This is a genomic window from Bradyrhizobium sp. SYSU BS000235, assembly GCF_049747295.1.
Classification (GTDB): Bacteria; Pseudomonadota; Alphaproteobacteria; order Rhizobiales; family Xanthobacteraceae; genus Afipia.
Window position 1 is genome coordinate 1,428,127 of sequence record NZ_JBMHJM010000001.1, and the last position, 56,963, is coordinate 1,485,089.

Consider the following 56,963-nt stretch of genomic DNA (forward strand, 5'->3'; position numbering starts at 1 on the left):
GGCGCGTTCCGTCCGCTCCGGCAGGGCTGACGCCCTCCAGTGCCCGGTTAATGCGAGCGGTCTGCAGACCGGCCAATTTTGCGACAAGGGCCTCGCCTTTGGCCGTGGCGAAAAGAAGACGTTGCCGGCGATCCGCATCGCCAGCCTTCTGAACGATATAGCCTTCGTCCAGCAGTTGCTTGAGGACCCTGCCCAGCGATTGCTTGGTGATCCGGAGCACGTCCAGCAGATCGGCGACTTTGAGCCCCGGATAGCGGGTCACAAAGTGAACCACCCGGTGGTGAGCCCGGCCGAAGCCGAATTCCTCCAGGACGTGGTCGGCATCGCCGACAAAGTCCCGATAGGCGAAAAACAAAAGCTCGATGATGTCCCAGCGCTGGTCGGCGGATGCCGTGGGACCCGAAGCTCCGCCATCCGCGGGGGTCTGCCCTGTGCGTGGCGCGTTGAAATTTATGTCAGTCATGTTGACATATTTCGGTTTCAATGTTACAAAAAAACCAAGCTTCACGAAATATTCGGATATTTCGCCACTTGCGGCGCTTTGGAAGTCCGGAAACCCCAGTCCCTGGCATGCTCCAAAGTGAATTTCCTCGCCGTGCGATTGTCGATAGACATTCCACGAAACATACTGGACTTAACCGCCCACGTAAAACAAAGGGCGCACCGCCGGCTCTGGGACCGGCCGATCTGGAGACAAAGCGATGGGAGTGTCGTTCGACAAAATTGATGGCGTCATCTGGTATGACGGCAAACTGGTGCCGTGGGCCGACGCCAATGTCCACGTCCTGACCCATGGCCTGCATTACGGAAGTTCCGTGTTCGAGGGCGAGCGCGCTTATGGCGGCGAGATCTTCAAGTGCACCGAACACTCCGAGCGTCTGAAGAAATCGGCCGAACTGCTGGATTTCGAGATTCCTTATTCCGTCGCCGAGATCGACGCCGCCAAGAAGCTGGTCATCGAAAAAAACAATCTGCCGGACTCTTATGTCCGCGCGATTGCCTGGCGCGGTTCGGAAATGATGGGCGTGTCGGCTCAAAGCAACACCATTCATCTGGCGATCGCCTGCTGGAGCTGGCCGAGCTACTTCAGCCCGGCTGAGCGCCTGAAGGGCATCCGTATCGGCCTTGCCGACTATCGCCGGCCCGATCCCAAGACCATCCCGGCGATGGCGAAGGCCGCGGGTCTGTACATGATCTGCACCATCTCCAAGCACAAGGCGGAGCGCGACGGCTTTGCCGACGCCTTGATGCTGGATTGGCAGGGCCGTGTTGCCGAATGCACCGGCGCTAACATCTTCTTCATCAAGGATGGCAAAATCCATACTCCGATCGCCGACTGCTTCCTCGCAGGGATCACCCGCGCGACGGTCATCGATCTCGCCAAGCGCCGCGGTATCGAGGTGATCGAGCGTCGCATCATGCCGGAAGAGATGGACGGCTTCACGGAGTGCTTCGTGACCGGCACGGCTGCGGAAGTCACCCCGGTTTCGCAAATCGCGAATTGGAAGTTCACGCCGGGCACGATCAGTGAGCAGCTGATGAACGACTACACCTCTGAAGTGCAGCCGAAGGGCAAGCAGGCCGCAGCCTAAAGAGTCGCCTGTTCAGGACAACGCGGCACGCTGAGGATTGATTAGCGTGCCGCCACTAAACCGAGACGATCGCGCCTGATCCAGCGTGTCATCATCACGCAGGCCACCACCGCAAGAGCGGTGGCAAGGCCGATCCAGATGCCGAGTCCGCCAAAGCCCATTCTGAACGCAAAGAACAGGCTCATCGGCATTCCGACCCCCCAATAGCCGATGGCGGCATAGATCATCGGCACGTGGGTGTCCTGAAGCCCGCGCAGCATGCCGGCCCCGACCGCCTGGGCGCCATCCACGATCTGAAACATCGCGGCGCAAAACAGGAACGTGACTGCGGTATTCACCACCGCCATGTTGGCAGGGTCCGCAATATCGATGAAGGCGCTGATCAACGTCCGGGGCATGGTCATCATCACCACACTCATCGTCGCCATGAACACCATGGCCAGCGCGAACGCAGTCCAGCCTGCGCGGGTGACCGCATCCCGATCGCGTGCACCGTGAGCCCGCCCGACGCGCACCGTCGCCGCCTGCCCAAGACCCATGGGCACCATGAACGATGCCGACGCAATCTGAATCGCGATGGAATGGGCCGCGATAGCTGCCGCGCCGAAGTGTCCCATCAGAAACACAGCGGCGTTGAAGATGGTGACCTCGAAAGCAAGCGTGGCGCCGATCGGCAGACCAAGCCGCCACAGCGCGACAAGGCGCGGCCAGTCCGGCCGCCACCAGCGCCCGAATAGATGATAACGCCGCAGCCGCTTGTTCAGGATCACCACCAGCGCAAGCCCGCAAAACAGAAATGTATTCGAGAGCGAGGTCGCGAGACCCGATCCTTTCAAGCCAAGCGCCGGCAGACCGAGGTGACCGAAGACCAGGATCCAATTCGCCGCGACGTTGAACAGGATCGCGGTCGCAGTCACGATCAGAGCCCAGATCGGCCGTTCAAGTGCCGAGACAAAGGCACGCAGGACGATGAAACCAAGGAAGGGCAAAAATCCCCACTGCAGATGATGCACGAAGGTCTGCGCATCGGCCGCAAGCTGCGGCTCCTGACCGAACCAGAGCAGGATCGTCTCGGCGTGCCAAAGCACGAACCAGCACGGCAGCGAAATGATCACCGCCGTCCACAATCCCTGGCGAAACGTGCGGCGCACTTCACGCACAATATGGAGCTTGCGGCCGAACACCTCCGCCATCATCGGTGACGTTGCCGTGACAAGCCCAATGGCGAAAATGTGAAGTGCAAAATAAAGATTCACACCGAGCGCCGCGGCCGCGAGAGCCGATGACCCCAACCGGCCGACCATGATCAGGTCGGTCGTGGTCAGAGCGATCTGTGCGAGATTAGTAAGAACCAGCGGCCACCCGAGCGACAACATCGCCCGAAATTCATCGAGCCATGCAGCACGCGACAATGCATTTTGGCGAGGATTGAACAGCATGCTGACCGGTTACACCGGCACGGCACGATTTTCTATGACGATTGTCGAGCAGGTGGCGCGGGAACACCGACCTCGGCGATGACAAATCAACCTATACCTATCTAAGTGCTTCAGCCGGCACCCAGAATACTTCACCTTCGGAATCTTCCGTGTCGAGCCAGAGCAACGGCAGTTGCGGAAACGCGTCATCGAGCAATTCACGTCCGCGGCCGATCTCGCAGAGCAGACCGCCGTTCGGCGTGAGGTGCCGACCGGCTTCGTTCAGGATCTTGCGCACGATATCGAGGCCGTCGACACCGCCATCGAACGCCATCGCTGGCTCGTGGCGACATTCGAGCGGCAACCCCGCCATGCCTTCTTCATCGACATAAGGTGGATTGGTGATGATCAGGTCGTACCGCGCATCGCTCACCGCATCGAACAGATTGCCCTGATAGAGCGAGACCCGATCCTCGAGTCCATAATCGGACACGTTACGTGCAGCGACCGCCAATGCATCCTTCGAAAGATCCACCGCGTCCACGCTGGCATTGTAGAACGTCTGGCTTGCGAGAATGGCCAGGCATCCGGAACCGGTACATAAATCAAGCACACGTTCGACCGAGCCGGGATCTTCGATCAACGAACCGCCCTCATCCTCGGTCTGTCCGCTGAAATGCGAATCCAACAGCTCGCCGATAAAGGAACGCGGGACGATCACCCTCTCATCAACGTAGAACGGCAAGCCGCGCATGTAGATTTTGTTGACCAGATAAGCGGCTGGCTTTCGTGTCTCGATGCGTTGCGCGATCAGATCCAGAATTCGTCCGGCTTCATGCAAGGTCACGCGTGCGTTGGCAAACATCTCGAACTGATCGGGGTGGAGATGCAGCGCTTCGCACACGAGAAAGACCGCTTCAGCGACCGGGTCGGTGGTGCCGTGGGCAAAGACAATCCGTGCCTCGGCGTACCGGCTCACCGCATAACGGACCAGATCCAGCAATGTCAGCAGTTCGCCGGGCGCGGCCTTGATGGGCTTCGCAATTTTGAGAGGCTTTTTGGCTGCCTTCTTGGCACCAACAGCGCGCTTGGCGGACGCCTTCGCGGCAACGGATTTCGTTTTCTTTGCCATTAATTTCTTCAGTATCTCTGTGTCTTTACGGCTTCCAGCGCGCGGCCGCATCGTCGTCATGAGCCTGCGCCTCGACCCACGCGTTGCCGTCGGAGCGTTCTTCCGATTTCCAGAACGGCGCATTGGCCTTCAGGTAATCCATCAAAAATTCCGCGGCCTGAAACGCGGCCTGGCGATGCGCGGACGCGGTCAGGACCAACACAATGTTGTCGCCAGGCACGACACGACCATAACGATGGATCACCGTCACACCCGTCAGCGGCCAGCGCGCCTTGGCTTCATCCACGTGACGTGAGATCTCGGCTTCGGCCATGCCGGGATAATGCTCCAGGGTCATCGCGGCGATGGCGTCGCCACCCTCGCCACCCCGGCAGATTCCCGAGAAACTCACCACTGCGCCGATATCGGTGCGCCCTTTGGTCAACACCGCAATTTCCGCAGCGATGTCGAAATCGGCGGACTGAAGGCGAATGGTCACCGGGCAAGACATGGAGGAATCAGCCGCCCGTCATCGGCGGGAAGAACGCAATTTCACGCGCACCAGCGATCGCAGCATCGGATTTCACATGGCTGTGGTCGATCGCGGCACGAATCGTGCGCGGCGAGGCAAACGCGTTGGCATATTCCTCACCGCGGGCCACCAGCCATTGCACGAGGTCGGAAACCGTACGCACGCTTGCCGGTGGATCGATGGTTTCCTCGGCCTTGCCGACGCGTTCGCGCACCCAGGCGAAATAGAGAACCTTCATCGGTCCTCCTCAGTGAGATGATGGATCCCCGCACGCAGGTAATCCCACCCTGTGTAGATGGTGAAGATCGCCGAGATCCACAACAACGTGATCCCGATCAGAATCGTCTGCGGCAGGATCTCCTCCCCCGCTTCACCTGCGATCAGGAAGCCAATGGCCACGAGTTGAACGGTGGTCTTCCATTTCGCCAATTGGGACACCGGCACGCTGACGCGGAGCGCGGCGAGATATTCGCGCAGACCCGAGACCAGAATTTCGCGGCAGAGGATCACGATGGCAGCCCACAGCGACCACCCGCGGATGGTCTCGTCCGCCGCCAGCATCAGCAGGCACGACGCCACCAGGAGCTTGTCTGCGATCGGATCGAGCATCCGGCCGAACGCCGATTGCTGGTCCCACATCCGCGCGTAGTAACCATCGAGGAAGTCGGTCACGCCGGCCGCAATGAAAATAGCCAACGCAACCCAGCGCAGCCACAACGGCCCGCCCAACAGGGACTGAGCATACATGCAGCCAATCACCACCGGGACCGCCACGATCCGCGAGTAGGTGAGGATGTTGGGCAACGACAGCGAACGTTTCGCTGGCTTTCTGGCGGCGACACTGGTCATGGATGTTACCAATACTGCGAAAGCTCCCGCGTCAACAGTCGGGAGCGGTATTTTGGGCAGGTCGGAATACAGAATTCATCTACGCGCAAATTCCTGCCGAAAAATGATCCATCAGCCGTTGTTGGGGTGGAAAAAATCGAAAATCTTGCGGGCACTCTCGGCGCTGACACCGGGAACTTTGCCGAGGTCGGCCAGCGAAGCCCGCTCAATCTCCTTGAGTGTCCCGAAATGATGAAGCAAGGCACGCTTGCGGGACGGCCCGATGCCGGGGATTTCCTGCAATCCGGCCTCGCGAATATCCTTTTTGCGCAGCTTGCGGTGCGATCCGATCACGAAGCGGTGCGCCTCGTCCCGCAGCCGCTGAATGAAATACAGCACGGGGTCACGCGGTTCGAGCTTGATCGATGGCCGGTCCGGCATAAACAGGGTCTCGCGTCCCGCATCGCGGTCCGGCCCTTTGGCCACGGCGATCAATGCGACCTGGGTCAGGTTCAATTCCGTGAAAATTGCACGGGCTGCATTCAACTGGCCCTGCCCGCCGTCGATGATGACAAGATCGGGCCATCGCGGCGCGGTATCGTCAGCTTCCTGAGCTTCCTGCGGGGAATCCGGTTCGCTTCCCTGAGGCGCTTCATTGAGCAGCCGCTTGAATCGGCGCTCCAGCACCTCGCGCATCATCGCGTAATCGTCGCCCGGGGTCAGCCCTTGCGACTTGATGTTGAACTTCCGGTACTGGTTTTTCAGCAGGCCATCGGGCCCGGCAACGATCATCGCGCCCACCGCGTTGGTGCCCTGGATATGGCTGTTGTCGTAGACCTCGATACGACGCGGCACACGCGGCAGGCCCAGCGTCGTGGCAAGCCCCTGCAACAGCCGTGCTTGCGTCGCGGTGTCGGCGAGCTTGCGTCCTAAGGCCTCGCGCGCATTGGTCAATGCATGCGCGACGAGTTCTTTCTTCTCGCCGCGTTGCGGTGTCGCCACCTCGACCTTGAACCCCGCCTTCACACTCAGTGCCTCGGCGAGCAATTCCTGATCCTCGACGCGATGCGAGAGCAGAATCTGCCTCGGCGGAGGCTTGTCGTCGTAGAATTGCGACAGGAATGAACCAAGCACTTCCTCCGGCGGCAGCGATTTGTCGGCACGGGGGAAATAGGCACGGTTGCCCCAGTTCTGTCCGGTGCGGAAGAAAAACACTTCGACGCAGGAGTATCCACCTTCCTGATGGAGGGCGAACACATCGGCCTCCTCCACGGTGCGCGGATTGATGCCCTGCTGCGATTGAATCGCCGATAGCGCAGCCAAACGGTCGCGATAGAGCGCCGCACGCTCGAATTCGAGGTCGTTCGACGCCTTCTCCATCTCGGCCGCAAGCAGTTCCTTCACGGCGCGGCTGCGCCCGGAGAGAAAGTCGTTCGCTTCGCGCACCAGTTCGGTGTAGCCGGGAAAGTCGACCTCGCCTGTGCAAGGGCCGGCACAACGCTTGATTTGATACAGCAGGCAGGGTCGCGTCCGGCTTTCGAAGAACGAATCCGTGCATGAGCGCACAAGGAACGCGCGCTGCAGCGCTGTAATGGTGCGGTTCACCGCGCCCACCGATGCGAACGGCCCAAAGTAACGGCCCGGCCGCGTTTGAGCGCCGCGATGCTTGAGAATCTGGGGGGCCCAGTGATCGCCCGTGATCAGAATATAAGGGAACGACTTGTCGTCGCGCAGCAGCACGTTGAAACGCGGACGCAATTGCTTGATCAGATTGGCTTCAAGCAATAGGGCTTCGGTTTCGGTCGCAGTCGAAATGATTTCCACCGCGACTGTCGCCGCAATCATTCGCGCGATTCGTGCGGGATGACCGGTCGGCCGCGCATAAGATGACAGCCGTTTTTTGACGCTCTTGGCTTTGCCGACATACAGCACATCGTTCGCAGCGTTCAGCATGCGATAGACGCCGGCCGATGTCGGCGCGAGTTTCACCGCGCGTTCGATGGCGGCACGGCCGGCCGCCAGCGTGCCTTCCGATGCAAGCTCATCAGAATCGTCGTCAACCTGCTCCGGCAGGCGACCCTCGTCGTCCTCGTCCGTAGACGCCGGGTCGGCAGACATCGTGGCGGGATCGACGTCCTGACCACCCAAGTTCCCTGATGCAAGGTCCCGCGGTTGTGTCTGGAACGCCGGATCCTTCGGCTGTGACGGGTCAGTGGTGTCGTGAGTCATGAGCGGAATTTATGTACGGCGGGCGGATTCATCCAGCGCAGGGCGTGCACGGAAAAGCCTATGTCGCGCCCAACGCCGGTCAAAGACAGATTGCAAAGACACGCCGCGAAGGGGCTGTGGCACAACAGCTTTTAACACTTTTTTAGGGACGTTAATGGGGCGGCAACCCGCGTTAACGAGCGCTTAACGTAAAACTCTCGATAAATTTTACACAGAAAAGGTGGAATTCCGTAACCATGACGGACCCGCCACGGCAGCCTGGCTGCTCCTGCAGATGATCTAACCCCGGCAATTCCGGGCACGTGCGTGAGGGAAGTAAGTATGAGTAAAACGGCGTTTAGCGGAGCAATCCTCGCCGCGATTTGCATGTCGGCATCTGCACAGGCAGCGGACATTTACGGCAGCCGGCCCTATGCCCAGCAGCCTTACACCGTCAGCCAACCCCTCTCCAACAGCTGGATGGGCCCCTATATCGGCGGCAACATCGGATACGCTTGGGGTGACATCACCCACAACGCCACCAAGCCGGCAGGCGTGCTCGGCGGCATTCAGGCCGGCTATAACTGGCAGTCTGGCGCATTGGTCTTCGGTATCGAAGGCGACCTTCAGATCAATGGCGCGGAGGACACATTCGCGCCCTGGAAGTTCTCCAACCCATGGTTCGGCACCGCGCGCGGCCGCGTCGGCTATGCCTTCAACAACGTCCTGCTCTACGGTACCGGTGGTCTCGCATTCGGCGGGCTGAAGGGCGAGAGCTTTCTCCTTTCGGAGAGCCACACGGGACTCGGATGGACGCTGGGCGTCGGTGCCGAAATTGCTCTCAACCAACGCTGGTCCGCCAAGATCGAATACCTTTATGTGGACCTGTCCGACAGGAATTTCTCGATCACCGGCATGCCCAACGGCTACGAATTCAACACGCTGCGCGTGGGCGTGAACTATCGGTTCTGATCACGCATCCACTTCACAGCTTTCAAATCCCGGGCAGTGCCCGGGATTTTTGTTAGAGCAACAGCGTTCGTGCGTCCAAATGGCGGCAATCAAATGGATGCCATTAAACGAGTTGCAGGGAATGAAATGCAGGGAGTGAAATGCCGCGCGCCATCGACGCGACGACGCGGCAATCCACCTGCAATCGTGTACGCGCTAGAGTCTCGATTCCGAAGTTCGCATCATTCCGCCGCTCGTTCGTCTGCGAACTTCGGCATCGGAGGTCTCTTGCACGCTATTGTTCTAGTGTGGCGGTTCTGAAGTCCGCATTACGGACTCGCCGCACGAATGATGCGGACTTCAGAACCGCCACACTAGTCCAGGCTTAGGACGAAACCACCAGATCAACCGCTTTCGGTCCCTTGCCCTTTTTATCGGGCTCGACCTCGAAAGTGATGCGCTGTCCTTCCGCCAGATTCTTCAACCCGGCACGCTCGACCGCAGTGATGTGCACAAACACATCACGACCGCCGTCATCCGGTTTGATGAATCCATAACCACGTTCTGCATTGAAAAACTTGACCGTCCCCGTCATGGCCATCGGGAAACTCCTCCCCGCATTGCACCGCCGTTGCGCTAACACGCAGCAGCCTGACCGGACATTCACCTGCCGGAAGGCCTCGGCCTGGAGCAGTCCGGGAAAACCGGAGTACGCTCGAAGCCTCGTCATTCCGCCGCCCCCATTTGCGGGCGCGGGACGTAAAGCCAGCCATCACATGACCAGCATAATACGGTTCGTATCACATTGACTACGGCGCTTTTGATCTCGGTTCAGGTGCGCAAATCCCGGGCATACCCAAATGGGGGATGCCGATCAGCCCCGGAGTGCGTCCACGCGAAAGCGCCCCGCGCCGCCCTGCCCCAGCGGCTTTTCCAGTTCGTGCAGGATCGTCTTCAATTCGGCCGCCAGGGTCCATGGCGGATTGACGATCAGGAGGCCGGTCGAGACCAGCCCTGAGTCCGCAGTTTGCGGTGCCACACTGAATTCCACGCGCAGGCATTTGGCATCGCTTCCCCCACCGGCGTTCGCAATCCGCGCGACACGATCAGCGAGTGCCTCGACAGCGCGCCGCTCCTTGATCGGGTACCACAGCATGTAAATGCCGGTCGGCCATTTTCCATGGGCTGCCGCAAACCCATCCGCAAGCCGCGTAAACTCGTCGCGGCTCTCAAAAGGCGGATCGATCAGCACCAGCCCGCGCCGTTCATTCGGCGGCACGAAGGCGGGAAGTGCCGTCCAGCCATCAAGGTCCACGACGCGTCCTTGAGGATCGCGATGCAACGCACGGATGAGGTGCTTGCGCGCCGTCGGTTCAAGCTCACAAGCGACAAGGCGATCCTGCGGGCGCAACAGGGCCCGGGCGATCAGGGGCGAACCGGGATAAGCAGTGAGGTCACGCTGGGGATTGAAGGCACGCACGATATCGAGATAGGGCGAGACGAGGGTCATCACGGCGTCCGACAGCCGCGCCTGCATCAGCCGCGCGATGCCTGTCCGCCATTCGCCGCCACGTTCGGCTTCGTCACTGGTGAGGTCATAAAGACCTGCCCCGGCGTGGGTATCGATCACGCGAAACGCGGCAGGCTTCTCGTGCAAATAGGTCAGGATGCGGGCCAGCGTGATGTGCTTGATCACGTCAGCGAAATTTCCGGCATGAAAGGCGTGGCGATAGTTCATGCCACGACAGTTACGACATCAGCGCGCGAAAGTAACGCAGGGATAGCATCGACCCGTATCCTGTCAGACGAGCGGTGAAAATAGACCGCACCAGACTAAGGATGTGCCCGGATTTAAGGCACGGGAGCCCCGCGTCGAACACATATGCGACCAGGGCTCCTGATCGCGGGCTATCCGCCGCGCACCGGCGGCATCAGCACACTGTCCCGACGGCAGGCGCGGCGATCGATTTCCTCACACGCGCGAAATTGCAGATCCTTGCTCATGCAAATGCGCACTTCGCTGAGACGGCGGCTGTCGCAAGTCACGGAGATCGCCGAGCTGCTGAGACCGGGATTGACCTTGATGAACGCTTCCTCAATCGCCGCAGGGGCGACCGTGAGCGGATCGGAGAGGTCCAGATACTCGGCCGGAATTTTCACCGCCGCACGAGCTTTGCGGATCGTTTCGAAATACGCGCGAGCGCCAAGCCCGGAACAGGTGCCGTGCTTGTCCCATTCGTTATAGATCAGCCCAGACGCCGGCATGAGATCGAGCATCGACGACATCACATTGCGCGCCAGTCGCGGCGCGGGTCTCTGGCAGTAATTCGGAAAGCCGCGTTCGTATTGCGGCCAAAGTCCGTGGACCACGAACGAATAAGGCCGTCCCTTGCACTGGGTCTGAACGCCGCGGCTGGAGTTGCGTTGCTCCCCTGCCGCCTCGCAGAACGACGGCGACCAGGACAGTGACAACACGTAGAAATCGAATTCGCCGGGAGCATTCTGGCGATGATCCTGGGCCCGGGCGATATCGCTGCCAGCCATCCCCGCGAGCACCAGCAGCGCCGCGACCAATCCCGACTGAAGCACCGTCCCGAACAACCGCCCGCCGAGACGCCTGGGTTTGCCGTCCCCCGCAACGTGTGCGGCCATCGATCCGGTCATCTTTACGCCCCCTACCTAATCTGGCGCGAGCCTAATCAGACCCGGAACAATTTTCAAGAACATTCCAAGAACAAAAATCGCCGCCCCACGATATGGAGCGGCGACCGACATCATCGGCTATGGGCGAGGAAAGCTTACGGCCGGGCGGCCCTGCAGCGCGGATTGTAGGCCCAATTGCGGTCGAGACCGACCACGCACCACTCGACGCCCGAATCGAAACCGGCGAACCCGCCGTCCTCAATCACGGAATAGTACACCTGCCGCGCCTTGCCATCATTCAGCATCGCGCTGGCGGAGCAGAAGCGGCGCGGAATGGTGTCATTTGCCCACGGGTGAAAAGCGGTCTCACGCACATGGGCATAGCCGGTGATTTCGAGGTTGGAATTCCAGAACTTCCGCTCTTTTTCCGCGAAACGCGAAGAAATCGTCTGGAGGGCCTGGTAGCAATCGCCCACTACGCCATCGTAGCGCGGGCCGGACAGCCAGAAGCCCTTCTCAAAAATATTCGCCGCTTGGACCGGCTGGCTAAGTGACATGAAACCGACAAGCGCAGCCAAAATGGCGACGAAGCTGGATTTCCGGACTATCGAGAAAAACTGGCGCATGGCGCGATCCACCGAATGTTGTTGCGGCGGAAAGTGCCGCGAAGCCGGCATGGGGTCAAGTGCAGCGCGGCAACACTTATCAGCCATCCCCCGCTGAGAACGCGCGTGTTCTTTCCATGTCGGCCCGGTGGCTTTATGGTCCCTGTGCGTGTTGCGCAAATCGGACGCTGGTTTTGCTGTCATAATACGCAACCGATGTTTAGAGCCTGATGAGCCTGCTGTTGCGAGAGAGTGCCGGCAGATGGCGATTGGAGAAGACGATGCGGACCACAGGATTGGCGATTTTGGCTGCGGCATGCGTCGTGGCTTTGTCCGGTACGGCGCGGGCAGACGACCTGTTCAGTTGGGTCGACACCGTCCCTCCCTTCAAGGGCAATGACACCGGCGGCATCATCTCCTACTCGCTTTACCAGCAAGGCGTGGACATCAAGGGGCTCGCCGTTGATCACTGTGCCCGCTACGGCAAAGGCGTAAAGCTCATCAGCTCGGACGCGCGTTACGGCGGCTATATTTCCTTCTCATGCGTCTGGGTGCGCCCCGGTCATCTGAGCCGTCCCCTGCGCGTGGCTTACTGAGCCACGCTTCATTTTCCGATTTTCCACGGATCGTATTTCTCTGTCGAATCCGGCACTGTTTTCATCGCGGCTTTGGCTGCGGCTTCTTCCTTGGCCATACGCTTCTGCTTGTCCGCGTCACCGGCCGAAGTCTGCCTGCCGCCGCCGCGATGCTTGCCGCCGCCCATTTGGGCATGGGCCTGCGCCGAGACCAGCATGATAGCGAGAGCGATCAATAACTTTCGCATGGGACGTCCTCGTCAAAGCGGCGCAATCCGGCGCCCTTCGGCACTTATCTACAATCAACGCCCAAGCAAAGCGATCAGATATCCGTGAGCTTGCGGGCTTTCTAACGAGCCCCCAACCTCTTTTCGAACGCAGCGACGTTCACCACGCCGCGCCGATGGGTGCCATCCCCGATTTTGCGATCCCCGTCCCAGGCTTCCACCTCGAACAACACGCTTTTGGGATCGACCTGAAGCACGCGCGCTGTCACACGCACCTGCCCACCGACCGGCGTTGCAGCCAGATGCCGGACATTCACTTCCATTCCGACGCTGACATGCCCCTCCGGCAGATGTTTCGCGATGATGGACGTCGACGCCATCTCCATATGCAGGATCATGATCGGCGTGGCATAGACGGCCGGCATGGTCGATAAGAAATGCGCCACCGTCATATCGTGTGTGACGGTGACGATCTTTTCGCCGGTCTCGCCGACGGAAACGCGATCAAGCACGCCTGAGCCCGCTTTGTCCGCGCTCACTTTTTCTGGCGCTCGATGAAGGTCTTGCCGCCCTTCATCTTGTTATTGAGCTGCGCTTCATTGATCTGGATCACCACGGCTTCCGCATCGACGCCGAGGTTCTTCACCAGCGCCTGGGTGATATCGAGCATCATGCCCTTCTTCTGCTCGTCCGTGCGGCCGGCTGCCAAATTGATTGTGACCTCGGGCATCATGTCCTCCAGTTGAACGCAGCCACTTCATGTGACCGCTTGAATGCAAAACTTCAGGTGATCGCGAAACTTGTCAACTGTCTTACGTTCAGCTCACTTCGACGTGAGAACGGACCGGGCGTTGCCGCTGTATCGAACGGCCTTGCGCAACGTTGTTTGTCGTACAGCTATTTCTTCGCCCAGGTGACGTTGTGACGTGCAAGAACCTTGCGCACTGCGTCCACCAACTCGCTCTCCTTCGCGGCGAATTGCGCTTCAGCTTGCTTCTGGCGATAGTCGTCGCGGTCGCTGGAGAGGCCGGCAATCTCGGCACCCAGGATCAAGTCCTTGACCTGAACTTCGCCCTTCGCCTTCTCATCACCACCCTGGATGACAACGCAAGGTGAATTGCGCCTGTCGGCGTATTTGAACTGCACGCCCAGATTATTCTTCGGATTGCCGAGATAGAGTTCAGCGCGGATGCCTGCATTGCGAAGTGTCGCGACAAACGCCTGATACTGCGCGATCTCATTGCGATCCATCACGACCACGACGACCGGACCATGCTCGGGCGTCGTGTCGATCTTTCCAAGCAGTGTCAGCGCCGCCTGCAGGCGTGACACACCGATGGAAAATCCCGTTGCCGGCACCGGCTCGCCACGGAAGCGTGAAACGAGTCCGTCATAACGGCCACCGCCGCCGACCGAGCCGAAACGCACCGGACGGCCCTTTTCATCCTTGGTATCGAGCAGCAGCTCAACTTCATAGACTGGGCCCGTGTAGTACTCCAGGCCGCGGACGACGGACGGATCGATCTTGATCCGGTCGGCATGATATCCAGCCGCCGTGATGAATTTGGCGATCTCGTCGAGCTCCGCGCGTCCCTGACGATAGGCTTCACTCTGGAACAGGAGTGACGCGGGCGAGCGATCCGCCTCGGATTCGGCGAATTCCGTCTGCGCGCTGTCCGCATTGAGACTTTCAAGCACGATCGCGCTCTGCTCCGCGCTCAGCCCTGCGCCCTTCGTGAAGTCGCCACTTTCGTCCTTGCGGCCGTCACCAAGCAGCAGCGTCACTCCTTCGACACCCAGACGATCCAGTTTGTCGATGGCACGAAGGACCGTGAGACGCTTGCCGGCATTCTCGGGGCCGCCAAGGCCGATGCTCTCCATCACGCCGTCGAGCACCTTGCGGTTGTTGACCTTCACCACATAAGAGCCACGCGGAATCCCCAGTGCCTCCATGGTGTCGGCAGCCATCATGCACATCTCGGCGTCGGCTGCCGGCGACGCGCTGCCGACCGTGTCGGCATCGAATTGCATGAACTGGCGGAAGCGGCCCGGGCCCGGCTTCTCGTTACGGTAGACGTAGCCGTGGCGATAGCTGCGATAGGGCTTTGGCAGCGTATCGAAATTTTCGGCAACATAGCGCGCCAGCGGCGCGGTCAGATCGTAACGCAACGAGATCCACTGCTCGTCGTCGTCCTGAAACGAGAACACACCCTCGTTGGGCCGATCCTGGTCCGGCAGGAATTTGCCGAGCGTATCGGTGTACTCCATGGCCGGGGTTTCGACCGGCTCGAAACCATAGCGCTCATAAACCTCGCGGATCCTCTCTACCATCTGCCGGGTGGCAGCGATTTCGGCGGGCGTACGATCCACCAGCCCGCGCGGCAGGCGAGCTTTGAGTTTCTGAGGTTTTTTGGCTTTGTTCTCGGACATGGTGCTCGATGATTGCGGCGCCGTGCGCCAGCGTTGGAAAGTGATATCGGGTTATCAGCCGTGTACCGGAGCGGCAAGCATCACCGTTGGCTCTGTCGTACCTCTCCATGACCTCGGCGGCCGGTCTTTGGATGCACCTCACTCAACCTGTGATTGTATTAAACTCCTATGCCGTTTTTGCATTTTGCCGCCGCCCGGTTTGATGCATCAACGCGTTTCGGTCCGGGGAAGAAGCTGCTAGGGTTCGCGGCCGTGGCCCCCAAAAAGTTCTTCGGAAGGAAGACCCCGTGAATATTCAGCATCCTCGCCCGACTGTCGCGACCCCAAATGACCTTGACGCCTTCTGGATGCCGTTCACTTCGAACCGCTCCTTCAAGCGCAAGCCGCGCATGCTCGCCAGTGCGAAGGATATGCATTATTTCGCCACCGATGGCCGCAGCATCCTCGACGGCACGGCCGGCATGTGGTGCTCCAATGTCGGCCATGGTCGCGCTCCGATCGCAGAAGCGATCGCCAAACAGGCCGCGAATCTCGACTACGCGCCGCCGTTCCAGTTCGCCCATCCGCAGGCGTTCGAGCTGGCGAGCCGCATCGCCGGTATGGCACCGAAAGGTCTTGAGCACGTTTTCTTCTGCAACTCCGGCTCGGAAGCTGTCGATACCGCGCTGAAGACCGCGCTCGCCTATCACAATGGCCGCGGCGACGCCGGCCGGACCCGGCTGATCGGCCGCGAACGCGGCTATCACGGTGTCGGCTTCGGCGGCATTTCGGTCGGCGGCATGGTCAACAACCGCAAGATGTTCGGCTCGCTGCTCACCGGCGTCGATCATTTGCCCACCACCTATGACCGCGAGAAGCAGGCCTTCAGCAAAGGCGAGCCGGAATGGGGCGCACATCTCGCCGATGAACTGGAGCGCATTGTCGGCCTCCATGGCGCAAACACCATCGCCGCCGTCATCGTCGAACCGATGGCCGGCTCGACCGGTGTGCTGCCGACCCCGAAGGGCTACCTCAAGCGCCTCCGCGAGATCTGCGACAAGCACGGCATTCTGCTGATCTTCGACGAAGTCATCACCGGCTATGGCCGCCTCGGCTACGCCTTCGCCGCCGAACGCTATGGCGTCACTCCGGACATGATCACGTTCGCCAAAGGCATTACCAACGGTGCTGTGCCGATGGGCGGCGTGGTGATCAGCGACACCATTTATGACTCTTTCATGAAGGGCCCTGATTACGCGGTCGAGTTCTTCCATGGCTACACCTATTCCGCACACCCCTTGGCCTGTGCAGCAGGTCTCGCGACGCTCGATATCTATCGTGATGAAGGGCTGTTCGAGCGTGCAAGGGCGATGGAGCCGAAGTGGGCTGATGCGGTGATGGCGTTGAGGAAAGAGCCGAACGTGGTGGATATCCGCACGGTCGGAATCACCGCCGGCATCGATCTGACTCCGAAAAAAGATGCAGCGGGATTGCGGGGCTATGAAGCGCTCGAAAGCGCCTTCCATGACCACGACCTGATGATCCGCATTGCCGGGGACACCATCGCGCTCACCCCACCGCTGATCGTCTCCGAAAGCCAGGTCGGCGAGATCATGGACAAGGTCGCCAAGGTGATTCGCGCAGTCGCATAAAACGCCCCGAAAGGCCTCAAAAGCGAGATGCCCGGCTGCGAAGCCGGGCATTTTGCGTTTATGCGGCAAACAAAGATGTGGATGAAGGGAACCCGATCGGCGTTGACGCGCAAAATGGCAATGACTGGAACCGAATCCGTTCCTGCTCGCGGCAGATAAGATTTCGCGTCGGATTCAACTAATGCTAAACGTTTTGTATACGAGGTCCAGGCGCACATCATGATTCGCATTTCGACGATTTTCATCGCCATCTGCATGGTGTTGATCGCTGCCTCGTTTGGCATGTTGCTCTATAGCGTCGCCGGCCTCAACGTTACCGAATCCGCCGTCGTGGCGCTCGCCGCCCTCACCTTCCTGATCCTGTACAATGCCGTCTCGATGCGGTTGCGCGATCGCAGCGATGTCGGCGGCCAGATCGCCGACCTGTCACGCGGCACGGCAGATCTCGCGCGTCAGGTCGGCGAGGTCGGCCGTCGGATAACCGCGATGGAAGCCCGCCTCATTGCAGCGGACAGCAGCGGCCAGGAACGCATCAAGACGGTCTCCAACGAGATCGGCGAGCTCGCCTCACTGATGAATGAGCTGGCAAGCTCCATTGCCGCTCACGAAGATATCCTGGCGAACGTGCCGCCCTCGAATCCGGCCAAGACCTTTTCCGCACCGGAAGTTGCTCCGGAGGCGCCACGAACCAGCTTCAGCAAGCCGATCGAGCCATCCAGCCCCGTTGAAGCCTCCAAGCCCGTTGAAGCCTCCAGGCCGGTGGACACGCCGCCGACCCCGGCCAACGTCAACAATGCCCAGATGCTGGTGGCGGTCAAAAATGCAATCGAGGCCAACCGTCTCGACATCTATCTCCAGCCGATGGTGACGCTGCCTCAGCGCAAGATCCGCTTCTATGAGGCCATGTCGCGTCTGCGCGACGACAAGGAGCAGGTCCTGACCGCAGGTGCCTTTATCGGTCCTGCGGAGACTGCGGGCTTGATGGGCCAGATCGACAACCTCGTGTTGCTCCGTTGCGTGCAGGTATTGCGGCGGCTGACGGTCCGCAACAAGGACGTCGGCGTCTTCTGCAATCTTTCCGCGGCAACGTTGAGCAACCCGGCCGAATTCAATCAATGCCGCGACTTCCTCGATGCCAACCGCGCGCTCGCGCCGCACCTTATTCTCGAATTCAAGCAGAACACCTTCCGCCATCTCGGGCCGCTGGAAAGTGAACACCTGGCGACACTGAAACGCCTCGGCTACGGATTCTCCATCGACAACGTCACCGATCTCCGGGTCGATGGCCGCGACCTTGCGGATCGTGGCGTGCGCTTCATGAAGGTGCCGGCGAACCTGCTGCTTGATCAGAAACAACTGTCGTCCGCCGATATTCATGCGGCCGATCTGTCCAACCTGCTTGGACGTTTCGGGATCGATCTCGTCGCCGAACGAATTGAAGGTGAGCGTTCCGTCGTCGACCTGCTCGACTACGACGTTCGGTTCGGCCAGGGCTTCCTGTTCTCGCCGCCGCGCCCATTGCGTCCGGAAAACGCAGCACCGGATAGTGCGGCTGAGGCCGTTCAAGCATCCTCGCCAAAGAGCGAAAAGGCTGGTACGGAGAAGGCGACCGAGCCGGTTGCCGCGGATCATCCCCGCCTGACCGGTAATGCCGCGCTGGTCCGCCGCGCCTCCGCCCTCACCTGATTGGATTTCATGACTGCATCTTCCGTCAGCACGTTGCGTTTCGTTGACCATCTGCAAGATCTGACTACCAACACCGATGTGATCCTCAGCGATATCTGGGGCGTGATTCACGACGGGCTCAAGGGCTTTCCCGGCCCCTGCAAAACGCTTGAGACCTTTCGCAAGCAAGGCGGCACGGTGATCATGATCACCAATGCGCCACGGCCTGCCGATTCCGTGCAGCGACAATTGCGCAAGATGAACATCTCCGACGACACCTACGACGCCATCGTGTCATCAGGCGATCTGGCGCGGAACTACGTCGCATCTCACTTGAACAAGTCGGTGTTTCAGATCGGCCCCGACCGGGACACCCCCATCTTCCGGGAGCTCGATGTTGCGTTCGCTCCGCTTGAGGAGGCGGACTACATCGTCTGCACAGGACCGTTTAACGACGAGATCGAAACTGCCGAAGATTACCGGGAGATGATGATCCAGGCGCGCGAGCGAAACCTGACCTTCATCTGTGCCAATCCCGACATTGTCGTCGAGCGCGGTGACAGGCTGATCTACTGCGCGGGCGCCATTGCGGAACTGTATCGCGAACTAGGCGGTAACGTGCTTTTCTACGGCAAGCCGCACCCTCCGATTTACGACCGTGCCCTCGAACTTGCGGCAATCAAACGCGGAACGACGACTCCTCTGAACCGCGTTCTCGCCATCGGTGACTCGGTTCGTACCGATCTGACCGGCGCCAACACGATGAAGCTGGATTGCCTGTTCGTCACCCGCGGAATTCATTCGGCCGACTTCGCCGATCTCCAGGAGATCGACGAATTTGCAATCAAGCGGTTATTCGGCGACGCCAAACCACCCCGCGCCCTGACGCGGGATTTGCAGTGGTAGCTCCCTGAACCGGGAAACACGGTCTTTCGACCACCGCACACGGCCTTCAAAATGAAATGCCCGGCACGAGGCCGGGCATCAGACACCTTGGGACAGGTGCAACGCTTGGAGGCGTCTCTGGGAGCGGTTACGCCGGAACGTTGTCCGGGAACACAGCTTCGATCTTGGTCTTCAGCGTCGCCGCATTGAACGGCTTCACGATGTAGTTGTTCACGCCGGCCTTCTTGGCTGCGATCACGTTCTCAGTCTTGGACTCAGCCGTGATCATGATGAAAGGCGTGGTGGCGAGATTTGGGTCGCCGCGGACTTCCTTGAGCAGGTCGTAGCCGGTCATTGGCTCCATGTTCCAATCGGAGATCACGAGGCCGTACTTCTTCGTGCGCATCTTGCTCAGTGCAGCCGAACCATCGCTGGCGTCGTCGATGTTCTCGAAACCGAGCTGCTTAAGAAGATTGCGGATGATGCGGATCATGGTGTTGTAGTCATCGACCACCAGAACCGACATCGATAAATCCATGGCCATCGCTGTTTTTCTCCCTCGAACGCAGCAACCGGCTTGCGTCTTGAACACGTCACAAATCGGCTTCTGCCGACCCGTCTTGATTGCTGGAACGTAGCAGCCGGGCTTAAACAGCCCGTTAATCGGGCCTGTCAGAAATCCGGCAAGTTGCGCCAAGTTGAGCCATCTCTTGACTCCAACTGGGCCACGGGGTCACGGTCGCCATCAACAGTCTTCAAAACATCCTTTCCAACATGCAAACGACACCATTCAAGGTCATTCACGACACCACGCCCGCAAGCGAGATCGTCAAAGGAGCTGTCGTCGCGCTGGGCAATTTCGACGGCGTGCACCTCGGTCATCGCGCGGTAATTGCTGCCGCGATCGATATGGCGCGGAGGCTGAAAAAGCCTGCTTTTGCCGTCACGTTTGAGCCCCATCCTCGGCATTTTTTCAGTCCCCACACGCCGCAGTTCTGGCTCACGAACGAGACCGCCAAGTTACGGTTGCTGGCAAAGACCGGTCTCGATGGTGCGGTCATTATGACGTTCGACGCCGCGCGCGCCGGCACCACAGCGCAAGACTTTATTAATCACGATCTCATCGGCCGCCTCGGCGTGAGCGGCATTTCGGTCGGTTACGACTTCCATTTCGGCAAAGGCCGTGGCGGTTCGCCGTCGCTGCTTGCCGGCGAGGCTCCGCGCCTGGGCATCGAGGTCCACATCCAGCCGCATGTCGATATTCTCGATCGTCCGATCTCCTCAAGCGCCATTCGCATGGCGCTGGCCGAAGGACAGATCGACGAGGCAACTGCAATGCTTGGCGCGCCGTGGTTCATCACGGGTGAAGTCATTCATGGTGAAAAACGCGGACGCGATCTCGGATATCCCACGGCCAATATCCGCCTCGACAAGAATTGCGGGCTTCGTCACGGCATCTATGCCGTTCGTGTCGGCCTTGGATCACAGCGTTTCGACGGGGTCGCAAGCTTTGGCAGGCGCCCGACGTTCGACAATGGCGCGCCGCTGCTCGAAATCTTCCTGTTCGATTTCAAGGGCGATCTTTACGGCAAGCAACTTGATGTTGCGTTCATTTCCTTCATTCGCGACGAGTTGAAGTTCGAGGGGATCGAACCGCTCATCCGCCAGATGGATGATGACAGCGTGAAAGCACGCGCTGCTCTCGCAGCCGCGCCGGATGCTTTCCCCAATCTCGGAGAGATCGGCTGAGCAAGACCGAAAAACAGAAGATGCTTGCTGGCGAACTCTATCGCCCTGACGCGCCCGAGATCGTCTCGGATCAGGCGGCTACCGCCAGTTGGCTGGCACGCTATAACTCCGCGGCGGGATCGGCTCCCGATGTCATGCGGATGATCCTCACTGAGCGGCTGGCGGCGATGGGGACGAATGTCGTGATCCGGCCGCCGTTCTTTTGCGATTACGGTTACAACATCCGTCTGGGCGACGGCGTTTTTCTGAATTTCAACTGCGTCATCCTCGATGTGGTCGAAGTCACCATCGGTGACCGCACGCAGATCGGCCCCGCGGTCCAGATTTATGCCGCCGACCATCCCAGAGATGCCAAGACCCGCCGCGATGGCCTCGAATTCGGACGTCCGGTCCGGATTGGGAGCGATGTCTGGATTGGCGGCGGCAGTATCATTTTGCCCGGCGTCACCATCGGCGACGGAGCCGTGATCGGAGCCGGCAGCGTGGTGACGCGCGATGTCGCCGCCAATCGGACGGTGGCGGGCAATCCCGCCCGCCCGATAGGCCCCGGCGGCTAAAACCATCCACCCACCCCCGGCATTTTGATCCGAACCGGGTTTCCACTTCCCGCCAAAACGCGCTATTCACCCGCCATGACCGAAAAGCCCAAATCCGACGCCGCCGATTACTCCAAAACCCTCTATCTGCCGCAGACGGACTTCCCGATGCGCGCGGGCCTGCCCCAGCGCGAACCGGAAATTCTGGCGCGATGGAACGAGATCGACCTCTATAAGCAGGTCCGCGAGACCGCGAAGTCCCGCCCGAAATTCGTGCTGCACGACGGCCCGCCCTACGCCAACGGCAACATTCATATCGGTCACGCGCTCAACAAGATCCTCAAGGATGTGGTGACCAAGAGCCAGCAGATGCTGGGCCATGACTCGAATTATGTGCCCGGCTGGGACTGCCACGGCCTGCCGATCGAATGGAAGATCGAGGAAGAATACCGCTCCAAGGGCAAGAACAAGGATGCGGTTCCAATCGTCGAGTTCCGGCGCGAGTGCCGGGCCTTTGCGCAAAAGTGGATCGACATCCAACGCGAAGAGTTCAAACGACTCGGCGTCATCGGCGATTGGGCGCATCCCTACACCACGATGAGCTATTTCGCCGAAGCGCAGATTGCGCGCGAACTGATGAAGTTCGCTGCCAACGGCACGCTGTATCGCGGCTCCAAGCCCGTGATGTGGAGTGTCGTCGAAAAGACGGCGCTGGCCGAAGCGGAGGTGGAATACGAGGACTACACCTCGGACACGGTCTGGGTGAAATTTCCGGTCGCGGCTGCGTTTGGCCGGCTCGCCAATGCATCAGTCGTCATCTGGACGACCACGCCGTGGACGCTGCCAGGCAACCGCGCCATCAGCTTCTCTCCGAAAATTTCCTACGGCCTGTACAAGGTCACCGATGCGCCCGCCGACAATTGGGCGAAGACCGGCGATCTTCTCATCCTCGCGGACAAGCTTGCCGAAGAGGTGTTCAAGCAGGCACGCGTCACGGCCTTTGAAAAGGTCAGCGATGTGTCCGCCGACATCCTGGACGCGGTCGAATGCGTCCATCCGTTGAAGGGACTCGACGGCGGCTACGAGTTTACCGTGCCGCTGCTGGCCGGCGATCACGTGACCGACGATACCGGCACCGGCTTCGTGCACACCGCGCCGGGCCATGGACGCGAAGACTTCGACATCTGGACGGCGAATGCCCGTGAGCTCGACGCACGAGGCATCAACGTGACAATCCCTTACACGGTCGATGCCAACGGCGCGTTGACCGAACAGGCCCCTGGCTTCACCGGGAAGCGCGTCATCAACGACAAGGGCGAGAAGGGCGATGCCAACGAAAGCGTCATCAAGGCGCTCGTCGAGCGCGGCATGCTGCTCGCGCGCGGCCGCCTCAAACACCAGTATCCGCATTCGTGGCGCTCGAAGAAGCCGGTGATCTTCCGCAATACGCCGCAATGGTTCATTGCGATGGACAAGGACATTGCGGTTGCCGGCAAACCGAAGTCCGGCGACACGCTGCGTGCCCGCGCACTGCAAGCGATTTCCGTCACTCGCTGGGTGCCCGAGCAAGGCCAGAACCGCATCACCGGCATGATCTCCGGCCGCCCGGACTGGGTGGTGTCGCGCCAGCGCGCATGGGGGGTGCCGATCACCGTGTTCGTGCGTGAAAAAGGCGATGGCTCGGCAGAGATCCTGCAGGATGAGGTCGTCAACAAGCGTATTGCCGATGCATTCGAACAGGAAGGCGCCGACGCGTGGTACGCGGAAGGCGCGCGCGCGCGATTCCTCGGCTCCCGTGCCAACGAGGAATGGAAGAAGGTCGACGACATTCTCGACGTCTGGTTCGATTCCGGTTCCACCCATGCATTCGTGCTCGAAGATCCGGTGCATTTTCCCGGGCTCGCCGGCATCAAGCGCAAGATCGATGGCGGCCAGGATACGGTGATGTATCTCGAAGGCAGCGACCAGCATCGCGGTTGGTTTCACTCCTCGCTACTCGAAAGCTGCGGCACGCGTGGCCGCGCGCCTTATGATGTGGTGCTGACCCACGGCTTCACGCTCGACGAGCACGGCCGCAAGATGTCGAAGTCTCTTGGCAACACCGTCGAGCCGCAGAGGGTGATCAAGGATTCCGGCGCCGACATCCTGCGCCTGTGGGTGTGCGCCACCGACTATGCCGACGATCAGCGCATCGGGCCTGAGATCCTCAAGAACACGATCGAAACGTACAAAAAGCTGCGCAACACCATTCGCTGGATGCTGGGCAGCCTCGCGCATTTCCGTGACGAAGACCGGATCAAGGTCGACGATATGCCGGAGCTTGAACGGCTCATCCTGCATCGTCTGTCGGAGGTCGATGAGGTCGTGCGGCAAGCCTACGCCGATTTCGACTACAAGACCGTGGTCGCGACACTTGCTGCATTCATGAACACCGAGCTGTCGGCGTTCTACTTCGATGTCCGCAAGGACACCCTGTATTGCGACCCGCCGTCATCGGTAACCCGCAAGTCGGCGCTGACCGTGATCGATTATCTGTTCCGCGCCATCGTCACATGGCTCGCACCGATTCTGAGTTTCACGACGGAAGAATCCTGGATGTCGCGTTATGGCCAGTCCGCCGGATCGGTCCATCTCGAGCTGTTCCAACATGTGCTCGCGGCCTGGCGCAATGACGCGCTTGCTGCGAAATGGGACACGATCCGCGACGTTCGCCGCGTGGTGACGGGCGCGCTGGAGATCGAACGCGCGGCCAAGCGTATCGGCTCGTCGCTGGAAGCCTCTCCGCTGGTTTATGTGTCGGACAAGGCGACGTTCGCGACGCTGTTCGATGTGAATCTCGCGGAAGTCTGCATCACGTCCAACGCGATGGTGACCAACGAGGACGCGCCTGCAGGTGCATTCACACTGAATGATGTCCCGGGCGTAGCCGTGGTGGTTGAAAAAGCCGTCGGCACCAAATGCGCGCGTTCGTGGAAAATCCTCCCCACGGTTGGCGACGATCCGGAATACCCCGACGTGACACCACGCGATGCCCAGGCCTTGCGCGAGCGGAAGGCACTCGGGATCGCCTGACCCTTCGAAATCCAATCGTTGTCGCGGCGGTCCGCATCATTGAGACCGCCGCGACAAGAAAGCCCTAGTGTGGTGGTTCAGAAGTTCGCTTCATTTTCTCCGCGCGGGCTTCAAGCGACGGACGATTGTCCGATCCCGAATATGAGGCGTTTGATGTCTCCCCTCTTCCGATCCGGGCTGATCGCCGCCGTTGTGACGCTGATCCTCGATCAGGCGTCGAAGCTATGGCTGCTCAACATCTTCGAGCTGGGCCACCGGGGTGTCGTGACGGTGACCTCGTTCTTCGACCTCGTGCTCGCCTGGAATACCGGCATCAGCTATGGCTGGTTCCAGGATTCGGGACCGGTCGGTCAGGCTATCCTGCTGGCCATCAAGGTCGTGGCAGTCATCGTTCTGGCGCTGTGGATGGCCCGTTCCGGCACCCGTCTTGCCGTCATTGGCCTGGGGCTCATCATCGGAGGCGCCGTCGGCAATGGAATCGACCGGCTGGCCTACGGCGCAGTGGTCGATTTTGCCCTTTTCCACATCGAGATCGGCGGGAAAACCTACAACTGGTACGTGTTTAACCTTGCCGATGTGGCCATCGTTGCCGGGGTCGCTGCCCTCCTGTATGACTCATTTGTAAGCCCAGCGCCGCAAAAACGCCCTCATAACAAAGGATAGGGCGTGCTAGACAGCAGCGTGCGTGAGTGACAGCCGCCCACGAGACAACGGATCAGGATGAACGCAATGCGTGAGACCGACAACAACGGTTCAGGTGCGATGTCATCAGGAAATTATCTCCTTCGACCCACGATGTGGACCAGTGCGGTCCGTCTGGCAGCCGTGCTGCTGGGCGTGGGTCTGGTCCTGAGCTCAGGACCCGTCAGGGCACAGGACGACGAACAGGACGACCGAACCTTCGAAGAAAAGCTCATGGACAACCTCATGAGCGGCCTCGGCGCCAAGCGGATGGAAGACAGCGGGATTAATTACCGCGAACGTTCGCCATTGGTCGTTCCTTCCAAGATCGACCTGCCGCGGCCTGAAACCGGCAAGCCGAAACTTGCTCCGAACTGGCCGAAGGATCCCGACGAAGCGGAACGCAAGGCGGCGAAGGAAGCGCGCAAACAGAAGCCCATCAGCCCCGAAGAAGCCCGCATGCCGTTGCTGCCGAGCGAACTCGCGGCACGGGCTCCGAAAGGCGCCGACCGAACCGCCGACACGAATAGTCCAGGGAGCAACGGCTCAGACAGGCCGTTCATGCTGATGCCATCTGAGCTTGGTTATGTGGGTGGGTTGTTCAAGAATCCATTCTCCAAGGAGAAGAAAGAGACCGCGAAATTCGAGAAAGAACCTGATCGCGACGAACTGACCCAGCCGCCGGTCGGCTACCAGACGCCGTCGCCGAGTTACGCCTACGGTTTGGGAGACGGCAAGGAACGGGCTCCGAAGCTGGTTTGCGATGCCGCTTCCGGGAAGTGTGAGAAGATTTGGGACTAAGAATCCCAGTTGCTGCCGATTGATTGCTGCAGCCGAATGACCACGATCCAGCTCAGTGCGATCGTTTCAGGGCCTTGCAATGCCGCCTCTTGCGGCCCTGAACTTGTCCCAGCGGTGTGTCCGCAGTTCGGGAACAAGATATGACATTCTCTCGCCGATCCGTCGTCCGAGCCGCCGCGGCGCTCGGCATTTTGATGTCGCCTGCTGCCGCTCAATCGGTCACGGCACAAACAGGTACACGCCCCGCCACGTTCACACTCAACAATGGACTGAACGTCATCGTCATTCCGGATCACCGTACGCCGGTGGTGACGCAGATGATCTGGTACAAGGTCGGGTCTGCCGACGAGACGCCCGGCAAGTCCGGACTGGCGCACTTCCTCGAACACCTAATGTTCAAGGGGACCGAAGCTCATCCCGCCGGCGAATTCTCCGGCGTCATTGCCCGGATCGGCGGCAACGAGAACGCCTTCACATCCACGGATTACACTGCTTATTTCCAGCGCGTGCCGCGCGACCAGCTCGCGACCATGATGACGTTCGAGGCGGATCGTATGACCGGGCTCGTCTTGAAGGACGAAAATGTTCTGCCGGAACGCGACGTCGTGCTGGAAGAGTACAACATGCGCGTCGCCAACAATCCCGATGCGCGGCTCACCGAACAGATCATGGCGGCGCTGTATCTCAACCATCCCTATGGCCGACCGGTCATCGGGTGGCGCAACGAAATTGAGAAGCTCAACCGGGAAGATGCTCTGGCGTTTTACAAACGCTTCTACGCGCCCAACAACGCCACGCTGGTGATCGCCGGGGATGTCACCGCGGACGATATCCGCCCAACCATCGAGGCGACCTTTGGCAAGGTGCCGCCGCAACCCTCCATCCCCGCGCATCGCGTTCGGCCGCAGGAGCCGCCTCCCGCAGCTCCGCGCAGCGTGACGCTTGCCGATCCGCGCGTCGAACAACCGACCATGCGCCGCTACTACCTGGTTCCGTCCGCCGTGTCGGCCGCGCCTGCGGAAAGCGCCGCACTCGAAGTGCTCGCGCAACTGATGGGCAGCGGCAGCAATTCATATCTCTATCGAGCGCTGGTGGTGGACAAGCCGCTCGCGGTCAGCGCCGGTGCCTGGTACCAAGGCACTGCAATCGACCCTTCTCAATTCGGCATCTCCGCGTCGCCCAAGCCCGGCGTGGAATTTTCGCAGCTTGAGCAAGGCATCGACGCGGTCATCACCGAACTTGCCAAGAATCCGGTCCCGGCAGCGGATCTCGAACGCGTGAAAACGCAGATGATCGCGGAAGCAATCTACGCGCAGGACAGCCAGACCACGCTGGCGCGGTGGTACGGCGCAGCGGTGACGGTCGGTCTCAGTGTCGACGACATCAGAAGCTGGCCGGATCGCGTGCGCGCCGTCACAGCCGAGCAGGTGCGTGACGCCGCCAAGACCTGGCTCGAAAAGAAACGTTCGGTCACCGGTTACCTGATCAAGGATACGACGGCGACAGCCGCCAAGCGTGAGGAGAAACGTTCGTGATCACCACACGCCGGGACCTACCCCGTATTGCAGCCGCGCTTGTTGTTGCGGCAACATCGCTTTTCGCGGCCTCCAATCCTGCATCCGCCGCGACGAAGATCCAGCGACTGGTCTCCCCCGGCGGTATCGAAGCATGGTTCGTCCAGGATGCCACCGTTCCCCTGGTGGCAATGGAATACGCCTTCACCGGCGGATCGACGCAAGATACGGCAGACAAACAGGGCATCGGCAGCTTCACCACCAACATGCTTGATGAAGGCGCCGGCGATCTCGACAGCAAGGCATTCCACGAGCGCCTCGAGCGCCGTGCCATCACGATGAATTTTTCCGTCACCCGCGATTATGTCCGCGGCTCCATGCGCATGCTGAAGGGTGACAGTGGCGAAGCCTTCGATTTGCTGCGGCTGGCCCTCACCTCGCCGCGGTTCGATGCCGAACCGCTGGAACGCGTCCGCTCGCAGATGATCTCGAATGCGCGCCGCGAGACCACGAATCCCGTCAGCATCGCGGGCCATCGCTTCTGGGAAGAAGCCTTCGGCACGCACCCGTATGCATGGCGGCCGAACGGCACGGTGGAGAGCCTTTCAGCCATTCAGGCTGCGGACCTCAGGGATTATGCCCACCGTGTCCTGGCGAAAGACACATTGAAGGTTGCCGTCGTCGGCGACATCGATGCCGAAACCCTCGGCAAGCTGCTCGACAAGACATTCGGGGCACTGCCCGCCAAGGCAGACCTGAAAGCAGTCCCTGCAATTGACGCGGCGAAGCCCCCGCGACACGCATTTGTGATGCTCGACGTGCCGCAGAGCTCCATCAACTTCGGTGGCCCCGGCATTGCGCGCAACGATCCAGACTTCATGGCCGCTTATATCGTGAACCACATCCTGGGCGGCGGCACCCTGTCGTCGCGGCTTTACAAGGAAGTGCGCGAGAAGCGCGGCCTCGCCTATTCCGTGTCGCAGTCCCTGATCTGGATGAACAAGTCGTCGGTCTTTGCCGGGACCACGGCCACGCGCGCCGACAAGGCCACCGAGACGCTCGACACCATCACCAGTGAAATCGCACGGATGGGCCGCGAAGGTCCGACGCAGCAGGAGCTGGATGAGGCGAAATCGTACCTCAAGGGATCGCAGATGCTGGCGCTCGACACGTCGTCAAAGATCGCAAGCGCACTTGTCCAATATCAGCTCGACAACCTCGGCATCGACTACATCGAGAAACGCAATGCCATCGTCGATGCCGTCACGCTGGATGATGCCAAGCGGGTTGCGAAACGCATCTGGGGCCAGGGCCTCTTGAGCGTCAGCGTCGGCCGCGCGTCACAGGCTGCTGCAGAGCCAGCCGCGCCCGCCAAATCGAATTAACGCGCCTCGATCATCGCGACGCGGACCCCGAGATAGACGAACAGCGCGCCGAGCGAGCGGTTGACCCAGACCGCCGCTCGCCTCGCCTGTCTCGCACGGTATGCGGCTTTCGCAGCGACGACCGCCACGCCACAATTCCACAGCGTGCCGTTGATGTTGAAAATGATCCCCAGGATCACAAAAGCGAGCGCCTTGTGCGGCGAGTCGGCGGCGACGAACTGCGGCAGGAACGCCAGAAAAAATAGCGCCACTTTTGGATTCAGGGCGTTGGTCAATACACCCTGCCAGAACACCGTCCGCAGACTGGCTGGCCCGTCGGGAATGGGCGCTGCATTCGCCGCTCCAGCGCTGAGCACCATCCGAATGCCCATCCAGCAGAGATAAAGCGCACCAATCAGCTTCACGATTGTAAAAGCTACGGAGGATGCGGCAAGCAGCGCCGACAGACCGATAGCGGCGGCGAAGACATGCACCAGGCAGCCGCAACAAATGCCAAGGGCTGCGGCAATGCCCCCGCGCCAGCCAAGCTGGATGCTGCGCCCGACGATGTAGGCCGTATCGGGGCCGGGCGTGACATTGAGCAGAAAGCCGGAGAGAACGAACAGCCAGAGATCATGGATACCAAGCATCTTTCACCCGCGCTGTGATGCGATAAGCTGCACATCAGTCACTAGTGGAGTGGATTTGACATTCGCTCCCCGTTTGCCGCACACCGATAAAGCGAATGTCAAATCCAGAACTCCACTAGCAACCAATATTTGCTAGTGGTCCCTTGATTCTAACGTTCGCAAAAAGCGCCTGCCTCAAACAGGATGCGAACGTTAGAATCGGACCACTAGTATGCAGGCTCCCATCATGATTCGTCTCGCTCGCGCTGAAGATGCCGCCGTTGTAGCGGCAATCGTTCATGCGGCCTATGTGGTCTATCTTCCTCGCATCGGACAGAAACCCGGCCCCATGCATGACGACTACGATGAGTTGGTGGCGCAAGGCCGTGTGTATGTTCTTGAAGACGGTGCCAATATCGAAGGTCTCGTCGTGCTCATTCCCGAGGACAAGACGATGCTGCTGGACAACGTCGCCGTCCGACCCGAGGCACAAGGCAAAGGATACGGCAATCGATTGATCGCATTCGCCGAGGAGCAGGCACGGGCTGCGGGTTACAACAGCATTCGCCTGTTCACGCACGAACTGATGACGGAAAACCAGGCGCGCTACAAATACCTCGGTTTCGTCGAGACCCATCGCGGCGAGGGAAGAGGTCTGAAGCGCGTTTACATGACCAAGGCGCTTTGACCGCAGCTAGTGTGGTGGTTCAGAAGTTCGCTCCAGTTTTCCCGCGCGTCGTTCCAGCGAACTTCTGAGCCTAAACCACACTAGAATCATAAATTTGCTAGTGTCCTCTCGAATCCAAAGTTCGCTACGGAGCGCGCTGCACGATGAGGCGAACTTTGGATTCGGGACACTAGCCGAACAACGGCGTGCCCGGCACGAAAGCGTCGAATGCAGCCCAGAACTGCTGGCGGTAACGATCCTGCTCCTGCAGAATTTCGTGTTTGGAGCCGGCGATGACGAGGTGCGACCCGGCGCGCAGGTGATAGGCGAATTCTTCGATCGCCGCGGTGGAAACGACCGTATCGCTGCTGGCGGCGATCATCAAAATCGGTTGGCGGATGCGGGATGGATAATCCAGCGCGCGGAAATCCATCATCGCCTTGAACGCGGAATCCGCCCACGCCACTGTGGGAGAGGCAATACCGAGCGTCGGATCCTCATCGAGGATCGCGACGTTGCGCGCGTAGCGAACCGGATCTGACGTCAGAGGATTTCCGATGAAGCCGTTCGTCCCGACCAGCTTGCTGTTGCCGCCGGGGACATAGTTGCCGCCCATCCCGAGCCAGCGCAGCCCACGCACCAGCATTCGTGTCGGTCTCTTCATGCTCAAACCGGGCAGGTCGATCATCGGCGCCGAGAGAACGATGCGATCGAACCAGCGCTTGCCGGACCGCGCCACGCGGAGCAGCACGGCGCCGCCCATCGAGTGGGCCAGCGCAAAGTAAGGCGGCGGACAATCCGGCAGCATGACCTGCTGGACGAAGGTTTCGACATCGATTTCGAAATCGGAAAATCGCCGCACATAGCCTTTCCGCGGATCACGCAATTGCCGCGACGAATGCCCCTGCCCGCGCCAATCGATCATCGCGACTGCGAAGCCACGCTCGCGCAAGTCCCGCACGGTCTCGAAATACTTCTCGATGGATTCGGCACGCCCCGTGAAAACACAGACCGTGCCCCTGCGGTTGGCGGGCGGCTGCCAGCGCGCGAACCTGAGTTCAGCGCCATCCGGCGTCTTGATGGTGCCGCTCACGACATTGTCGGGCACAGGATTGGACGGCGTGGAAACAAGAGTCATGGGCGGGACCGGTGGGGGCAAATGAATCATGAAATCCGGCAGGAAACGGCGACCAAAAGAGAGATCGAATCCCTCTTGAACGCCCGGAGACCCCTCCCATATCAGTTTCGTGCAGGCCTCTCTAGGCTGCACGCAGAACGAAAACCCGGCCCAATGGCGGGTTGTCTGCTCTTCACCCAAAGAGTGGCGCGTTGTGCTTGCGAGACCGGTCTCTCGGACGAGAGTTTCTTGGACGAGGCCGTCACGCCAGAAGAACGCGCTGGTCGCTCATTAGGAGGACTAAACCATGCGTACTTTCGATCTCACCCCGTTTTATCGTTCCACCGTTGGCTTTGACCGCCTGTTTTCGCTGCTCGATCAAGCGAACGGCGATGGCGCACCGGGCTATCCGCCCTACAACATTGAGCGCACCGGCGAGAACGACTTCCGAATTACTGTCGCCGTATCCGGTTTCTCGCAAAATGAAATCTCGATTGTCGCGAAGGAAAACACGCTGACGATCAAGGGCGAGAAAGTTGCGAATGAGAACAGCAAAGGCCAGTCCGAGGTACTCTATCGCGGCATCGCGTCGCGCGCATTCGAGCGTCAGTTCCAGCTTGCCGACTTCGTGCAGGTGAAGAACGCTTCGCTTGAGAACGGCCTGCTCCATGTGGATCTCGTCCGCGAGATTCCGGAGGCTGCCAAGCCTCGCCAGATTCCGATCACCACGTCGGCGTCGAGTGCTCCGCAGGTCACCGAGAAGGCTGCGGCCTAAGCTATCGCCTCATAACCTCCCGTAGACTGCAAAGCGCCCCGATCCCCCGGGGCGCTTTTTTTTCGATCCTTCGAGGCGCGCGACATCCGAAGTGCGACCTTCGTCGATGGCTTCAAAGATAAGCATCAGACGACAACGTCGCCCTCACCGAAGTGAGGACGACGCGTCCCACCTGTCTTCCCCGTCCCAGAACGGAAAGATCAATCTAGTGGCTGCACCGGAGGCATGGCCTGCGTCGGCCAGAGCTTCAGCGTAGACGCTGTCGGCGCCGCCGCAGGTGGCTGCGCAACCGCACCGACAGTCGCAGCAGGTTTCGCCTCCGCAGTCTTGTCCAACGGCGCCACCGCAGCCGGCCGTTCAGCTGCCGGCGATCCGGCCGGATGTTGTGCCGCAGACGTTGCTGCGGTCTTCGCGGCCCCGGATGACTCGCTCGAAGTGGCAGAAGGAGTCGGTGCGGGCGCTGACGGCGACTGGCTGGCGACCTTCGGCGTCCCACCGTGGACATTGCCCTTGGCGACGTGTGGAACCGGTGCCGGCGGGCGCGGCGCGCGGCGGTAATCCTGTTGATAAAGCGGCCGTCCCGGGGGAGGCCCGTAGGCCATTGCGTCGCCCACGGCGAGCGCCGGAGCAAAGCGCATGATCCGGCCGGTACGGGCATCAATGACCAGCCGGCCCTCAATGCCACGGGGACCGGCCGCAGCCATGGTGTAAACCCAACCGCGCCGTGCGACCGGGCCGAGCGGGATATATCCTGAGGAGCGGACGATGGTGGCGACCTGATAGGGCGGCAGCACAGGTCGGGGATACAGCCCGGTTCGTTCAACCCGGATCGGAGGCGGGGCATAGGAGTCGCGCTCGTAAACTTCCGGCGCATAGGGCCTCTGCACATGAGGTGCCGGTGCATAATAGCGCGGTGGGGGCGCGACTTCATCTTCGATCGGCGGCGGCCCGCCCATATCGTCCACCACCGGGAGATCATCCGCCGCCATCGCAGGCTGCGCAGCCAAAGAAGCCGAGATTACCACGCCAGCCGCAAAAGCCTGCCAAACAAGCCTTTTCCCCGAGAACAACGCCATTACATAACGCTCCCTTAGTGCCCCCAAAGAACCGTTTCAGACCGTTAAGGTCTGCGACGACTGTCGTGTCGGATTTGGGCGGAGCTTTGGCCGCACAGCGGCGCCTTTGTCGTATTCGCAAGGCACGCGGGGACGATGTCGACTTTGGGCTATCCCAGCAGGGACTCAGGCGCGCTTGTGTGATAGGAAAAAGTTTGGCAATCTCGTGGTTAGGACAGTATCACTGTCCCAATTTTCCGGGGAAGCCCGGCACAGTAGTTGCGAGTCCCTCGCAACACTGACCAGTTAAGCAGGCCGCATGTGAACCGGAGACGGCACGAGCGAACTGCACTTTCGAAAGCAAGGCTCGTCAGATGCGAGCGGTGGCCTTCAGGGTGCCGCAAGGTCGAAGCTGCGGCCAAAATGGGTTTAAATAGACAGCTTCTAAGGAAGCGTGGGGATAAGAATGAGCGGGTCAGAGTTCGAGCGTGACGACATCAAGGTGGATGCGCCCATGGCGGACCAGGCCTTGAAACCACGTGAACACACTTGGCGCCCGGCAGCCGAGGGTCTGTACGATCCCGCGCTGGAAAAAGACTCCTGCGGTGTCGGCTTCATCGCCAACATCAAGGGCAAGAAATCGCATCAGATCGTCAGCGATGCGATCAACATTCTTTGCAACCTCGAGCATCGCGGCGCTGTGGGCGCCGACCCGCGCGCCGGTGACGGCGCAGGCATTCTCGTGCAGATTCCGCATGCATTCTTCGCCCGCAAGGCGAAGGAACTCGGCTTCACGCTGCCGAAGCCCGGCGACTATGCCGTGGGCTCTCTCTTCATGCCGCGCGAAAAGCCATGGCGCGAAGTCATCCAGGGCATCGTCGCGGATCAGGTCAAGAAAGAGCACCTGACGCTGATCGGCTGGCGCGAAGTGCCAACCGACAACTCATCGCTCGGTGAGACGGTCAAGCCGACCGAGCCGAATGTGATGCAAGTGTTCATCGGCCGCGGCGAGGACACCAAGTCGGAAGACGATTTCGAACGTCATCTCTACATCCTGCGCAAGGCGATCTCGAACGCGATCTATCAGCGTCGCGAGCGGTCGCTTGCCGGGTACTATCCGATGTCGATGTCGTGCCGGACCGTCGTCTACAAGGGCATGTTCCTCGCCGACCAGCTCGGCAAGTACTATCCCGACCTGCACGAAGCGGATTTCGAATCCGCGCTGGCGCTGGTTCACCAGCGCTTCTCGACCAACACCTTCCCGGCGTGGTCGCTGGCGCATCCCTATCGCATGATCGCGCACAACGGCGAGATCAACACGCTGCGCGGCAACGTCAACTGGATGGCCGCACGCCAGGCGTCGGTAAGCTCGGAGCTCTACGGCGAAGACATCACCAAGCTTTGGCCGATCTCCTACGAAGGCCAGTCCGACACGGCGTGCTTCGACAACGCACTCGAATTCCTCGTGCAGGGCGGCTACTCGCTGTCCCATGCCGTGATGATGATGATTCCGGAAGCGTGGGCCGGCAATCCGTTGATGGATGAGAAGCGCCGCTCCTTCTACGAATATCATGCGGCCCTGATGGAGCCGTGGGACGGCCCCGCGGCCATCGCCTTCACCGACGGCCGCCAGATCGGCGCGACGCTCGACCGCAACGGTCTTCGTCCAGCGCGCTATCTCGTCACCAAGGATGACCGTATCGTCATGGCGTCCGAAATGGGCGTGCTGACGATTCCGGAGGACCAGATCGTCACCAAGTGGCGCCTGCAGCCTGGCAAGATGTTGCTGGTCGATCTGCAGCAGGGCCGCCTCATCCCTGACGACGAGATCAAGGCGGAGCTGTCCAGGAGCCATCCTTATCGCGAGTGGCTCGACCGCACGCAGATCGTGCTCGAAGACATGGCTGAATCTCCGGCCAAGGCCTCGCGCTCAAACCTGTCGCTGCTCGATCGTCAGCAGACGTTTGGCTACAGCCAGGAGGACCTCAGCATCCTGATGACACCGATGGCGTCCACCGGCGAAGAAGCCGCGGGCTCCATGGGCACCGACACGCCGCTGTCGGCGCTGTCGAACAAGCCGAAGTCGCTGTTCACCTACTTCAAGCAGAACTTCGCGCAGGTGACCAATCCGCCGATCGACCCGATCCGCGAAGAGCTGGTGATGAGCCTCGTCTCAATCATCGGCCCTCGCCCGAACCTGTTCGACCTTGAAGGCCTGTCGAAGACCAAGCGCCTCGAAGTGCGTCAGCCGATCCTGACCGACGCGGACCTCGAGAAGATCCGCTCGATCTCGGAGGTCGCCGACAATCACTTCAAGTCGCGCGCGCTCGACACCACCTTCCATGCCGGCCTCGGGGCCTCGGGCATGGAGCAGGTGCTTGACGAGCTGTGCGGACGCGCTGAAGCGGCCGTGCGTGAAGGCGTCAACATCATCATCCTGTCGGACCGCGCTGCCGGATCCGACCGTATCCCTATTCCGTCGCTGCTGGCCTGCGCCGCCGTGCATCATCACCTGATCCGCGTCGGCCTGCGCACGTCGGTCGGCCTCGTGGTCGAGTCCGGTGAGCCGCGCGAAGTGCATCACTTCGCCTGTCTTGCGGGCTATGGCGCCGAAGCGATCAATCCATATCTGGCATTCGAGTCCATCATCGCGATGAAGGACCAGTTGCCGGCCAAGCTCGACGACAAGGAAATCGTCAAGCGCTACATCAAGTCGATCGGCAAGGGCCTGCTCAAGGTCATGTCGAAGATGGGCATCTCCACCTATCAGTCCTATTGCGGCGCGCAGATTTTCGACGCCGTCGGCCTGAAGGCGGATTTCGTCGCGAAGTATTTCGCGGGCACGCACACGCGCATCGAAGGCGTCGGCCTCGCCGAAATCGCCGAGGAGACCGCACGTCGTCATTCCGAAGCCTTCGGCGAGGAACAGGTCTACAAGACGGCGCTTGATGTCGGCGGCGAATATGCTTTCCGCTCCCGCGGTGAAGAGCACGCGTGGAATGCCGAAACCGTTTCGCTGCTCCAGCATGCCGTGCGCGGCAATTCGCAGGAGCGCTATCGGTCATTCGCCAAGGTTCTGAACGAACAATCCGAGCGGTTGTTGACGCTGCGCGGCCTGTTCCGGATCAAGACCGCCGAAGACGACAAGCGCAAGCCGGTGCCGCTCGACCAGGTCGAGCCGGCGAAGGACATCGTCAAGCGCTTCGCTACCGGCGCAATGTCGTTCGGCTCTATTTCCCGTGAAGCCCACACCACGCTTGCGGTCGCCATGAACCGCATCGGCGGCAAGTCCAACACCGGCGAAGGCGGCGAGGAAGCGGATCGCTTCAAGCCGCTTCCGAACGGCGATTCACTGCGTTCGGCGATCAAGCAGGTGGCGTCGGGCCGGTTCGGCGTGACGACGGAATATCTCGTCAACTCCGACATGATGCAGATCAAGATGGCGCAGGGCGCGAAGCCCGGCGAAGGCGGTCAACTGCCCGGCCACAAGGTCGACGCGACCATCGCCAAAGTGCGCCACTCCACTCCGGGCGTCGGCCTCATCTCGCCACCGCCGCACCATGACATTTACTCGATCGAAGATCTCGCGCAGCTCATCTACGACCTCAAGAACGTCAATCCGGACGGTCAGGTATCGGTGAAGCTGGTCTCCGAAATCGGCGTCGGAACGGTTGCCGCCGGCGTTGCCAAGGCACGCGCCGACCACGTCACCATTTCCGGCTTCGAGGGCGGAACGGGCGCTTCACCTCTCACCTCGATCAAGCACGCCGGCTCGCCGTGGGAGCTCGGCATCGCCGAAACCCACCAGACGCTGGTGCGAGAACGGCTGCGCAGCCGTATCGTGGTGCAGGTGGACGGCGGTTTCCGGACCGGCCGCGACGTCGTCATCGGCGCCCTGCTCGGTGCGGATGAAATGGGCTTCGCCACCGCACCGCTGATCGCGGCCGGCTGCATCATGATGCGCAAGTGCCATCTCAACACCTGCCCGGTCGGCGTCGCGACGCAGGACCCGGTGCTGCGCAAGCGCTTCACCGGCCAGCCCGAGCACGTGATCAACTACTTCTTCTTCGTCGCCGAGGAAGTGCGCGAGATCATGGCCTCGCTCGGCTTCCGCACCTTCCAGGAGATGGTCGGCCAGAGCCAGATGCTCGACCAGACCCGCCTGGTGGCGCACTGGAAGGCGAAGGGCCTCGACTTCTCGAAGCTGTTCTACAAGCAGCAGGCGCTGCCCGGTCAGAAGATCTACCACGCGGAAGCGCAGGACCATCATCTGGACAACGTGCTCGACCGCACGCTCATCAAGGAAGCGCGCGCAGCGATCGACCGCGGCGCGCCCGTGAAGATCTCCGCCGAGATTCACAACACCGACCGCAGCGCGGGCGCGATGCTGTCGGGTGCGGTGGCCAAGGCCTACGGCCATGAAGGTCTGCCGCTCGACACCATTCACGTCAGCCTCAAGGGCACCGCAGGTCAGGCGTTCGGCGCATGGCTCACACGTGGCGTCACCTTCGACCTCGAAGGCGAAGGCAATGACTATGTCGGCAAGGGTCTCTCCGGTGGCCGCATCATCGTGCGCCCGCCGCGGATTTCGGGCATCGTTCCGGAAGAGTCCATCATCGTTGGCAACACCGTCCTTTACGGCGCGATCGAGGGCGAAGCCTATCTGCAGGGTGTGGCCGGCGAGCGTTTCGCCGTGCGTAACTCAGGCGCGGTCGCCGTTGTCGAAGGTGCCGGCGATCACTGCTGCGAATACATGACCGGCGGTATCGTCGTGGTGCTCGGCCGGACCGGCCGCAACTTCGCGGCCGGCATGTCCGGCGGCGTCGCCTACGTCATCGACGAGGACGGCACCTTTGAGAAGCGCTGCAATATGGCGATGGTCGATCTCGAGCCGGTGCTCTCGGAAGAGCTCATCAACGAGAACGCGTTCCACCAGAGTGGCGATCTCGAGGCCCATGGCCGCGTCGACGTGTTTGCGAACCTGCTTGGCGAGGACGTCGAGCGCCTGCATGTTCTGATTACACGTCACGCCAAGCTCACTGGCTCGGCGCGGGCGCAGCATATTCTCGCGAACTGGAAGACGTATCTGCCGATGTTCCGCAAGGTCATGCCGGTCGAATACCGCCGCGCGCTGAAAGAGATGAAATCGCGCGAGCCGGAAGAGCCGAAAATCGCAATCGGCGCATGAGCAAATCGGTTTTTGAATTCTCCTTGTCGGAGCTTCGGGTTTAATGGGTAAGGTTACAGGTTTTCTCGAGATCGAGCGCAGTGAGCGCCAGTACGCGCCGGTTGCGGAGCGGGTGAAGAATTTCAAGGAATTCGTCATTCCGCTGAGCGAGAAGGACGTTCGCGATCAGGCAGCGCGCTGCATGAATTGCGGCATTCCGTATTGCCATGGCACCGGCTCGGTTCAACCCGGCACGCCCGGTTGTCCGGTCAACAACCAGATCCCGGACTGGAATGACCTCGTCTACAACGGCAACTGGGAAGAAGCGTCGCGCAATCTGCATTCGACCAACAATTTCCCGGAATTCACCGGCCGCATTTGTCCGGCACCATGCGAAGCGTCCTGCACGCTGAACATCAACGACAATCCGGTCACGATCAAAACCATCGAATGTGCCATCGTCGATCGCGCCTGGGATAACGGCTGGCTCAGACCGGAAATCGCCGCGCAGAAGACCGGCAAGAAGGTTGCCGTCGTCGGCTCCGGCCCCGCCGGCCTTGCCGCCGCACAGCAGCTTGCGCGTGCCGGTCACGACGTCCACGTGTTCGAGAAGTTCGCCAAGGCCGGCGGCCTGCTCCGCTACGGCATTCCGGACTTCAAGATGGAAAAGGGCATCATCGACCGCCGCGTGGCGCAGATGGAAGCCGAAGGCGTGGTCTTCCACTACAACACCGTGGTGGGCGGCGCTTATGCCGGCGCGACCGATCCGCAGGATCTCTTGAAGAACTTCGACGCGGTGGCGCTGACCGGCGGTGCAGAAGCGCCGCGAGATCTGCCGATCCCCGGCCGCGATCTCGACGGCGTCCACTACGCGATGGATTTTCTGCCGCAACAGAACCGCCGCGTCGGCAACGAGCCGTTGAACGGCACCCGCGAGATTCTTGCCAAGGGCAAGGATGTGGTGGTGATCGGCGGCGGCGACACCGGTTCGGATTGCATCGGCACGTCGATCCGTCAGGGTGCATCCTCAGTCACACAGCTCGAAATCATGACGGCTCCGCCGGAGCGCGAGAACAAGGGGCTAACTTGGCCGAACTGGCCGCTCAAGATGCGCACGTCGTCGAGTCAGGCGGAAGGCGCCAAGCGCGACTACGCCGTGCTGACGCAAAAATTCTCCGGCGAAAACGGCAAGGTGGCGAAGCTGCATTGCGTCCATGTGGACGAGAAGTTTCAGCCGGTGCCGGGCAGCGAGTTTGAACTGAAGGCCGAGCTGGTGCTTCTGGCCATGGGTTTCGTGCATCCGGTGCATGAGGGCCTGCTCAAGAAGCTCGGCGTCGAACTCGATCCGCGCGGCAACGTGCGCGCCTCCACCAACGACTATCGGACGTCGATCCCGAAGGTGTTCTCCTCGGGCGACATGCGCCGCGGCCAATCGCTCGTCGTCTGGGCGATCCGTGAAGGCCGCCAGTGCGCGGCATCGATCGATCAGTTCCTGATGGGATCGACCACCCTGCCCCGCTGATCAGCGTCGCCAAAAAAATAAAAAAGCCCCGCCATCGTGCGGGGCTTTTTGATTCATGACTTCCCCGACGCGCGGTGTGAAGACCACCGGCTCGCATGGCGGTCTCGACGCGGCCAGAGAAAAAGGCCCCGTCCAGTGGCGGGGCCCTTTTCTCCGCATCCATCGGGTCGGATTACTCGATGACGCGGATGACGCGGCGGGTGCGCGGTTCAACGATCACGCGCTGATTGTTCACCACCGCGTAGCTGTATTCGGCATGGCGCGGCACAGGGTGGACTTCGACGTATGTCGGCAGCGGTTCGCCGACGACGACACGCTCACGCACGACGACTGAATGTGCAGGTGCGCCGGTCACCGACGAAATCACAGCTGTCGGGATATCGACGGCTGCACCGACGGCCGCGCCGACTGTACCACCGACCGCAGCGCCAAGCGGACCAGCAACTGCACCGCCGGTAGCTGCGCCGTTGTTCGCGCCTTCAATGGTGGCGGCCTGCGCAAACGCCAGACTTGGCGACAGGGCAAGGACGGCAACGGCCACCGCTGTACGAATTCTCATGTCATCCTCCAGTACGCATTTCAGAGAATGACCAACGACTCCTCACCCCGACCGTTCCGGAAAAAGCGCGTTGGAACTTTGCAGAATTTTAGTGTTGGAACGGAACAAGTCCGCTCCAAATTCTCAGCGTGAGAACCACGGGAAGAAGGACGAAAATCCACTCGGCGCAGGGTGAGGCGCTTCGCGGGGCGCGCGCTGACGCGAAGAACCACCTTGTGCCTGCCCGTCAACTGAGCCTTGCGCGACGGATTGCGGTGGCCTCTTCGGCTTCGGCTTCGCAGCTGAAGCTGCTGCTGCAGAACCGTCCGATGGCGCGGCGACGACAGCCGGATCTCCTGCGGGGGCCGTCAACGATCCGACTTCACGCCGCGGCCATGAAAAATCGTCCGCGCGGCCTGCGGGCGGGCTCAACGGGTCACCTTTGACCAGAGTGCGTGAGGTCAACGCATCAACCGATGTGGGGCGCGCGCCCGTCCCACCCAACAGTTCATCGCCACCGACTGACGACGCCACCAGCGGCATGATCGGTCCGACGAGCGGACGCGGCCGTCCGGCGGCATCAGGCGTGACACTGGGGCCGACACTGGCTTCAGGCTCCGTTGGCAATTCCACCGGCGCGGTTCGCGATCCAAGGACACGGCGGATTTCGCGCTCAGTATAGTGCGCAAGCTTGCGCGCGCCGGCCTTGGTGAAGAATACGCCGTCCGACGATCGCAGCCGGCGGATCTGACCTTCGAAGTCCGGACCTTGCTGTGCAAAACGTCCCGAATCATCGACGAACCCATCCCACACATCGACATAGGTGATCCCGGCCTTGCCGGCAGCGTCGCGATAAAGCGCATCGAGGAACAGCATGTCCGATGTCGCCTTCGGGCCGCGCACCGCAGGCAGGCCGACCCAGAGGACCGGCACGCCCTTGGTCTTCAGGACTGCGATCATCTCCTCGATTTTTTTCGTGTAAAGTTCGACCCAGCGGTCGTCACGGAATTCATAGGAGCCACCGCCCGAGCGCGCAGCTTTCTCTGGCGCGACAATGCTGGGCTGCTCGTCGTCATCGGGAGCGACTTCACTGTCAGCGGGCTTGGTGTCACCGGGCTTGGCTTCTGCCGGCTTGCTGTCCGCGGTCTTGTTATCTGCAGGCTTGCCGTCGGCCGCCTTGTCGTCGGGTTTCTTCGCGCCCTTCTTGTCGGCTTTATCGTTACTCTTGTCGGTGCTTTTGGCGTCGGCCTTCTTTTCCGGCTCACGGATCGGAATGCGATCATGGAGGCCCAGCATCACAACGATCGCATCCGGCTTCTCGGTGGCGAGAATGCTCTTGGCCGCCGCGGCCCAGTCGGATGGCTCCCCTTTGGGCTGATATTTGATCAGACCGGATACGGTCTTGTGTTTGCGGATCACGCCGAGTTCGGGCGTCTCCGATAGCGCGTCCTCAAGACCATAGGCCAGCCAGTCGGCCATGGCATCGCCGAGCACCAGCACATTGCGTTCGGCTGGCGCTTCCCGCTTTGCAGGTGGGGGAGCGCGCGAAAAATCCTGCGGGCGCGGGGCCTGCTGCGGCTCCGAGGAGCGGGGACCAAACACATCGCCGAACGGCGCGAAGAACCCGCGTTGCTGCTGCGGATGCTGCGGCGCCGGACGGCGGCCGAAACCGCCAAAGCCGAAATCAAAAAACTGGGCCGAAGCCGGAGCAACAATGCCGAACATCATCGATGCCGCGACCGCCAGGACGATGAGCGGACCGCGTTCAGTAAACAAGCGCAGGAAAGGCTTCCGTTTCGGCATCTGTCTCACAGCGTGGAGAAATCGCTACGTCAAAATAATAGCAGATTCAGGCCCCAAGGGGGCGAAATCAGCGGGCGAAATCGCGCGCCATAAACGGCTCTCCAGGGGTCTCCGTCAAGAGCTCTTCCGACGGCGAATGGCCGCGATTGTTCCCAGCCATTCTCGCACCTCAGGACCGGATCCCCTCCTCCGCGATCTCTTCTTCAGTGATGCTGGCAGCAAGGCGACCATCGTTGGTCGGCATTGCCCGTTGCCATCCGCCGCGCGCAAACCAGAGCATGCAAAACACAGCCGTGGCGATGTTGGCGATCGGGAACGACCACCAGATGCCCTCGACATGCAGCGATGTCATCTTCGAAAGCACGTAAGCAAGAGGCAGTTGGAACACGCATTGAGAAACAAGTGCGACGATCATCGCCGCCATCATGTTGCCCGAGGCGCGGAAGGCGGACACGACGCAAAGCTGCACGCCGATACCGCCCCATGTCAGACACATCAGCCGAATGAAATGTGCGCCCTCCGCGATGACCCCGGGGTCGGTCGGCACGAAGAAGGCAACGACCACAGGCGCAAACGCGAACACGCCGATCCCGACCAGGGTCAAGAGCCCAAGGCCCATCACAATTCCAAGCACGGCGGCCCGCTCGGCACGCCCATGATGTCCGGCGCCGATGTTCTGTCCCACCAGGGTCGAAACCGACATCGACAGGGCCATGGCAGGGATAGTGATGAACTGCAGCACATTTGCGCCGACGCCGTAAGCCGCGAGCGTTTGCGTGCCAAATCCGGCAACTAGAAATGACATCGCCATCGGGCCCAAGCCCCGCGCCGACAATTCGATCGAGCCAGGCAGGCCGAGCAGGAACGCCCGCTTGATGTAGGCGAAATCAGGTTTCAGGTTGGCAAGCGTCAGTTTGATTCCATGCCGCCCGCGAAACAGGAGAAGCAGCCCCGCCGTAGCGGCCAACGCTTGCGTCAACAGGGTCGCATAGGCCGCGCCGGTCACGCCCTGCGGCGGCAATGGACCGGCACCGTAGATGAAGAGCGGATCGAGCGCGAAATTCAGAGCCACCATGCACATGACGATCACAAGCGGCATACGCATCTGGCCGACGCCACGCATCAGCGCCTGAAACATCGCATAGAGAAAAACAAAGATCACGCCAAAGAACGAGACGCGCATGAAACTCAGCGCGTTCGCATAGACATCCGGAGCGACACCCAGCCAGTGAATCAAATGCGGCGCCATGGCGTAGCCCGCCATGGCGAACACCGCGGATATCGACGCGACCGTCATCATGGTCTGCGCCGCCACGTGATTGACCATGGATTGGTCCCCGGCGCCGGCATAGCGCGCGCACAGCGTCGCCCCGGCGATGCCGAATCCGGCACCGGCCGCGATCACCAGGAACATCACGGGCATGTTGAGCGAGACCGCTGCCACGGCGGCGGCACCGAGCCGCCCGACCCAGAAGGCATCGGTCAGTTGATAGCCGGTCTGCAGCAGGTTCCCGAGCATGACGGGAATGGCGAAACGCACCAGTGCCGGACCGATCGGCCCTTCGGTGAACAGGCGGGGACCTTGAGAAGCCATTGCGGACATCTCCCTTAAATTAGATTGCTTAGTCTAATTTATAAGCCCGTTGGCGGAGGGGTCAATCATTGATAGACTGAACAATCTAACTTATTCGTGAGCTGAGATGCGCAAGGTCGATCCGGTCAAACATGCGGAAAAACGCCAGGAAATCCTGGAAGCGGCGGCGCGCTGCTTTGCCCGCGACGGCTTTCATGGCGCGACCACCGCCGCGATCTGCGCCGAGGCCGGCATCAGTCCCGGCCACCTCTACCATTACTTCGCCAGCAAGGAGGCGATCATCGCCGCGATGGCGGATGCCGCTCTGGAGCGGGCAGCAAAGAGGCTTGGCGACATTGCGGAGGATTCGAACATCATCGCCACCCTCGCCGCCGAGGTGGAGCAGACCAAGCCGCGTCACATCCGTACGCAAAGGCCGATGCTGCTGGAGATGATGGCGGAAGCCGGACGCAATCCTGCCGTTGCCGAGATCCTGCATAAGCACAGCAAGGGAATGCGCGATCTTCTCGCCGAGCTCGTGCGCAAAGGTCAGGATGCCGGCGAAGTCGATCCGTCGCTGGATGCAGATCTTGTTGCAGCGATTCTGATGAGCGTGGTCGACAGCTCAAAGATCCTGCCGGTCCGCGATCCAAAGCTGGACAAGGGCAAGGCGATGGATCTGCTCAAGATTATGATCGCGCGGTTTCTCGCGCCGCAGAAACCCGCATCCGGCTAGTAGCTGTCTGTCGCATCAGCGTTGCCGCAGCCGGTCCAGAACGCCGGCCGATGCAAAGCCATCCGCCGGGGCACCGATGGACGCCTGAAAGCTGCGCAAGGCCTGGCGGGTCTGACCGCCGAGATTGCCGTCAGGTTCGCCACGATAGAATCCGCGTTGCGCCAGCAACTCCTGCAACTCGAGCCGCTCCGCACGCGACAGCACGCGCTCCTGGCGCGGCCATGCCTGCACCAGCGGGCCGCCGCCGCGCAGGCGATCGGCAAAGTGGCCGATGGCAAGCGCATAGGCCTCTGCCGGATTGTATTTCGTGATGGCGCGGAAATTCCCGAGCATCAGGAAACCCGGCCCTTCGCTACCCGCAGGCGCAAGCAAGAACGCCTTGTCGCTGTTGCGCGGAAATCCTTTGCCACCGGCGCGGCGGAGACCAAGATGCTCCCACTGCGCGATCGTCATGACCTTCGAGCGGTCGGCATACATGTAATTGAAGCCCGGCGGCACCTCGACCTCGTAGCCCCATGTCTGCCCCGGCACCCAGCCGTTCTTCCTGAACATGTTCGATGTCGAGGCCAGAATATCCGGCACGTCATCAACTATGTTGCGGCGTCCGTCGCGATCGAAGTCCACCGCGAAGCGCTTGAATGCCGACGGCATGAACTGCGTCGCGCCGAATGCGCCAGCCCATGATCCGCGCAATTGCTGCGGCGTCAGGTCGCCATGATGAAGAATTTCCAGCGCATCGAGAAACTCTTCCCTGAAATAGGCCTGGCGGCGGCCGACGCAGGCGAGCGTCGCGGTCGAATTCAGCACGCTGCGGTCACCGCCCTGGGTCGAGTAATTCGACTCGATGCCCCAGATCGCCGCCACGATGTAGCGATCCACGCCGTAGACGTGTTCAACCGCGTCGAAGGTGGCTTTGTATTTCGTCAGCATTTCACGGCCGCGGGCCAGGCGCGTGTCGTTGACCAGCACGTCCAGATAATCCCACACCGCCTTGGTGAATTCCGGCTGGGAATCCACCAGGTCCATGATGCGCAGGTCCGGCGAAAGGTCCGCCGTAAACCGCTGGAAGCTCTCCTGCGAGATGCCACGGCGCGCGGCTTCCGGCCAGAACCCTGCGATACATTGGTCGAAATTCGCCGCGCGCTGCCGGATGGCGGCGGCTGTCATCTCCGGATGGCCGGAGGCACCGTCCTCTCCGCTCCATTCCTTTGCGGATCCCGCCTGCGCCATGCGGCGCGGCGGTGCGGCAGGGCGCGGGCCACTGGACTGCGAAATTGAGCCGGTGACGTCACCGTTGGATGGCGCCGGACCACCGCCGGCCATCATGCACGCGGATACCGCCACTGCCAGCACACCCAGCGCCAGCATTGTTGCACCCGCAGACAGTGTTCTGCTGATTGATTCAGAAACCCGCATGTCGGCCTGTATTCCCGGAAAATGCCCCGGACACTAGAAGGCCCAGACGGGGTTTCCACCGTCTTAACAAGTGTGCACTTTTTCGCGTCCAATCAATGACGGGGCGACCGCAAAATCGCCACCGCCATTTTACCGCCCTGTCACACAGCGGGCGGATTGCGTTCCAAACTCGTGGTCCGCTGATGCCAATAGGGATAGGGCAGCGTGACCTTGCTGGCCTCATCGAGCCTGGCGACCTGTTCCTTGGTCAGATTCCAGCCGATGGCGCCGAGGTTCTGCTTGAGCTGCTCCTCGTTGCGCGCACCGACGATGACCGTCGACACGGTCGGCCGCTGCAGCACCCAGTTCAGCGCGATCTGCGGCACGGTCTTGCCGGTCTCCTTCGCGATCTCGTCGATCGCATCGACCACGCGATAGACATGCTCGTCGGGCACGGGCGGACCGATCTCGGCCGTGGTGTCAAGGCGGCTGACCTCCGGTCGCGGCTGCCCGCGCCTGATCTTACCGGTGAGACGGCCCCAGCCGAGCGGCGACCACACCACCGCGCCGATCCCCTGGTCCTTGCTCAGCGGCATCAGCTCCCACTCGTAATCGCGACCGACCAGCGAATAGTAGGTCTGGTTGGCGACGTAGCGCGGGTATCCGTATTTGTCGGCAACAGCGAGAGCCTTCATCAGGTGCCAGCCGGAGAAGTTCGACACGCCGACGTAGCGGATCTTGCCCGCGCGAACGAGCGTGTCGAGGGTCGACAGCACCTCTTCGGGCGGCGTCATGGCGTCGAAACCGTGCAATTGAAAGAGATCGATATAATCGGTGCCGAGCCGTTTCAGCGATCCTTCCACCGCAGAGATCAGGTGATAGCGTGACGAGCCGATGTCGTTCGGCCGATCACCGAAACGGAACGTGGCCTTGGTGGAGATCAGTGCCTTGTCGCGTCGGCCCTTCAGCGCTTCGCCCAGCACGCGCTCGGATTCCCCCAGCGAATACACATCAGCCGTATCGAACATCGACACGCCGGCGTCGAAGCAGATGTCGAGCAGCCGGCGCGCTTCGGTCGCGTCGGTCTTTCCCCAGCCGGCCAGACGGCCCACGCCGCCGAAGGTGCCGGTGCCGAATGACAGCGCCGGAACGGTGAGGCCCGAGGCCCCGAGACGTCGATAGTCCATTATTCGTTTACTCCCGAATGATGCGAACGGTTGACGGCTCCGCAACAGAGCCAGAGGCGGGTCACGACAAGACTAAGCGAGGGCTCATTTTCACGCCAGACGACCAAACCGCATGGGGGATGCGCCTGACGAATCATGAGCAAGGTAGTCCGAAACACCGACTTTCCGTGCACGATGGCGGCAACCACGATCACACATCCGCCGTTTTGCGCCTTTGTTCTATCGGCCAAACACGCTACCAACGGAACATGTTCGACCCTAGAATTTTAAAACGTTAACCATTTGGATCCCCGCCCTTTGTCCTCCCTCACGCCGCACAAAAGAGCCTCATGAAAATCCGCAAAGCCGTCTTCCCAGTCGCCGGTCTCGGCACTCGCTTCCTGCCTGCCACCAAGGCAATGCCGAAGGAAATGCTCACAGTGGTCGACCGTCCGCTGATCCAGCATGTGGTGGACGAGGCGCTGGAAGCCGGCATCGAGCACCTTGTGTTCGTGACGGGGCGCAACAAGGGCGTCATCGAAGATCACTTCGATCGGCCCTATGAGCTTGAGGACACGTTGAAGGAGCGCAACAAGCTCAAGGAAATGCACATTCTCGAGCGCGACCAGCCCGAAGCGGGCTCGACGTCATTCACCCGTCAGCAGGCGCCGCTCGGCCTCGGCCACGCGGTCTGGTGCGCGCGCGACATCGTCGGCAACGAACCATTCGCCGTTCTGCTGCCGGACGTGCTGGTGAAGCACAAGCCGAGCGGCCTGAAACAGATGATCGACGCCGCGAACGCGGCCGGCGCGCAGAAGGCCAACATCGTGGCGGTCGAGGAAGTGCCGATGGATCAGGTGCACATGTACGGCGTGGTCGGCGTCGGCAAGACCAAGGGCGATCTGTTCGAACTCGCCGGCATGGTGGAAAAGCCGAAGAAGGACGTCGCGCCGTCGAATCTCTCGATCACCGGGCGCTACATCCTGCAGCCGGAAATCTTCAACGTGCTGGAGACGCAGGAGCGCGGTGCGGGCGGCGAGATTCAGCTCACCGACGCCATGCTCGGATTGGCCAAGTCGCAGCCGTTCTACGGCTTCAAGTTCAAGGGCAAGAGCTACGATTGCGGCTCGAAGTCCGGCTTCCTCGCCGCCAACATTGCCTATGCCATGGACCGCGACGACCTGCGTGACGACTTGCGCGCGGAAATGAAGAAGTACCTCTGACCTGCAGCGCTTCCGTTTCCGATATACGACAAGTTGATCGCTCGTCGCCAATGCGACGGGCGATTGTCCTATTTCGGACATAAGCCGATCTGCTGCTGCGACGTTTGATCGCTGCCGACGGAACTATTCCCTCTGCGACACTCGTTGCCGCTGGTCCGCGTTCCAATTTTGTGGAAAGCTCCGCTCAGGGCAGGTTGTCGTGAAAAGCTGGTGGCGTTCTCTGTATCGGCGGGTCGAACCCGGTTTTGCCGGGTCACTGGGGCTGGCGTTTGCATGTGTTGCAGTCGCAGTTGTTGCGCGCATGTTTCTCGGCCTGATCGGCTCGACGCTGTACTTCGCAACATTTTTTCCAGCGGTTCTGATCTGCGCGCTGATCGGCGGCCGCACGCCGGGATTGTTTGCGATCCCTCTCTCCATCATCGCAGTGTGGTGGGCGTTCATTCCGCCGGCGTACTCGTTCGGCCCGCTGACATCGGTGAACCTGTCGAATTTCACCCTGTTTGGGCTGTCGAGCCTGTTGGTGGTGTGGCTCGCGATCCGGCACCGGCGCACCGTGTTCGAATTGCAGGACCGCGACCAGCAGCGCGAACTGCTGGTGCATGAGATCGAACATCGCGGCAAGAACATGCTTGCCGTCATGACATCGCTCGTCCAGCAGACCGTGAAGGACAAGGATGAAGCCGACACGCTGATCAACCGGATGCGCATCGCGGCCGACAATCGCGACCTGCTGCATGATCCGGCGGACAATGCGATGTCGCTACGTGACCTGCTGACGGCGACGGTGTGCGAACCGTACGGACAGGACCGCGTCGTATTGACCGGACCGGACGTGCGGCTGAACGGAGGCGAGGCCCGTAGCCTGCGCATCGTGTTTCACGAAATGACGACCAACGCGGTGAAATACGGCGCGCTGTCCGAGCCTGCGGGCCGCATCGACATTGATTGGTCGATTGAAGACGCCAAGCTCGCCATCGACTGGTGTGAACGCGACGGGCCGAAAGTCTCCGCACCCAGCAAACACAATTTCGGCTCCAAGCTGATCAACGTCACGCTGAAGCAGATGCACGCCGAGCTGGAGCCGACGTTTGCGGAGACCGGATACTGCTACCGGATTTCGTTTGCGTTGGGGTGAGCGGCGAGGCTGTGACGTGGTTGCAAGGGCCTACGCGTACACAAACACTCGCAAAGAGAAGCTTATTGCTAGTTGCAGATCCTATCGATAATTTCCCTACAGTAGCAATTGCCGATCCTGCCTTTGACTTTGCGGTGAGGGCTTAGATCGTAGAAATACTGGGGTGCACCATGGCTCTCGCCGATGAAATTAAGGCAGCGAGAAAAGAAATCGTTTCAGATAGCTATGATATGTCGATAGGAGAGATAATTAATCTCTATAAGAATGAAGAGATTAAGATTCATCCTGCATTTCAGCGGTTATTCCGTTGGGACGATACACGAAAAACTCGGTTTATTGAGTCGCTCCTCCTCGGCATTCCAGTCCCACCCATCTTTGTCTATCAAGACGAAGATGGGATTTGGGAGCTTATTGACGGGCTTCAGCGACTATCGACAATTTTCCAATTCGTTGACGTGCTTCGAGGACCGCGCCGAGAGGAGCTTGGCACACTCGTTCTTAGCGGTACGAATTTTCTTCCTGCGTTAGCGGGCAAACGCTGGGAGCCATCAACTCCAGAATCTGACGATGGAATCGGCCAGGCACAGCAACTCGAATTAAAACGAGCTCGGCTCCGCGTCGAAATACTTAAGAAGGAAAGCGATGTTCAGGCCAAGTTTGAGCTTTTTCAGCGGCTCAACACTGGCGGAGCGGGGCTTACTCAACAGGAAGTTCGGAATTGCGTTGCGGTGATGCTGAATAAAGATTTCTTTGACTGGTTGGTGTCCGCGTCCAATGCGCCTGACTTTTTGAACACAACCAATCAAACAGAAGCAGCACTCGACGCACAGGCAGGCGTGGAACTGGCGCTACGCTTTGTTTCCTTTCGCAATGTGCCGTATGAACCCGGCCTCGACGTACATGAATATCTTGATAAGGCGCTTCCAAAACTAGCCACAGGCACAACTTTTAACCAAGCTGCAGAAGACGCGACGTTCAAAAAAACTTTTGCGATTCTCAATGCCGCATTGGGCACAAAGGCATTTAAGCGATGGGATGGAGAGGAATTCCGAGGTAGTTTCCTTATGTCCGTCTACGAGGTTTTGGCAACCGGGGTCTCGAAGAACATCGCGGCGATCTCTGCTATGAATGAAGCTCAACGAAATGACTTCATATTGTCGAGAGCTAAATCTCTTTGGGACAACGAAATTTTTCGCGCAAATTCTGGAGCTGGCGTTCGAGGGACCACTCGTCTAGTCAAACTACTCCCTATGGCTGAAGAATTTCTTCGCCCTTAGGGTCCGATCTCATGAGCAAGGTAAGAACCTTAACCCAACTTCAAGACGAGTTGGACAAAGAGATAAGCTGGCGAAGAAAGGAAATAGCCGGACTAAAATTAAGCGTACGAGGCGCAGGTGCCTTAACGGAAGCAACTCTTATCCGAGCTGGCATTACCTTGCTTTATGCGCATTGGGAAGGCTTCATAAAAAATGCCTCTTTGCTCTATTTAAATTACGTGAACAACCAAGGCCTCAAATATAACGAACTGAAAAGTTGCTTTGTTGTGTTCGGCATCAAGGGACACCTGAATACGCTTGTTCAATCGAAGAAAACTCGAAACAACGTAGACGCCATCGACTTCATTTTTAGCGAACTAAACAAACCAGCAAAAATGTCGCTTGCTTCCGCCATAGATACGGAAGCAAATCTGAGCTCTAAGGTATTTAACAACATAATTTCCTCACTAGCTTTTTCGTCCGCGCCTTATGAAGCGCGATATAACTTAATCGATGAGAGCCTAGTGGATCGAAGAAATAAAATTGCACACGGAGAATTTTTAGACTTGAACGCGACTGATTGGCGAAAACTCGCCGATGAAATTCTTTCTTTGATGAACATGTACAAGACGGAAATTGAGAATTCTGCGTCTTTAGCAGAATTCAAAAGGGCCTAAGATTTATCACATAACAAGCCGTTTGCCGCGGAGGATGCCCCCCCCCGCAAAGACATGGGAGTTGAAAATAGACCTCGCGACGAGGAGATGCACACGCCTACCGCTGCACGCGCACGCCCAGCATCACCACCGTCGCCTTTGAGCTTGCATCGGCAATCGAGCTTTCCAGCCAATCCTGGCGCACCTGCGCCTTGATCTGGAAAGTGCGGGACAACTTGTAGGCTAGATCACCCTCGACAAAGTAGCGGCGGTCGAAACGCGCACCGTCGTAATCCGTGGTGCCGGTGCCGGCCTTGACCGTGCCGATCAGCCAGCGGCGGAATGCGTGATCCACCTGCACGGAATAATCGCGCGACAATGAACCGGCGACACCGGGCAGCGTGGTTTCATCGATGGACGAGGTTGCGGCGAGTGTCACCGTCGTGAGGCCGCTGGCAGTCCATATCAGCGAGGCGCTGGTCAGCAATCCGCTCAGGTCCTGGAGGCGCGGGTCCTGATAGGTGCGCATCGAATAGCCGATGGCGGCTTCGCCGGTCAGCAGCCGTGAGAACTCGAAGGTGGTACCGGCTTTCACGTAGCCGCCATTTGAATCGCGCTGGAAGCCCGAGCGATCGAACTTGACGTCGTGCACGCGCGTGTCGGCCTGCACTTCGCCGAACGGCTTGAGACCGGGCATCAAATCGTAGCTGACGCGCGCGAGGCCGCCGAACTGGTTGAAGTTGCGGTCGTCGTTGGTGGTCGACGTGCCGTCGGTGAGCAGCGACTGCTGATAGGTGGTGCGGTCCGCAAGTCCCGCAACGTTGACCTGCAGGCGGTTGAAATCATGCTCGACGCCGGCGGTCACACCTACGTCGGTCGCCAACGGATATTTCGCCAGCCCGACCTGGATGTTCGGCGAACCGGGATTGTCGGTGAAGACACGCATCCGCAGTTGCGTATTGATGCGGGTATCGCGCTGGACGTCGACGCGGCCATCGATCTTGCCGTCGAAGCTCGGCGTATCGAGGTTGGTCGGTATCGGCGAAGGTCCGCCGCTGGCGGGGGGCGGAAAGGTCGAACCATAGCCGGTGAAAGAGCCGCGCAGATCGGCGATCAGCGAATGCCGTTCCCAGTCCGACGCGATCAGCAATTCAGGCGCCACGGTGTAGAACGCCGAGCCCTTGGGCGTGTCGATGCGGCCGGGGTTGGTGTTGTAACCGCCCCAGACTTCAACAGCCGCCTTGCTCAGAAAGCTGCCGGTGTGGAAGCCGACATTGGCGAACGGATCGTCTTCCACCCGCAGCCGCCGCCGCGTCGGCTGACCCGGCGCATTGCCGGCAACGGACGGCGACACCGGCGCAGCAACGCGCGTGCTTCGATTTGGCGTGGCAGATTCGGGGGGGGTGCCCGGGCCGGCATATTTCGGTTTCGGCGCACCGGGATAGAGCTTCGGCCGTTTTCGTGTCCGGTTCAGCGAATCGAAGCCGGTGTCCGATGCTCCCGACGCCGGCGGAATGTCGTAGGTCGGGGTCGCGCCGATGCGTGACTGCGCCGGCGCGGATCGGCGGCGTTGATCCTGATCGTCGTCGATTTCAGCCGTTCGTCGCAGCGGCGACAGTTCCGGCGGCGCGAACCCACCCTGCACCGGATTCAGCATGTTCGAGGTCAGCGTCTGCGCGTGGGCGACAACAGGAGCAGCAGCCACCAAAAGGAATGAGGTACCCAACACGCGGCAGGCCGGGAGCGCACGCCACTCGGGCGCGCGCCAGCACTGGTCCCCCAACCCCCAAGGTCGCTGCCAACCTGGCACTTCCAAAACCTCTCCAGCCCCGGAACGGCCAGGGCCCACTCCAAAAACGCAACAAATTCAGTGGATTGCGACGAGGAACGCCGTCACCCGGCGTCTGCAAACGCCGTTAACAGAGTTAAAACAAGTATGGTTAATGGGGAGTTGAGAGACGCTAGTGGTCCGATTCTAACGTTCGCCCCCGTCTCGCGGGACACTCTCCGCTTCACCAGCGCGTCGCATTGGGTTTGGCGGCGTGCTAAGCAACGCTCACCACGGCGCCTCTGGCGCCCCCTCTTCTGGAACGACGCTCTGGAACGTTTTATGGCCACTTCAAAACCGCGGGCAGCAGCTACCGTGACTCCTCCGACATCGCCCGCGATCGCATCCGCCCTCCGGACTCTCGAGGCAGAAGCCAGCGGCGTTGCCGCCCTTGCCACAGCGCTTGAAGCCGATCTCGGCGCGCCGTTCACGGCTGCAGTCGATCTGATCCGCAACGCCAAAGGCCGCCTGATCGTGACGGGGCTCGGCAAGTCCGGCCACATCGGTAAGAAGATGGCCGCCTCCTTCGCCTCCACCGGCACGCCGGCGTTCTTCGTCCACGCGGCGGAAGCGAGCCATGGCGATCTCGGCATGATTACGCCTGATGATGTCATCATGGCGCTGTCATGGTCCGGCGAGACCGCCGAACTGAAGAATCTCATCACCTATTCGCGCCGCTTCCGCATCGGCCTGATCGCGGTGACGTCCGAGGCGACTTCGACGCTGGGCGCAGCCGCCGACATCGCGCTGACGCTGCCGAAGGCGCGTGAAGCGTGCCCGCACAATCTTGCGCCGACCACATCGTCAGTGATGCAGCTCGCGCTGGGTGATGCACTGATGGTGGCGCTGCTGGAAAGCCGCGGCTTTACCGCGCTCGACTTCAGCACGCTGCATCCCTCCGGCAAGCTCGGCGCGATGCTGAAGTTCGTGCGCGACCTGATGCACCAGGAGACCGCGGTGCCGGTGAAGCCGCTCGGCACCAAGATGTCCGACGCGCTGGTGGAAATGACCTCGAAGGGATTTGGCTGCGTCGGCATTGTCGACGGCCGCGGCGACATCGTCGGCATCGTCACCGATGGCGACCTGCGCCGTCACATGCGGCCCGACCTGATGACGGCTAGCGTCGACGAGGTGATGACCAAGAACCCGAAGACCATCCGGCCCGATTTGCTGGCGAGCGAGGCGCTGGAAATCCTCAACTCGTCAAAGATCACCGCACTGATCGTGACCGAAGGCAAAACACCGGTCGGCATCGTGCACCTGCACGATATTCTCCGAGCAGGCGTCGCCTAGGATACCAGCTCAACCGTCAGGCTCGCACCATCCGCCTGGGTCACCTTCACCCGGCTGCCGGACGGCGCGTCCGGCCCGGCCACGCGCCAGATGGTGTCGTCCACCCGCACGGTCCCGACACCGTCAATGATCGGCTTCTCGAGCGTAAAGACGCGGCCGACCAACCCTTCCGCCCGCCGATTGAGAAATGGCGTGTCGGTCGGCTTCTCATGGTCCCGCGCAAAGTGCCGCCATAGCGGCACCATTGCGATCGCCAGCGCGGCGAAGGCGATGACCTGAACCTGCCATGACCATATGATACCAAACGACAGCAACCCGACGATCAAAGCCGCGAGCCCGAGCCACAGCATGAATACGCCGGGCGCAAAGGTCTCGACAGCCATCAGCGCCACGCCAAGGATCAGCCAATTCCAGGTCCCTAATTTTGCCAACAGGTCCATCATGGCATGCGCCTTTCTCAGGCCGGCTTGGTCGGCGTGGTGTTCGGCACGGTTGACGCACGGCGCGGCGCGGCGGCAGCACCGCCCTCACCGAAGGTCGCCTTGGCGATCTCGGCGATGCCGCCGAGCGAGGACAGAATGCCGGTGGCTTCCATAGGCAGCATGATGATCTTCTGGTTCGGCGAATCCGCGAGCTGGCCGAACGCCTTGATATATTTGTCGGCGATAAAGTAGTTCAGCGAGGCGACGTTGCCGCTGGCGATGGCGTCGCTCACCATCTGCGTGGCCTTGGCTTCGGCTTCTGCCGCACGCTCACGCGCCTCGGCATCGCGGAACGCGGCTTCACGCCGGCCCTCAGCCTGCAGGATCTGCGCCTGCTTGGCGCCTTCCGCGCGCAGAATTTCGGATTGCCGCTGGCCTTCGGCCTGCAGAATGTCCGCACGCTTGACGCGTTCGGCTTTCATCTGCCGGCCCATGGCTTCGACCAGATCGGCCGGCGGAACGATGTCCTTGATCTCGATACGGTTGACCTTGAGGCCCCACGGCGACACTGCGGCATCGACCACGCGCAGCAGCCGCTCGTTGATCTCGTCACGATGCGACAGCACCTGATCGAGATCCATCGAACCCATCACCGAGCGGATGTTCGTCATGGTCAGCGTCACGATCGCCTGATTGAGGTTCGCGACCTCGTAGCTCGCCTTCGCGGCGTCGAACACCTGATAGAACGCAACACCGTCGACCGTCACCGTCGCGTTGTCCTTGGTGATGACCTCCTGCTCGGGAATGTCGATCACCTGCTCCATCATGTTCACCTTGCGGCCGACACGATCAAAGAACGGGACGATGATGTTGAGGCCTGGTTCCAGTGTCCGGGTGTATTTTCCGAACCGCTCGATGGTCCAGTCGTAGCCTTGCGAGACCGTTTTCACGCCGGCGAACAATGTGAAAATGACAAGCAACACCAGCGCGATCGCGAAAATATCAAAACCGGACATGAACAACTCCCAAAGGGTGGCAAGCCATGACTGCAATACGACTCGTCACCGTGATCCTAGCACGGGCGTATGACCGCTGCTCTGTCCTTGGTCAGCCGCGGAATTAAACAGGTTCGAAAGAAAGGGCTTTGGCGGCCGAGGATGGCCTACCGGGCTTGGCTCAAACCCAGCCCTGAAGCTCGCGCAGTACGATTTGGCGGATCATGTCCATGCCTTCGTCGCTGTCATTGAGACAGGGAACGGCGGAAAACGCCTCGCCACCGGCCTTATGGAAGATCTCGGCGTTTTCCTGCACGATTTCCTCCAGCGTTTCGATGCAATCCGCGGAGAAGCCGGGTGTCACCACCGCGATGCGCTTGACGCCTTCCTTGGCAAGCCGCTCGACCGTCTTGTCCGTATAAGGCTGCAGCCATTCCTGATAGCCGAAGCGCGACTGGAACGTCAGCATCAGGCCCTTCTCGTCCAGACCCATACGCTTGCGCAAGGCTTCGACGGTGGCAACGCACTGGGCCTGATAGGGATCACCCTTCGCGATGTAAGACTGCGGCATGCCATGAAACGACGCGATGATCGTGTCAGGCTTGTCGGACAATGTCGCCAGATGCTTTTCGATCGAGATGGCGAGCGCATCGATGTAGCTCGGCTCGTCGTAATAAGGCGGCGTGAAACGCATGGTCGGCTGCGCCCGCATGTCCTTGAGCGCGGTCGCGACCTTGTCCACCACCGTCGCCGAAGTGGCCGCCGAGTACTGCGGGTACATCGGCATCACGAGGATGCGCTCGCATCCCTGCGCCATCAACGCCTCGAGCCGCGATTTGATCGACGGGTTGCCGTAGCGCATGCCCCAGTCGACGACGACATGCTTGTAATCAGCGATCGAGGCGGCGAGCTTGTCCGACTGCGCGCGCGTGATGGTCTTCAGAGGGGATTCGTTCTGTTCGGTGTTCCAGATCTTCAGATAGTCCTTTGCCTT

General features: G+C 60.6%; 51 protein-coding genes (2 of these 51 only partly in view). 23 read left to right on the forward strand and 28 right to left on the reverse strand.

Annotated elements, in window-relative coordinates; genetic code table 11:
• Positions 1-463, reverse strand: partial view of a MarR family winged helix-turn-helix transcriptional regulator gene (locus ACP0KA_RS06590; protein WP_424628039.1) — the 5' portion only. It extends 95 nt beyond the left edge of the window; 463 of the gene's 558 nt are visible here — the first part of the coding sequence; the start codon lies at positions 461-463; its stop codon lies beyond the left edge, outside the window.
• A gap of 238 nt (positions 464-701) precedes the next feature.
• Between ACP0KA_RS06590 and ACP0KA_RS06595 the strand changes: the two genes are divergently transcribed.
• Positions 702-1,592: a branched-chain amino acid aminotransferase gene (locus ACP0KA_RS06595; RefSeq protein WP_424628040.1), complete on the forward strand. Its 891-nt coding sequence runs from the start codon at positions 702-704 to the stop codon at positions 1,590-1,592.
• Positions 1,593-1,633: 41 nt separating this feature from the next.
• On the opposite strand, the gene ACP0KA_RS06600 is transcribed toward ACP0KA_RS06595, so the two are convergent.
• The 6 genes from ACP0KA_RS06600 to uvrC form a co-directional block, all read right to left on the reverse strand.
• Complete coding sequence (locus ACP0KA_RS06600) at positions 1,634-3,031, reverse strand: MATE family efflux transporter (protein ID WP_424628041.1); 1,398 nt, start codon at positions 3,029-3,031, stop codon at positions 1,634-1,636.
• Positions 3,032-3,128: 97 nt separating this feature from the next.
• On the reverse strand, positions 3,129-4,142 hold the full coding sequence (gene prmB / locus ACP0KA_RS06605) for a 50S ribosomal protein L3 N(5)-glutamine methyltransferase (RefSeq protein WP_424628042.1): 1,014 nt from the start codon (positions 4,140-4,142) through the stop codon (positions 3,129-3,131).
• Between the two features lie 25 nt (positions 4,143-4,167).
• Positions 4,168-4,632, reverse strand: a complete 465-nt coding sequence (locus tag ACP0KA_RS06610; RefSeq protein ID WP_424628043.1) for a molybdenum cofactor biosynthesis protein MoaE — start codon at positions 4,630-4,632, stop codon at positions 4,168-4,170.
• 7 nt (positions 4,633-4,639) lie between these two features.
• Positions 4,640-4,891, reverse strand: coding sequence for a molybdopterin converting factor subunit 1 (moaD, locus tag ACP0KA_RS06615; RefSeq protein WP_424628044.1), 252 nt, complete (start codon positions 4,889-4,891; stop codon positions 4,640-4,642).
• Entirely contained in the window at positions 4,888-5,502 is a 615-nt protein-coding gene (pgsA, locus tag ACP0KA_RS06620; RefSeq protein WP_424628045.1) for a CDP-diacylglycerol--glycerol-3-phosphate 3-phosphatidyltransferase, read from the reverse strand. The genes moaD and pgsA overlap by 4 nt, the downstream gene beginning before the upstream one ends.
• A gap of 111 nt (positions 5,503-5,613) precedes the next feature.
• Entirely contained in the window at positions 5,614-7,710 is a 2,097-nt protein-coding gene (gene uvrC, locus ACP0KA_RS06625) for an excinuclease ABC subunit UvrC (RefSeq protein WP_424628046.1), read from the reverse strand.
• A 321-nt stretch (positions 7,711-8,031) separates the two neighbouring features.
• Here uvrC and ACP0KA_RS06630 point away from each other — a divergent pair, with 321 nt between their 5' ends.
• Positions 8,032-8,661: an outer membrane protein gene (locus ACP0KA_RS06630; RefSeq protein ID WP_424628047.1), complete on the forward strand. Its 630-nt coding sequence runs from the start codon at positions 8,032-8,034 to the stop codon at positions 8,659-8,661.
• 364 nt (positions 8,662-9,025) lie between these two features.
• On the opposite strand, the gene ACP0KA_RS06635 is transcribed toward ACP0KA_RS06630, so the two are convergent.
• The 4 genes from ACP0KA_RS06635 to ACP0KA_RS06650 form a co-directional block, all read right to left on the reverse strand.
• Complete coding sequence (locus ACP0KA_RS06635) at positions 9,026-9,241, reverse strand: cold-shock protein (protein ID WP_424628048.1); 216 nt, start codon at positions 9,239-9,241, stop codon at positions 9,026-9,028.
• A gap of 273 nt (positions 9,242-9,514) precedes the next feature.
• Positions 9,515-10,378 carry a 23S rRNA (adenine(2030)-N(6))-methyltransferase RlmJ gene (locus tag ACP0KA_RS06640; protein WP_424628049.1) on the reverse strand — a complete coding sequence of 288 codons (864 nt, stop codon included), beginning with the start codon at positions 10,376-10,378 and terminating at the stop codon, positions 9,515-9,517.
• Positions 10,379-10,548: 170 nt separating this feature from the next.
• Positions 10,549-11,184: a ribonuclease T2 family protein gene (locus ACP0KA_RS06645; protein ID WP_424631499.1), complete on the reverse strand. Its 636-nt coding sequence runs from the start codon at positions 11,182-11,184 to the stop codon at positions 10,549-10,551.
• 254 nt (positions 11,185-11,438) lie between these two features.
• Entirely contained in the window at positions 11,439-11,909 is a 471-nt protein-coding gene (locus ACP0KA_RS06650) for a hypothetical protein (RefSeq protein WP_424631500.1), read from the reverse strand.
• Between the two features lie 260 nt (positions 11,910-12,169).
• On the opposite strand from ACP0KA_RS06650, the gene ACP0KA_RS06655 reads away from it, so the two are divergent.
• Complete coding sequence (locus ACP0KA_RS06655) at positions 12,170-12,484, forward strand: hypothetical protein (protein WP_424628050.1); 315 nt, start codon at positions 12,170-12,172, stop codon at positions 12,482-12,484.
• A gap of 8 nt (positions 12,485-12,492) precedes the next feature.
• Here the strand turns inward: ACP0KA_RS06655 and ACP0KA_RS06660 are convergent, their stop codons facing one another.
• From ACP0KA_RS06660 to hisS, 4 genes are all read right to left on the reverse strand, one after another.
• Complete coding sequence (locus ACP0KA_RS06660) at positions 12,493-12,711, reverse strand: hypothetical protein (protein WP_424628051.1); 219 nt, start codon at positions 12,709-12,711, stop codon at positions 12,493-12,495.
• A gap of 101 nt (positions 12,712-12,812) precedes the next feature.
• Positions 12,813-13,229: a thioesterase family protein gene (locus tag ACP0KA_RS06665; protein WP_424628052.1), complete on the reverse strand. Its 417-nt coding sequence runs from the start codon at positions 13,227-13,229 to the stop codon at positions 12,813-12,815.
• A complete protein-coding gene (locus ACP0KA_RS06670) occupies positions 13,226-13,420 on the reverse strand; it encodes a 2-hydroxymuconate tautomerase (protein ID WP_424628053.1) in 195 nt (64 codons plus the stop codon). Before ACP0KA_RS06670 ends, ACP0KA_RS06665 begins: the two co-directional genes overlap by 4 nt.
• 167 nt (positions 13,421-13,587) lie before the next feature.
• Positions 13,588-15,120, reverse strand: coding sequence for a histidine--tRNA ligase (hisS, locus tag ACP0KA_RS06675; RefSeq protein ID WP_424628054.1), 1,533 nt, complete (start codon positions 15,118-15,120; stop codon positions 13,588-13,590).
• Between the two features lie 347 nt (positions 15,121-15,467).
• On the opposite strand from hisS, the gene ACP0KA_RS06680 reads away from it, so the two are divergent.
• From ACP0KA_RS06680 to ACP0KA_RS06690, 3 genes are all read left to right on the forward strand, one after another.
• Positions 15,468-16,751, forward strand: coding sequence for an aspartate aminotransferase family protein (locus ACP0KA_RS06680; protein WP_424631501.1), 1,284 nt, complete (start codon positions 15,468-15,470; stop codon positions 16,749-16,751).
• 219 nt (positions 16,752-16,970) lie between these two features.
• Positions 16,971-18,437 (forward strand): EAL domain-containing protein, encoded by a 1,467-nt coding sequence (locus tag ACP0KA_RS06685; protein ID WP_424628055.1) that lies wholly within the window; start codon positions 16,971-16,973, stop codon positions 18,435-18,437.
• 9 nt (positions 18,438-18,446) lie between these two features.
• On the forward strand, positions 18,447-19,322 hold the full coding sequence (locus ACP0KA_RS06690) for a TIGR01459 family HAD-type hydrolase (protein ID WP_424628056.1): 876 nt from the start codon (positions 18,447-18,449) through the stop codon (positions 19,320-19,322).
• A 127-nt stretch (positions 19,323-19,449) separates the two neighbouring features.
• Here ACP0KA_RS06690 and ACP0KA_RS06695 read toward each other — a convergent pair whose 3' ends face one another.
• The gene (locus ACP0KA_RS06695) at positions 19,450-19,845 is read right to left on the reverse strand and encodes a response regulator (RefSeq protein WP_424628057.1); all 396 of its coding nucleotides are present in this window, start codon (positions 19,843-19,845) and stop codon (positions 19,450-19,452) included.
• 230 nt (positions 19,846-20,075) lie between these two features.
• On the opposite strand from ACP0KA_RS06695, the gene ACP0KA_RS06700 reads away from it, so the two are divergent.
• The 7 genes from ACP0KA_RS06700 (at position 20,076) to ACP0KA_RS06730 (ending at position 29,039) form a co-directional block, all read left to right on the forward strand.
• Positions 20,076-21,050, forward strand: coding sequence for a bifunctional riboflavin kinase/FAD synthetase (locus ACP0KA_RS06700; RefSeq protein ID WP_424628058.1), 975 nt, complete (start codon positions 20,076-20,078; stop codon positions 21,048-21,050).
• Positions 21,047-21,607, forward strand: coding sequence for a sugar O-acetyltransferase (locus ACP0KA_RS06705; RefSeq protein WP_424631502.1), 561 nt, complete (start codon positions 21,047-21,049; stop codon positions 21,605-21,607). The genes ACP0KA_RS06700 and ACP0KA_RS06705 overlap by 4 nt, the downstream gene beginning before the upstream one ends.
• Before the next feature lie 75 nt (positions 21,608-21,682).
• On the forward strand, positions 21,683-24,658 hold the full coding sequence (gene ileS, locus ACP0KA_RS06710) for an isoleucine--tRNA ligase (protein WP_424628059.1): 2,976 nt from the start codon (positions 21,683-21,685) through the stop codon (positions 24,656-24,658).
• 153 nt (positions 24,659-24,811) lie between these two features.
• Positions 24,812-25,321: a signal peptidase II gene (gene lspA, locus ACP0KA_RS06715; protein ID WP_424628060.1), complete on the forward strand. Its 510-nt coding sequence runs from the start codon at positions 24,812-24,814 to the stop codon at positions 25,319-25,321.
• Between the two features lie 66 nt (positions 25,322-25,387).
• A complete protein-coding gene (locus ACP0KA_RS06720; RefSeq protein ID WP_424628061.1) occupies positions 25,388-26,140 on the forward strand; it encodes a hypothetical protein in 753 nt (250 codons plus the stop codon).
• Between the two features lie 140 nt (positions 26,141-26,280).
• Positions 26,281-27,675: a M16 family metallopeptidase gene (locus ACP0KA_RS06725; RefSeq protein WP_424628062.1), complete on the forward strand. Its 1,395-nt coding sequence runs from the start codon at positions 26,281-26,283 to the stop codon at positions 27,673-27,675.
• Positions 27,672-29,039 carry a M16 family metallopeptidase gene (locus ACP0KA_RS06730; protein ID WP_424628063.1) on the forward strand — a complete coding sequence of 456 codons (1,368 nt, stop codon included), beginning with the start codon at positions 27,672-27,674 and terminating at the stop codon, positions 29,037-29,039. Before ACP0KA_RS06725 ends, ACP0KA_RS06730 begins: the two co-directional genes overlap by 4 nt.
• On the opposite strand, the gene ACP0KA_RS06735 is transcribed toward ACP0KA_RS06730, so the two are convergent.
• Entirely contained in the window at positions 29,036-29,668 is a 633-nt protein-coding gene (locus ACP0KA_RS06735) for a LysE family translocator (RefSeq protein ID WP_424628064.1), read from the reverse strand. The genes ACP0KA_RS06730 and ACP0KA_RS06735 overlap by 4 nt on opposite strands.
• Before the next feature lie 226 nt (positions 29,669-29,894).
• Here ACP0KA_RS06735 and ACP0KA_RS06740 point away from each other — a divergent pair, with 226 nt between their 5' ends.
• Complete coding sequence (locus ACP0KA_RS06740) at positions 29,895-30,335, forward strand: GNAT family N-acetyltransferase (protein ID WP_424628065.1); 441 nt, start codon at positions 29,895-29,897, stop codon at positions 30,333-30,335.
• Between the two features lie 169 nt (positions 30,336-30,504).
• Here ACP0KA_RS06740 and ACP0KA_RS06745 read toward each other — a convergent pair whose 3' ends face one another.
• Positions 30,505-31,452: an alpha/beta fold hydrolase gene (locus tag ACP0KA_RS06745; RefSeq protein ID WP_424628066.1), complete on the reverse strand. Its 948-nt coding sequence runs from the start codon at positions 31,450-31,452 to the stop codon at positions 30,505-30,507.
• Positions 31,453-31,738: 286 nt separating this feature from the next.
• Between ACP0KA_RS06745 and ACP0KA_RS06750 the strand changes: the two genes are divergently transcribed.
• Entirely contained in the window at positions 31,739-32,206 is a 468-nt protein-coding gene (locus ACP0KA_RS06750; RefSeq protein WP_424628067.1) for an Hsp20 family protein, read from the forward strand.
• 200 nt (positions 32,207-32,406) lie between these two features.
• Here ACP0KA_RS06750 and ACP0KA_RS06755 read toward each other — a convergent pair whose 3' ends face one another.
• Positions 32,407-33,282, reverse strand: a complete 876-nt coding sequence (locus ACP0KA_RS06755; RefSeq protein ID WP_424628068.1) for a hypothetical protein — start codon at positions 33,280-33,282, stop codon at positions 32,407-32,409.
• Positions 33,283-33,727: 445 nt separating this feature from the next.
• Between ACP0KA_RS06755 and gltB the strand changes: the two genes are divergently transcribed.
• Positions 33,728-38,449: a glutamate synthase large subunit gene (gltB, locus tag ACP0KA_RS06760; RefSeq protein ID WP_424628069.1), complete on the forward strand. Its 4,722-nt coding sequence runs from the start codon at positions 33,728-33,730 to the stop codon at positions 38,447-38,449.
• Positions 38,450-38,492: 43 nt separating this feature from the next.
• Positions 38,493-39,950 carry a glutamate synthase subunit beta gene (locus tag ACP0KA_RS06765; RefSeq protein WP_424628070.1) on the forward strand — a complete coding sequence of 486 codons (1,458 nt, stop codon included), beginning with the start codon at positions 38,493-38,495 and terminating at the stop codon, positions 39,948-39,950.
• A gap of 172 nt (positions 39,951-40,122) precedes the next feature.
• Here the strand turns inward: ACP0KA_RS06765 and ACP0KA_RS06770 are convergent, their stop codons facing one another.
• The 3 genes from ACP0KA_RS06770 to ACP0KA_RS06780 form a co-directional block, all read right to left on the reverse strand.
• Entirely contained in the window at positions 40,123-40,509 is a 387-nt protein-coding gene (locus ACP0KA_RS06770) for a DUF1236 domain-containing protein (RefSeq protein WP_424628071.1), read from the reverse strand.
• 123 nt (positions 40,510-40,632) lie between these two features.
• The gene (locus tag ACP0KA_RS06775) at positions 40,633-42,291 is read right to left on the reverse strand and encodes a DUF459 domain-containing protein (protein ID WP_424628072.1); all 1,659 of its coding nucleotides are present in this window, start codon (positions 42,289-42,291) and stop codon (positions 40,633-40,635) included.
• Positions 42,292-42,460: 169 nt separating this feature from the next.
• Positions 42,461-43,885 (reverse strand): MATE family efflux transporter, encoded by a 1,425-nt coding sequence (locus ACP0KA_RS06780; protein WP_424628073.1) that lies wholly within the window; start codon positions 43,883-43,885, stop codon positions 42,461-42,463.
• A gap of 106 nt (positions 43,886-43,991) precedes the next feature.
• Here ACP0KA_RS06780 and ACP0KA_RS06785 point away from each other — a divergent pair, with 106 nt between their 5' ends.
• Positions 43,992-44,600: a TetR/AcrR family transcriptional regulator gene (locus ACP0KA_RS06785; RefSeq protein ID WP_424628074.1), complete on the forward strand. Its 609-nt coding sequence runs from the start codon at positions 43,992-43,994 to the stop codon at positions 44,598-44,600.
• Between the two features lie 15 nt (positions 44,601-44,615).
• On the opposite strand, the gene ACP0KA_RS06790 is transcribed toward ACP0KA_RS06785, so the two are convergent.
• Complete coding sequence (locus ACP0KA_RS06790) at positions 44,616-46,016, reverse strand: lytic murein transglycosylase (RefSeq protein WP_424628075.1); 1,401 nt, start codon at positions 46,014-46,016, stop codon at positions 44,616-44,618.
• 140 nt (positions 46,017-46,156) lie between these two features.
• Positions 46,157-47,182 (reverse strand): aldo/keto reductase, encoded by a 1,026-nt coding sequence (locus ACP0KA_RS06795; protein WP_424628076.1) that lies wholly within the window; start codon positions 47,180-47,182, stop codon positions 46,157-46,159.
• Positions 47,183-47,511: 329 nt separating this feature from the next.
• On the opposite strand from ACP0KA_RS06795, the gene galU reads away from it, so the two are divergent.
• The 4 genes from galU to ACP0KA_RS06815 all read left to right on the forward strand — a co-directional run bounded on the left by galU (position 47,512) and on the right by ACP0KA_RS06815 (position 51,452).
• Positions 47,512-48,384 carry a UTP--glucose-1-phosphate uridylyltransferase GalU gene (gene galU, locus ACP0KA_RS06800; RefSeq protein WP_424628077.1) on the forward strand — a complete coding sequence of 291 codons (873 nt, stop codon included), beginning with the start codon at positions 47,512-47,514 and terminating at the stop codon, positions 48,382-48,384.
• Positions 48,385-48,583: 199 nt separating this feature from the next.
• Entirely contained in the window at positions 48,584-49,519 is a 936-nt protein-coding gene (locus ACP0KA_RS06805) for a DUF4118 domain-containing protein (RefSeq protein ID WP_424628078.1), read from the forward strand.
• A 170-nt stretch (positions 49,520-49,689) separates the two neighbouring features.
• Entirely contained in the window at positions 49,690-50,796 is a 1,107-nt protein-coding gene (locus ACP0KA_RS06810) for a DUF262 domain-containing protein (RefSeq protein WP_424628079.1), read from the forward strand.
• 11 nt (positions 50,797-50,807) lie between these two features.
• Positions 50,808-51,452, forward strand: a complete 645-nt coding sequence (locus ACP0KA_RS06815; RefSeq protein ID WP_424628080.1) for an MAE_28990/MAE_18760 family HEPN-like nuclease — start codon at positions 50,808-50,810, stop codon at positions 51,450-51,452.
• A 97-nt stretch (positions 51,453-51,549) separates the two neighbouring features.
• Here ACP0KA_RS06815 and ACP0KA_RS06820 read toward each other — a convergent pair whose 3' ends face one another.
• Complete coding sequence (locus ACP0KA_RS06820; protein WP_424628081.1) at positions 51,550-53,160, reverse strand: outer membrane beta-barrel protein; 1,611 nt, start codon at positions 53,158-53,160, stop codon at positions 51,550-51,552.
• Between the two features lie 381 nt (positions 53,161-53,541).
• Between ACP0KA_RS06820 and ACP0KA_RS06825 the strand changes: the two genes are divergently transcribed.
• Positions 53,542-54,552, forward strand: coding sequence for a KpsF/GutQ family sugar-phosphate isomerase (locus ACP0KA_RS06825; protein WP_424628082.1), 1,011 nt, complete (start codon positions 53,542-53,544; stop codon positions 54,550-54,552).
• Here the strand turns inward: ACP0KA_RS06825 and ACP0KA_RS06830 are convergent.
• From ACP0KA_RS06830 to hemH, 3 genes are all read right to left on the reverse strand, one after another.
• Entirely contained in the window at positions 54,549-54,995 is a 447-nt protein-coding gene (locus ACP0KA_RS06830; RefSeq protein WP_424628083.1) for an NfeD family protein, read from the reverse strand. The genes ACP0KA_RS06825 and ACP0KA_RS06830 overlap by 4 nt on opposite strands.
• Positions 54,996-55,009: 14 nt before the next feature.
• Positions 55,010-55,990 carry an SPFH domain-containing protein gene (locus ACP0KA_RS06835; RefSeq protein ID WP_424628084.1) on the reverse strand — a complete coding sequence of 327 codons (981 nt, stop codon included), beginning with the start codon at positions 55,988-55,990 and terminating at the stop codon, positions 55,010-55,012.
• Positions 55,991-56,150: 160 nt separating this feature from the next.
• Positions 56,151-56,963 carry the 3' portion of a ferrochelatase gene (gene hemH / locus ACP0KA_RS06840; protein ID WP_424628085.1) on the reverse strand. 225 nt of this gene lie beyond the right edge of the window, so only the last 813 of its 1,038 coding nucleotides appear in the window; its start codon lies off the right edge, out of view; the stop codon is at positions 56,151-56,153.

What these genes read in the sequence shown, in the direction of transcription:
- ACP0KA_RS06595 (WP_424628040.1), top strand. Translation starts at nt 702, where the DNA reads ATGGGAGTGTCGTTCGACAAAATTGATGGCGTCATCTGGTATGACGGC.
- ACP0KA_RS06600 (WP_424628041.1), bottom strand. Translation starts at nt 3,031, where the DNA reads ATGCTGTTCAATCCTCGCCAAAATGCATTGTCGCGTGCTGCATGGCTC.
- prmB (WP_424628042.1), bottom strand. Translation starts at nt 4,142, where the DNA reads ATGGCAAAGAAAACGAAATCCGTTGCCGCGAAGGCGTCCGCCAAGCGC.
- ACP0KA_RS06610 (WP_424628043.1), bottom strand. Translation starts at nt 4,632, where the DNA reads ATGTCTTGCCCGGTGACCATTCGCCTTCAGTCCGCCGATTTCGACATC.
- moaD (WP_424628044.1), bottom strand. Translation starts at nt 4,891, where the DNA reads ATGAAGGTTCTCTATTTCGCCTGGGTGCGCGAACGCGTCGGCAAGGCC.
- pgsA (WP_424628045.1), bottom strand. Translation starts at nt 5,502, where the DNA reads ATGACCAGTGTCGCCGCCAGAAAGCCAGCGAAACGTTCGCTGTCGTTG.
- uvrC (WP_424628046.1), bottom strand. Translation starts at nt 7,710, where the DNA reads ATGACTCACGACACCACTGACCCGTCACAGCCGAAGGATCCGGCGTTC.
- ACP0KA_RS06630 (WP_424628047.1), top strand. Translation starts at nt 8,032, where the DNA reads ATGAGTAAAACGGCGTTTAGCGGAGCAATCCTCGCCGCGATTTGCATG.
- ACP0KA_RS06635 (WP_424628048.1), bottom strand. Translation starts at nt 9,241, where the DNA reads ATGGCCATGACGGGGACGGTCAAGTTTTTCAATGCAGAACGTGGTTAT.
- ACP0KA_RS06640 (WP_424628049.1), bottom strand. Translation starts at nt 10,378, where the DNA reads ATGAACTATCGCCACGCCTTTCATGCCGGAAATTTCGCTGACGTGATC.
- ACP0KA_RS06645 (WP_424631499.1), bottom strand. Translation starts at nt 11,184, where the DNA reads ATGGCTGGCAGCGATATCGCCCGGGCCCAGGATCATCGCCAGAATGCT.
- ACP0KA_RS06650 (WP_424631500.1), bottom strand. Translation starts at nt 11,909, where the DNA reads ATGCGCCAGTTTTTCTCGATAGTCCGGAAATCCAGCTTCGTCGCCATT.
- ACP0KA_RS06655 (WP_424628050.1), top strand. Translation starts at nt 12,170, where the DNA reads ATGCGGACCACAGGATTGGCGATTTTGGCTGCGGCATGCGTCGTGGCT.
- ACP0KA_RS06660 (WP_424628051.1), bottom strand. Translation starts at nt 12,711, where the DNA reads ATGCGAAAGTTATTGATCGCTCTCGCTATCATGCTGGTCTCGGCGCAG.
- ACP0KA_RS06670 (WP_424628053.1), bottom strand. Translation starts at nt 13,420, where the DNA reads ATGCCCGAGGTCACAATCAATTTGGCAGCCGGCCGCACGGACGAGCAG.
- hisS (WP_424628054.1), bottom strand. Translation starts at nt 15,120, where the DNA reads ATGTCCGAGAACAAAGCCAAAAAACCTCAGAAACTCAAAGCTCGCCTG.
- ACP0KA_RS06680 (WP_424631501.1), top strand. Translation starts at nt 15,468, where the DNA reads ATGCCGTTCACTTCGAACCGCTCCTTCAAGCGCAAGCCGCGCATGCTC.
- ACP0KA_RS06685 (WP_424628055.1), top strand. Translation starts at nt 16,971, where the DNA reads ATGATTCGCATTTCGACGATTTTCATCGCCATCTGCATGGTGTTGATC.
- ACP0KA_RS06690 (WP_424628056.1), top strand. Translation starts at nt 18,447, where the DNA reads ATGACTGCATCTTCCGTCAGCACGTTGCGTTTCGTTGACCATCTGCAA.
- ACP0KA_RS06695 (WP_424628057.1), bottom strand. Translation starts at nt 19,845, where the DNA reads ATGGCCATGGATTTATCGATGTCGGTTCTGGTGGTCGATGACTACAAC.
- ACP0KA_RS06700 (WP_424628058.1), top strand. Translation starts at nt 20,076, where the DNA reads ATGCAAACGACACCATTCAAGGTCATTCACGACACCACGCCCGCAAGC.
- ileS (WP_424628059.1), top strand. Translation starts at nt 21,683, where the DNA reads ATGACCGAAAAGCCCAAATCCGACGCCGCCGATTACTCCAAAACCCTC.
- lspA (WP_424628060.1), top strand. Translation starts at nt 24,812, where the DNA reads ATGTCTCCCCTCTTCCGATCCGGGCTGATCGCCGCCGTTGTGACGCTG.
- ACP0KA_RS06720 (WP_424628061.1), top strand. Translation starts at nt 25,388, where the DNA reads ATGCGTGAGACCGACAACAACGGTTCAGGTGCGATGTCATCAGGAAAT.
- ACP0KA_RS06725 (WP_424628062.1), top strand. Translation starts at nt 26,281, where the DNA reads ATGACATTCTCTCGCCGATCCGTCGTCCGAGCCGCCGCGGCGCTCGGC.
- ACP0KA_RS06735 (WP_424628064.1), bottom strand. Translation starts at nt 29,668, where the DNA reads ATGCTTGGTATCCATGATCTCTGGCTGTTCGTTCTCTCCGGCTTTCTG.
- ACP0KA_RS06740 (WP_424628065.1), top strand. Translation starts at nt 29,895, where the DNA reads ATGATTCGTCTCGCTCGCGCTGAAGATGCCGCCGTTGTAGCGGCAATC.
- ACP0KA_RS06745 (WP_424628066.1), bottom strand. Translation starts at nt 31,452, where the DNA reads ATGACTCTTGTTTCCACGCCGTCCAATCCTGTGCCCGACAATGTCGTG.
- ACP0KA_RS06750 (WP_424628067.1), top strand. Translation starts at nt 31,739, where the DNA reads ATGCGTACTTTCGATCTCACCCCGTTTTATCGTTCCACCGTTGGCTTT.
- ACP0KA_RS06755 (WP_424628068.1), bottom strand. Translation starts at nt 33,282, where the DNA reads ATGGCGTTGTTCTCGGGGAAAAGGCTTGTTTGGCAGGCTTTTGCGGCT.
- gltB (WP_424628069.1), top strand. Translation starts at nt 33,728, where the DNA reads ATGAGCGGGTCAGAGTTCGAGCGTGACGACATCAAGGTGGATGCGCCC.
- ACP0KA_RS06765 (WP_424628070.1), top strand. Translation starts at nt 38,493, where the DNA reads ATGGGTAAGGTTACAGGTTTTCTCGAGATCGAGCGCAGTGAGCGCCAG.
- ACP0KA_RS06770 (WP_424628071.1), bottom strand. Translation starts at nt 40,509, where the DNA reads ATGAGAATTCGTACAGCGGTGGCCGTTGCCGTCCTTGCCCTGTCGCCA.
- ACP0KA_RS06775 (WP_424628072.1), bottom strand. Translation starts at nt 42,291, where the DNA reads ATGCCGAAACGGAAGCCTTTCCTGCGCTTGTTTACTGAACGCGGTCCG.
- ACP0KA_RS06780 (WP_424628073.1), bottom strand. Translation starts at nt 43,885, where the DNA reads ATGGCTTCTCAAGGTCCCCGCCTGTTCACCGAAGGGCCGATCGGTCCG.
- ACP0KA_RS06785 (WP_424628074.1), top strand. Translation starts at nt 43,992, where the DNA reads ATGCGCAAGGTCGATCCGGTCAAACATGCGGAAAAACGCCAGGAAATC.
- ACP0KA_RS06790 (WP_424628075.1), bottom strand. Translation starts at nt 46,016, where the DNA reads ATGCGGGTTTCTGAATCAATCAGCAGAACACTGTCTGCGGGTGCAACA.
- ACP0KA_RS06795 (WP_424628076.1), bottom strand. Translation starts at nt 47,182, where the DNA reads ATGGACTATCGACGTCTCGGGGCCTCGGGCCTCACCGTTCCGGCGCTG.
- galU (WP_424628077.1), top strand. Translation starts at nt 47,512, where the DNA reads ATGAAAATCCGCAAAGCCGTCTTCCCAGTCGCCGGTCTCGGCACTCGC.
- ACP0KA_RS06810 (WP_424628079.1), top strand. Translation starts at nt 49,690, where the DNA reads ATGGCTCTCGCCGATGAAATTAAGGCAGCGAGAAAAGAAATCGTTTCA.
- ACP0KA_RS06815 (WP_424628080.1), top strand. Translation starts at nt 50,808, where the DNA reads ATGAGCAAGGTAAGAACCTTAACCCAACTTCAAGACGAGTTGGACAAA.
- ACP0KA_RS06825 (WP_424628082.1), top strand. Translation starts at nt 53,542, where the DNA reads ATGGCCACTTCAAAACCGCGGGCAGCAGCTACCGTGACTCCTCCGACA.
- ACP0KA_RS06830 (WP_424628083.1), bottom strand. Translation starts at nt 54,995, where the DNA reads ATGATGGACCTGTTGGCAAAATTAGGGACCTGGAATTGGCTGATCCTT.
- ACP0KA_RS06835 (WP_424628084.1), bottom strand. Translation starts at nt 55,990, where the DNA reads ATGTCCGGTTTTGATATTTTCGCGATCGCGCTGGTGTTGCTTGTCATT.